The sequence below is a fragment of the Streptomyces europaeiscabiei genome, from assembly GCF_036346855.1.
GTDB lineage: Bacteria > Actinomycetota > Actinomycetes > Streptomycetales > Streptomycetaceae > Streptomyces > Streptomyces europaeiscabiei.
Genome location: NZ_CP107841.1, coordinates 10509367 through 10567037 on the forward strand (window position 1 = coordinate 10509367; position 57671 = coordinate 10567037).

A 57671-nucleotide genomic window follows, 5' to 3' on the forward strand; every position below is an offset into this window, starting at 1 on the left:
CCCGGCCTCGGCCGCACGGCTGCTGGTACCGGACGCCGACACCGACCGGGCCGGCTGGGTGTGGCAGGGACCGATGCTCCTCGCACGCAGCCGGGCGTACGCCGCGATGGGCAACCGGGCCGCCGCCCTCACGGTCCTGCTGGAGTACGGTGCACAGGAGAAGCGGACGCGGGTCACGAACCTGGCCGTGGCGCCCTGGCGGTCGCGGGCAGCCCTGCTGCATCTGGCGCTCGGGCAACGGACCGACGCGCTCCAACTGGCCACCGAGGAAGTGGAGTTGGCTCACCGCTGGGGCACCGGGCGGGTGATCGGCGTGGCGTCGCGCTGCCTGGGTGTCGTCATGGGCGGCCCCGAGGGAGAGGCCCTTCTGCACGAGGCCGTCGCTGTTCTTGAGGGGGCCCCGGCTTGCCTGGAGCTGGCCCGGGCCCGGTACGAGTTGGGCGTCGCGCTGTCACGCAGAGGCGAGGCCGACCAGGGCTGCCGGCTTCTCACCCAGGCGCTGGACCTCGCAGAGACCTGCGGCAGTCTCCTCCTGGCCGGCCGGATACGCCGGGCGCTGACCGAGCTGGGGGTGCGCCCGAAGGCCCCGTCGGCGGTGGCTCCGAGCCTGTCGCCGACCGAGCACCGGGTGGCGGAACTGATCGGCGCCGGTCACAGTGACCGCCAGGTGGCCCAGGCCCTGCTGCTGACTCCGCGGGACGTGACCGGCCTGGTGGAGCGGGTGGGCCGCAAGCTGAAGGTGACCAACAGGGCGGAACTGGTGGGCCTGGCCGGAGCCGGCCACGTCCGGTAGGTGCCGCGGTTCGCGACGATCCCGTCGAGGGCGGCATCGGACAGCAGGCTCCGACATGCGCCGGGCTGGGCGGCGATGCGGCAGGGGCGATGGCCGGCCTGCCGCATCGCGCCTCCCCCCGGGGGCGGTTCCGGTCAGTCGATCCAGAACCGCTGGTTGTACGCGCTCGTGCAGCTGTACTGGATGATTGACGTGTAGTCGTCGGGACTGGCCGCCTTGACGTCAAGGCACTTGCCCGCGAACGTGCGGACCTCGACCTGACCGTTGGCGACTGCGGCGACCTTGAACCGCTGGTTGTCGGCGCCGGTGCAGGTGTACTGGATGATCGGCGTGTAGTCGTCCGTGCCGGCGCCCTTGACGTCGAGACACTTGTCCGCGAAGGTCCGGATCTCGACCTGACCGTTTCCGGCATCGGTGATCCTGAACTGCTGGTTGAAGGAGCCCTTGCAGCTGTACTGGATGATCGGCGCGTAGTCGTCGATGCTGCCGCCCTCAACGTCGAAACACTTGTCCGCGAAGGTCGTCAGGACTTGTGTGCCGGCAGTCGACCCTGCGGCCGTGCCGACGAGCGGTGCTGTGGTCACCGCCGACGTCGCGATGGCCAGGACCACCAGGGCGCGTCGCCCTGTCTTGATAGTGGAATGCATGTGCTTTTCCCTTTCCTGGAACGGCTGCACCCAGAAGGTCGATAGGTCATGGGCATGCCAAGGTCACTCATGGGCGGCACCCTCCCGTACTCGACGAGGAGGGGCCGCTTGACCATGTACAGCAGATCATTGAGACGGGCACGGGCACCAGGAAGAAGAACCGGACGGACTACCGGAAGATCTACCGGAACAAACCAGGAGCGCGGCGGCGGCCCGTCCGTTTCAGCACACCCAAGGCCATCCGGTCCCCGCTGCCCGCGTCCATGCCGACCATCACGGATCTGCCCGTTTCCCGTCCGGTGTGGCGCCTTCCTGCCGCGCATGTCGGTGGCACGGGCGTCGCCGCCATCGCCGAGCGGGTCGGCGCCACCCCCTCCGCCCTGATCCACCGCTTCGCAGCACGGACGGCCTCATCCAGGCCGTCCTGGAGGAGGCCGACCGGCGCGCCCTGGAGCGGCTGTCCGTCCCCCCCCGGACGCCGAGCCCACCCTCGACCAGGCTTTCGGCTGGCGCTGTCGACTTATCGAGTGCGTAGTTCGGGTGAGGGAGTGTCAGGGCGTGGGTGAGGCCGGTGGCGGCTGTGTGCTCAGGTCGTGGTGGGCCGGCCGGCGGTGCCGGTGGGGTGGTCCCAGATGGCGAAGCGGATGATCATCTCGGCCCGGTAGTCGGGTGCGGCCACCAAGTGGCGGTGGGGCCGGAAGTGGGTGAGATCCCGCTGAACGCGGACAGGAACCGCTGGGCTGCGCCGATGCCGTGGAAGCCCTTCGTCGCCCGTTCACCCTGGCGGGTGGGCTGGTGGCTGTTCTCGGCCCGGTTGTTGAGGCCCTTGTGGGAGCGGTGCTCGACGGAGTGCATGACCTCGCGGTGGGCCGCGCCGTAGGAGCGGATGCACTCGAGCGCATGTGGGAGGAACTCGGCCTGACCTTCGTGATGGTCACCCACGACTCGGCGATCGCGCAGATGGCTCCGCGCCCGGCGACGATCCGCAAGGGCCGGATCAGCGTCAAGGAGAACACGCGTGCGTATCCCCCCGACCCTGTAACGGAGTTCCGACGGCCGTGTAACAGTCGGCCGACGGAATTCTTGCCTCCTTCTCGTCTATTGAGCACCTGATCACCCCTCGGCATACTCCGTGTTCCGGGGGGCGTACGGGCATGCGTACGAGACCACCCCCGGCCGGGTGAATGAGGAATTCACCCGGTTCTTCTGCAAGGGGGAAACTTGCGCAGACAAGTGAAAAGGGCGTATGCCGCCACAGTCGCCACCGCGGCGGCCGTGGCTCTGGCGGCGGGCATGACCAGCCCGGCGTCGGCCAAAGGCGAGCAGGCGGCAGCGGCCGCCAAGCCGGTGTCCCTGACCGCCAAGCACCGCGTCACACTGATCACCGGCGACCGGGTCGTCCTGGACGCCAAGGGCCGTGTCATCGGCCTGGAGCACGCCAAGGGCCGGGAACACGTCCCCGTCCAGATCCGCAAGCTCGACGGCCACACCCTCGCCATCCCGGCCGACGCGGCCCGCCTGGTCGCCACCGGCAAGCTGGACCAGCGGCTCTTCGACGTCACCGAGTTGAACAAGTCCACCATCCGCAAGGCCCAGAAGAAGGGCCTGAAGGTCATCGTCGGCTACCGCGGCAGCGCAGCGGCCACCAAGGCCGACGTCCGCGACGCGGGCACCCTGAGCCACACGCTGAAGTCCGTGAACGCGGACGCGGTGCAGACACCGCAGAAGGACACATCCGAGCTCTGGGACGCGCTCACCAACGGCGAGAACACCGCCTCCGGTATCGCGCACGTCTGGCTCGACGGCGTCCGCAAGGCCAGCCTCGACAAGTCCGTCCCGCAGATCGGCGCGCCCAAGGCGTGGTCGGCCGGTTACGACGGCAAGGGCGTCAAGATCGCCGTCCTGGACACCGGTGTCGACGCCACCCACGACGACCTCAAGGGTCAGGTGATCGGCGCCAAGAACTTCACCACCGCGCCCGACGCCACTGACAAGGTCGGCCACGGCACGCATGTCGCCTCCATCGCGGCCGGCACCGGCAAGAAGTCCGGCGGCAAGTACAAGGGCGTCGCGCCCGGCGCCAAGATCCTCAACGGCAAGGTCCTCGACGACGGCGGATTCGGCAGCGATTCCGAGATCCTCGCCGGCATGGAGTGGGCCGCCGCCGAGGGCGCCGAAGTCATCAACCTGAGCCTGGCCGGCGGCGACACGCCCGCGATCGACCCGCTGGAAGCGGCGGTGAACAAGCTGTCCGAGGAGAAGGGCATCCTGTTCGCCATCGCGGCCGGCAACGAGGGCCACTTCGGCGAGCAGACCGTCGGCTCCCCGGGCAGCGCCGCCGCGGCCCTGACCGTCGGCGCGGTCGACGACCAGGACAAGCTGGCCGACTTCTCCAGTCGCGGCCCCGGCATGGACGGCGCCCTCAAGCCCGACGTGACCGCGCCCGGCGTGGACATCACCGCGGCCTCCGCCCCGGGCAACCTGATAGCCCAGGACGTCGGCGAGAAGCCGGCCGGCTACATGACGATCTCCGGCACGTCGATGGCGACCCCGCATGTCGCGGGCGCGGCGGCGATCCTCAAGCAGCAGCACCCGGCCTGGAAGTACGCCGAACTGAAGGGCGCCCTCACCGGCTCCACCAAGGGCGGCAAGTACACCCCATTCCAGCAGGGTTCGGGCCGCATCCAGGTCGACAAGGCCATCAAGCAGTCCGTGATCGCCGAGCCGGTCTCGGTGAGCTTCGGGGTGCAGCAGTGGCCGCACACCGACGACAAGCCGGTCACCGAGGAACTGACGTACCGCAACCTCGGCACGACGGACGTCACGCTGAAGCTGACGTCGACAGCCACCAACCCGAAGGGGCAGGCCGTCCCGGCCGGCTTCTTCAAGCTCGGCGCCACCTCGGTGACGGTCCCGGCCGGCGGCAGGGCCTCCGTGCCGTTCACCGTCGACACCAAGCTCGGCGGCACGGTCGACGGCGCGTACTCGGCGTATGTGACGGCGACGGGCAGCGGTCAGACCGTCCGCACGGCCGCGGCGGTCCAGCGCGAGGTCGAGTCGTACGACGTCACCCTGAAGTTCCTGGACCGCGACGGCAAGGCGGCGAAGTACTACAGCGCCGACCTGACCGGGATCGCGGGCCTGGGCAAGGGCAAGGGGGCCATGCCGTACGACGAGGACGGCACCGTCACCGCCCGTGTCCCCAAGGGCACCTACATCCTCAACACGAGCGTCTACGCGGGCGACGACCCGGAGAAATTCGAGGGCGCAGACTGGCTCGCCCAGCCCAAGCTGAACGTCGGCAAGAACACGACGATCACGCTGGACGCCCGCAAGGCCAAGCCGGTGGACATCACCGTTCCGGCCACGGGCGTCAAGTCGGAGTTCGCCTCGGCCGACTACACGGTGGAAGACGGTGACAGCAGCTACGGCTACGGCTGGTGGCTGGACTCGTACGACAACTTCCGCACCGCCCACGTCGGCCCGCAGATCACCGACGGTTCGGTGACCCAACAGTGGGACGGCCACTGGTCCAAGGGCGACAAGGAGGAGTACGACGTCATCGCCGGCGGTCCGGTCAAGCAGCTCGCCACCGGTTTCACCAAGCACTACAAGGCGAGTGAGCTCGCCACGGTGAAGGCCGGCCTCGGCGCCTCGGCGAGCGGTAAGAAGGGCGCGATCAATGCGGTGGGCTGGATGCCGTGGAGCTCCAGCGCCTCCTCGATCGGCATGCCGCAGACCCTGCCCGGTACGCGCACGCTCCACCTGTCCGCCCAGGGCGGCGTGAAGTGGCAGCTGCAGTTCAACCAGTACGGCGGCGTGGACGCGGACGGTTTCGCGATCGACGAGGCCGCCTACACGCTGGGCACGCACAAGTTCGCCGCCGGCAAGAGCTACTCGAAGACCGTCAACACAGCCGTCTTCGGACCGCACCTGACCAGCGACTTCGGTGTCATCCGTGAGGGCAACCAGATCTACGGTTCCCTGCCGCTGTTCGCCGACGGCAAGGGCAACGTGGGCTGGTCCAAGTTCTCGTCGGTCAACACGACCTTGTACCGCAACGGCACCAAGGTCGGCAGCAACGACGACCCGCTGTTCGGGGACAAGCAGTTCAAGGTCCCGGCCGGTAAGGCCGAGTACAAGCTGACGACGTCGGTCAAGCGCAGCGTCAAGGTCGCCGCTGCATCCACCCGCGTCGACGCCAGCTGGACGTTCAGCTCGAAGAAGACCAACGGCATCACGAAGCTGCCCGTCTCCACGGCCCGCTTCCTCGCGACCACGGGCCTGGACAGCAGGGTTCCGGCCGACAAGACCGCCAAGGTCCCGGTCACCGTCGAGGGCGCGGCCAAGGGCAGCAACCTGAAGTCGCTGTCGGTGTACGCGTCGTACGACTACGGCAAGACCTGGAAGAAGCTCACCGTCAAGGACGGCAAGGTGAGCGTCAAGAACCCGGCGAAGGGGAAGGCCATCTCCTTCCGCGCCAAGATCGCCGACAAGAAGGGCAACAAGTCGACGATCTCGATCTACAACGCGTACTACGGCAAGTAAGCGGTAGCGCACGCGCGCGCGGCCCGTCGGAAGCTTCGGCTTCCGGCGGGCCGTCCGCGTCTGCGGGCACGTGGAGGACCGGGCCTGACGAGCGGGCGCGCTGATGCGGGGCCACCTCGCCGATGACCAGGTTGTAGTCGGTGAACGGCCTCAGCAGCAGTGCCGTGTAGGCGGCAGTGCCGAACCCGGCTGCGGGCAGGTCCTGTTCACACAAGGGGGTGAAGTCGACGTCGAGTGTCGGGTCGTATGCCTCGGGCTGGATGCCGAGTCTGTGCGTGGAGTACTCGCCGAACCGGTTGATGTGTTCCGTCAGGTACGGCGAAATGTGGGCCAGATCCTCTGAAGCGATCTCCCGGCCCTCCTCCATCTGACGGACGACCTCCGCGAAGTCCAGGGCGTTGTGGAACATCACGGCGTCCGTGAGCAGCGCGTTGAACTTCGGCCTTCTCCTGCTCGACGGGGCCGTTTTCGGCGATGACGCCGCGGTCGCCGAACTCGAGCCATTGGGTTACTCCGCTGCCCCAAAGCGCTGTGCGGCTTCAGTTGGGCGAAGGAAGAGGACCGCATCGTGAGCGGCCTGCCGGACTGCCCGTTGTGCGGGTACCAGTCGGCGAAGTCCTCGTCACGCCACAGCCCGCCCAGGTGATCTCTCACCCACATCGCCGTCGTACCGCCCGGGTTGCTCGCCCGCGCCATCTGCACGGTCAGAGAAGGGACTTGCTCACCAGAACGGGCATGGAGCGACAACGGGCACCTCGACAACTGCATCGGTCCTCGAGCAGAGCCGAGCATGCCCGTTGATCACGCTGCCCCGCCGGGGATCCTCAAGATCCCCCAGAGTCAAGCTCAGCTTGTCCTACGTCTGCCGTCGCGGTCACCCACCGTCCGCAACGGATCTCACCGAAACCTGCGGTGCCGCCGGTACGGCCGAAAGATCTGAACCAGTACCGGGATCAGGCCGCGACGAGCTCCTGTCCGCGGTCCGGTGTCTTGACCTTGGGCTTCTTGTTCGGCAGCGAGAGCCGGAAGACCTTGTGCCATGCGGAGAACACCTGCTTGGGCAGCGGCCCGGTGACGTACTCCAGCTCGTACTTCTCGAACAACGCGCGCACCTTCACCGCGACCTCGGCGTACCGGTTGCTCGGCAGGTCCGGGAACAGGTGGTGCTCGATCTGGTGCGACAGATTGCCGGTCATGAAGTGCATGGCCCTGCTGCCGCTGATGTTCGCCGAGCCCATCATCTGGCGCAGGTACCACTGGCCGCGCGTCTCGCCCTTGATCGAGCGGCGCTCGAAGACCTGTACGCCCTCGGGGAAGTGCCCGCACATGATCACCGAGTGGGTCCAGATGTTGCGGACCAGGTTTGCGGTGAACGTGGCGGCGAGCGTGGTGAGGAACGACGGGCCCGACAGCAGCGGGTGGATCACGTAGTCCTTGAGTACCTGCTTGCGGATCTTGCGGCCCACGGCCTTGGCCCGCGCGCGGAACTCCGGGTTCTTGCGGCGGCGCTTGTGCAGGTTCTTGGCGAGCTCCAGGTCGTACGCTGCGATGCCGTACTCGAAGAAGCAGGCGTTGAGGAAGTTCCACAGCGGCTGGCCGAGGTGGAACGGGTGCCACTTCTGGTCCTCGTCGACGCGCATGATGCCGTAGCCGAGGTCGTTGTCCTTGCCGATCACGTTGGTGTACGTGTGGTGCAGCTCGTTGTGCGAGTGCTTCCACTGCTCGGACGGCGAGGCGTGATCCCACTCCCAGGTGGTGGAGTGGATCTTCGGGTCCCGCATCCAGTCCCACTGGCCGTGCAGGATGTTGTGGCCGATCTCCATGTTGTCCATGATCTTCGCCACGGACAGACCGGCGGTGCCGATCAGCCACGCGGGCGGGAAGATCGAGAACAGCAGCACGCCCCTGCTGACCAGCTCGAGCTTGCGCTGCGCCGAGATGACCTTACGGATGTAGGCGGCGTCTTTCTCGCCGCGGCCGGCGATCACCTCGTCGCGGATCGCGTCCAGCTCGCGGCCAAGCTCCTCGATCTGCTCCGCGGTCAGGTGGGCGGTGGGGTCGATGGCGGTCAAGGTGCTCCTACCGTTCGATGTCGCAGGGGCCCGCCGCAGCGGACACGCAGGTCTGGATGAGGACGCCCGGCTCGGCCTCGGTGATCTCGCCGGTGCGCAGGTCGCGGACGGCGCCCGCCTTGAGCGGCGTGACGCAGCCGAAGCAGATGCCCATGCGGCACCCGGACGGCATGAGCACGCCGGCCTCCTCGCCGACGTCCAGCAACGGCGTGGCGCCGTCCGCGTCGACGGTCTTGCCGGTGGTGCTGAACGTGACCTCGCCACCGTCGCCGACGACGGCGATGCTGGGGCGGAAGCGTTCGGTGTGCAGACGCTCTCGGACGCCGTGCTCGGTCCAGTGCTCTTCGGCGGCGTCGAGCAGGCCCGCGGGCCCGCAAGCCCAGGTCTCGCGCTCGGCCCAGTCGGGCACGAGTTCGTCGAGACGGGCGATGTCGAGCATGCCGTCCGTGTCGGTGTGCACCTCGGTGAGACGCAGCTTCTTGTCCGCGACCAGGTCGTGCAGATCGTTGCGGAAGATCACGTCTTGCGGCTGTGGCGCGGAGTGGACCATGACGACGTCGTCGAGCTCGATGTCGCGCAGCATGCCCATCACAGGCGTGATGCCGCTGCCGGCCGTCAGGTAGAGCACCTTGGCGGGCTTGGCCTCCGGCAGCACGAAGTCACCGGTCGCCTGGTCGAGCTGGATCAGCGTGCCCGGTTTCGCCCTGCGGACCAGGTGGTTGCTGACCTTGCCGTCCGGGATCGCCTTCACGGTGATCGTGACGCGGCCGTCCTGGCGGTCTGTCGGCGAGGTGACCGAGTAGGCACGCCACAGGCGCACCCCGTCGACATCGACTCCGATCCGCACGTACTGACCGGCTGTGTGGCCGCGCCAGCCCCGTCCCGGCCTGATCACGATGGTCGCGGCGTCACCCGTCTCGGGGTGCACGGCCTCGATGCGTGCACGCAGGTCAGCGCCCGCACGCAGCGGGCTGACCAGGTCCAGGTAGTCCGACGGCAGCAGCGGCGTCGTGACCATCTCCAGTAGTTTCCACGCCCTGCTGCGGAGGGCTGCACTCGTCATGCCTACAGCTTGATGCGCCTCAGGGCGTAAAGTCCTGTCCGTAGGACGTGAATCTGGTCGGCTGAATTGTTCGCAGGGAACAAAATATGAGCCATGCAATCCGGAGGGCCACCGAACTGGCCCTGGATGAGACGACGGTCACCGCACTTCGGGCCGCGCTGAAGAGCACCGCCGACGAGGTCGTCCAGGCGATCATCGACGAGGTCCCTCCATACGCCAACGCTCTTTCGGGCAGCATGGGCGGCACCATCCGCCGAGCCGTCCGCACCGCCCTGGGGCACTATCTGGACCTCGCGAGCGGGAACGCCACGGGCGGCGACGCCGGTGACGCAGCCTATGAGCTGGGCCGCGGCGAGGTGCGCGACGGCCGTTCGATGGACGCCCTACTCAGCGCCTATCGTGTCGGCGCCCGCGTGGCCTGGCGATGCCTGGCAGCAGGTGCCGTACCCGCAGGTCTGCCCGCCGCTGAGGTCGCCAAGTTCGCCGAGCTGACCTTCGCCTACATCGACGAGCTCTCTGCCGCGAGCGCCGCGGGCCACGCCGACGAACTGGCCGCCCGGGGCCGCGCTCATGAGCGCCACCTGGAACAACTGGTCCGCGACCTCCTCACCGGCGCGAGCCCGGACGTGCTGCTGGCCTCTGCTCAACGGGCAGGGTGGCAGCCTCCGGTTTCGCTGACCGCGGTCCTGCTGCCCGCCGCGCAGGCCTGGCCTGTCTACCGCGCGCTCGACCCGAGCACCCTCGTCCTCGACGATCTGCCGGACGCCTTCGGAGTGCTGCTCGTCCCCGATGCCGACCGATCACATCTCTTGAGGCAGCTGACCGACCGCGCCGCCGTGGTCGGCCCGGCCCGGCCATGGACTCGAGCGTCCGCCTCGTACGCACGAGCCGTACGTGCGCGCTCCCTCTCCTCTGATATTCGCGACACCGAGGACCACCTGCCCGAGCTGGTGCTGAGCGCCGACATGGACGCGTTCGCAGACCTGCGTGCCCGAGCCCTCGCACCGTTGCGGACCTTGCCTGTCGCGACCGCGCGGCGGCTGGAGGAGACGTTGCAGGCGTGGCTGCTGCACCAGGGCAGGCGGGACGAGGTGGCGGCGGCGTTGTTCGTCCATCCCCAGACCGTCCGGTACCGGATGTCGCAGCTGCGGGAGCTGTTTCCGGATCTCGGGTCGCCGCACCGGGTCCTCGAACTGACGCTGGCGGTCGGTCTTCGGGTCAGCTGACGCGTTCTTCGACCGTCCGTGAGCGGTCCAGCAATCGTGCCTCGTCCTCGGCGTCGTCAGCTGGCTCATGCGGCCCGGGGAAGAACAGCATTACTGACCTTTTCGGGGGTTAACGGGGGATCCCGCGAGCGGGATGCCCTGGCCATCGATGAGGACGTGGTGCTTGCTGCCCGGACGTGCGCGGTCGACCGGGCTGGGCCCGCTTTTGGGCCCCGCCGAGCGGCCCGGACGTGGGAGGAGTCGATCACCGGGATCCAGTGGGAGCACCTGCCGCAGGAACTGGGCTTCGGTTCGGGTATGACCTGCTGGCGACGCCTGGCGGCCTGGAACGAAGCGGGACTATGGGACCAGTTGCACCTGGTGCTGCTGAAGAAGCCGCGTTCGGCGGATGAACTCGACTGGTCCTGGGCGGTGTGCAGCACGGACAAGATCCCGCACAGTGCCTGCCGGTCCGGCACCCGCGGTCGGCCCGAGACCAGCTTCGGTCCCGGCACCGGCAGCAACGGCTCGATCAGCGACCACAGTTCATCCGACACGATCAACGGCCGCGGCTGTCGCTTCCCCGCGACCACACCAACGAGCAGGCAGCCCGACAGTCACATGATCAACAACTTTTGTCAGGCCATTAATAGTTGGCATCCTGCTGTTCCAGCCATTTTGTAATCACCTGGTTTGTTTCTTCCGGCTTTTCCTGCTGGATCCAATGACCGCAATCCAGATTGACCACTTCCACATGGGGCACGAACTCCGCCAGTTTCTCAGACCTCTGGACCGCATCCCGGTCGCCGTAGATCATGAGCGTGGGCTGCTGGATGATCGGGTCCACGTCCGCCAGCAAGCGCCAGTTGCGGTCAAGATTCCTGTACCAATTCACACTGCCCGTGAACCCTGTCGATTCGAAGGCGGAGACGAAAACGGCCAGTTCGCTGTCGCTCATGAGGGGATCACCGAGTGGTGTTTCCGCTCTGGCGAGATCGATCATCGCCATGCCCGGCTGAGGTTCCCTGGGGGGCTCGTTCTTCCGGTACATGTTGCGAAGGAACTGGAAGGTATTCTCTTCGAACACGGCGTCCGCGACGCCTGGCTGACGATTGAAGTGGACGAAATAGAAGTCGCCGCCGAGCGCATCTTCCATGAACTCGATCCAGGGCTTTTCTCCGCGCTCTTGGTAAGGCAAGCTCAGGTTGATCACTTTGTTTACACGGTCCGGATGCAGCAGGGTCAGTCCCCAGACGACCATTGCACCCCAGTCGTGACCGACAAAAGTGGCATCCTCGTACCCGTAGTGATCGAGAAGCGCGACGAGATCACCCGACAAGCATTCAATGTCATAGTCCGTCACTTCGGCCGGACGGGATGAATTGCCATAACCTCGCTGATTCGGGACGATGACGTGGTAGCCCGCTGCGGCAAGGGCGGGCACCTGATGGCGCCAGGAAAAGGCATGCTCTGGCCAGCCATGACAGAGCATAATGGGTTTTCCTGCGTTTTCTCGACCTGCTTCAAAGACCTCAAGCTCTACACCGTTGACAGAAACAAGGGTGGGGTCGGGGAAATCTACTGGATCGAACACTGCATTTCCTCTCTATTCTTTCGGGGTGATCAGGCTCAGGCGACGAAGGTTCCTGAAGAAAGCGTCGACGCACCCCTGAAAGGCCGAGGGTCGATGCGGTCGTGGGCAGTGGGACTCGCCGGTGAGGTCATGTCGCCATCCTGCCGACCCAAACCGGTCAGCCCGTGACCGGTTTTATGTGAAAGTGTCGTCGGCATGCGAACCGACCGGCTGGTGGCCATCCTCCTTCTGCTGCAACGGCGCGAGCGGGTGACAGCAGCAGAGGTCGCCCAAGAGTTGGAGATCTCCGAGCGCACCGCCCGCCGCGACCTCGACGCCCTGGCCATGGCCGGGGTGCCCGTGTACTCCATGCAGGGCCGAGGTGGCGGCTGGCGCCTCGTGGGCGGCGCCCGCACCGACCTGTCCGGGTTGACCGCGAGTGAGGCCCGCGCCCTTTTCCTGGTTGCCGGCCCGGCCTCGGCTGCGACGCCGGCCGTGAAAGCAGCTCTGCGCAAGCTCGTGCATGCCCTGCCGGAGCCCTTCCGGGTGCAGGCCGAGGCAGCAGCGTCGTCCTTGGTCATGGACCCGCAACGATGGGGGGCGAGTCGGGTCGAGCACCGACCGCCTCGCCTCCTCGACGCACTCCAGGACGCGGTGATCCGCGGCGTCCAGGTGCGGCTCCGCTACGTCGATCGCAAAGGCGCCGAAACCGAGAGAATCGTCCACCCGCTGGGCATCGTCGCCAAGGGGCTGTTGTGGTACCTCGTCTCCAACACCGAGGCCGGCCGGCGGACCTTCCGGATCGACCGCGTGTCGTCCGCCGACCCGACCGACGATCCCGTGCACCGACCCCAGGACTTCGACCTTGCCGAGAGCTGGCGCGAGATCGCCGACGAGATCGACCGCAAGCGAACGCCCCTCGAGATTCAGGCGGTATGCGCGCCTCACGGGATAGGTCTGCTCCGGATGGCGCTCGGCGGTCGGCTCCAGGTGGGAGGTTCCGCGACCGACGGCCGCGTCGAGGTCGTGATCCGCGGCCCCAACGAGTACGTGCTCGCCGGCGAGCTTGCCGGGCTGGTCGAATGGCTCGAGGTGACCGGCCCTCCGGGTGTGCGAGACCATCTGGCCTCGATCGGCAACGCGCTCGTCGAGCGATACGGCTGAAGGCGGCAACCGGCAACTCAAACGCGCAATGTTCCCATCCGCGTTCGCCGCACTGCACGATCCCGCCTCCCGCACCTACTACGACCGCTGCCGGGCCCGCGGAAAGACCCATACGCAGGCTCTTCTCCGCCTGGCCCGACAACGGATCAGCGTGCTGTTCGCGATGCTCCGCGACGGCACCTTCTACGAACCCAGAACCCCACGCCTCACTTCACGAAGAACATAGAGGCACCCTCCGGACGCCGAGCCCACCCTCGACCAGGCCTTCGACTGGTTCGTACGGGACGCCGTGCACACCGCGGTCGCCGAACGCGAGCTGGCCGCCCTGCACATCACTCTCACCGCCGCGAACCTGGAGCCGGGCTCGGCCCTGCACGCCTGGCTCCGCGATGGGCGGGCCCTGCGGGGCCATCTGAATGCCCTGTTCGCACGGGCTGCGGCCGACGGCACGGCCCGGTCCGACCGGGACCCGGCGGCGCCGGCCACGGACGTGGCCGCGTTCATCGAGGGCGCCCACCTGCTGTGGCTCCTGGACAGGGACGAGGTCGACCTGACCGCCGTGCACCGCAGCTACTTCGAGGACCGGCGACTCGCCTGAAGCCCTGACCGACATCGGTGCGGGCCGGGTTATCCGGCCACAGGCCACTGATCACGCCAGAGCCGGATCGCCACACGCATCCTGTACAACCCTCGCCCCTCCGTTCGAGTCGCACTTCCCGAGCAGCAGCAGTTCTCACGACTGACTCGAAAGGCACCGCCTATGTCCCGAGCGCCCCGAGCCACCCGACGCAGGATCAGCAGCGCCCTCCTGGCCGTACCCCTGGCCGCCTCGATGGTGCTGACCGGCTCCGGCTCGTCGTCGGCAGCCCCCGCGTCCGTCCCCGCCGCGGACGACTTCAACGGGGACGGCTACGCCGACCTGGTCGTCGGCGCGCCGAACGCGACCGTGTCCGGCGAGACGAAGGCCGGGTACGTGGCCGTGACGTACGGCTCGGCCAAGGGGCTGTCGACGGCGAACAAGAAAATCGTCAGCCGTTCGACCGCCGGGATCCCGGGGGCCGCCACCGCGAACCAGTTCTTCGGCGCCTCGTTCGCCAGGGCGGACCTGGACCGCGACGGCTACGGCGACCTCGTGATCGCGGGCGGCAAGGAGGGCTCGGTGATCCTGTGGGGCTCCGCGTCCGGTCTGACCGGCGGTATTGGCATCGCGTACGGGGCCGTGCCCCAGGCCGGTGACTTCGACGGCGACGGCAAGACCGACCTGGCGCTGTTCTCCGCGCAGCGGGTGAGCGGCGACGACCCGTCGGGCGCCCCGGCCGCGCTGTGGAAGGGCCCGATCAAGCGCGACGGCAAGCCCACCGCCGTACTGCCGCTTCTGGACAGGTCCCTGTGGTGGGGCTGGTCCGAGGAGGACGACTCCTGCGAGACGGGCGGCGGCTGCGAGAACGGCCCCGCGTCGATCACCGGCCCCGTCGTCTCCGGCGAGGTCGGCGACTTCGACGGCGACGGCCGCGACGACATTCTCCAGGTGGCCTACAGAGGCGACGGCAACTGGGAGGGACGTCTGCTCATGGGCGGCGGCGCGACGGGCTTCACCCGGGGCGACGAGTCCGGCCTGCGTATCGGCGAGGACGGCGACACCGCCGCCGGGGACGTCAACGGCGACGGCCGCGACGACCTGGTGGCCGGCTCCGGCGGCGGGAGGGCCCATATCACCTACGGCTCGGCGGCCGGTCTCACCGCCGAGCACACCCACGCCTTCGACCAGGATCTGCCGGGCTTCCCCGGCGCCCAGGAGGAGGGCGACCACCTCGGCTCCGCCGTGTCCGTCGCCGACGTCACCGGCGACGGCTACGCCGACGTCGCGCTCGGCATCGAGGGCGAGGACGTCGGCAGCGTTGCTGACGCCGGGTCGGTCGCCCTGCTGCACGGCAGCGCCGCGGGGCTCACCGGTGCCGGGGCCCAGGTCTTCCACCAGAACACGGCGGGTGTCCCCGGAGTGGCCGAGAAGAACGACCAGTTCGGCGCCACGGCCGCCCTGCTCGACGTCAACGGCGACGGCCACCGTGACCTGGCAGCCGCGTCCACGGCGGAGAACGCCTCCAACGGCGCCGTCTGGCTGCTGCGCGGCATCTCGTCCGGCTTCACCACCAAGTCGGCCCAGGCCTTCGGCCCGAAGGACCTGTCGGCCCCCTACACGAACGCCCTGTTCGGCAGCTTCCTCCGCTGACCGGCCAACGCCACACGGACGGGCCGCCCGGAGCGAGAACTCCGGGCGGCCGGACTCCTACCCCGGTACGTGCGTGGGCGCGAACATGCGCAGGGCCGCCGGGAGCACCACCAGCGACGGGCCCGGCGCGGCGAGGGCCTTGGCCAGGTCCTCCGCGAGGGTGTCGGGGCTCGTGCGCACCCCCGGTACCCAAAGGATTCCGCCGGCGCCACGTAGTCCGGTCGGCTCAGTTCCGTGCCGGTCGCCTCGCCGAAGGCGGACCGTAGAGGTCCTCGCGCCGGTCGGCGATCCGTTCCCAATCACCGGTCGGCCTTCGTCGTGGGCGCGGGTACTGCGCGGGCGATCCGCCGGCCCGGCACACCACCAGTTGGGCACGTTCATCCGTACGCGGCTGGGCAAGTTCACGTATACGCCAACAACGTCTGGACCGGTGGAGGATGGGGGGCGAGTCCCTGATCGGCGAGCAGACGCGAGACCGCCGCGAACTGGACTTGATACACCGGCAGGACCAGGAAGCGCCGTGTTGGCAGCCCTCCATGAGGCCGGCTTCGTTGAGACCTGAACTGGAGGCCCACCCGATTCGTCGTGACGGCACCGGACGGAAGAGAGATTGACCTCCACCCGCTGGTCCTCGCCGACGACGGCTCAGCAGTGCAGGCGTCACCCGAACCCGAACCCACTCACCTACCTGTCCTCATGCTGGTTTTCCCGCAGGTTCTTCTCGAGGAGTGTGAACGACTTGGGTGCACCACCCGGCTGCGGCTTGCCCGCCTTGTGACCGACGACCCCGTAGCCGGCGTCCAGGTAGTAAGCGTTCAGGCGCGCGTTGCCGGCCAGGCAGTCCAGACGCACGAACGCCCGCCCCGCCGCGGCAACGCGGTGCTCCGCAGCCCGCAGCAACACCCGCCCCGTCCCCGGCTGGGCGCTGCTGCGGTCCACCATCAGCCGATGCACGTAGCCGGCCACCGGCGGTTGCGGTCCCCAGGCGTCCTCGTCCTCCCACCACAGCTCCCATGCCCCGGCCATGCGGCCGTCGGCCTCGGCGACCCAGACCTCGCCACTCGCCATGGTCTTGCGGAAGTGTTCCTCGTTCAGCTGGCCGGGCTGCCACTGGCCGGTGATGCCCTGGGTGAGCATCCACCGGGCAGCGTCGTCGCGCAGACGAACGAGAGCAGCGAGGTCGGTCTCGTCGGCGAGACGGAAGTGGAGATCGTTCACCTCGGAATCCTCGCACGGTGGCTCGACGGGTCCCTCCCTCCAGACCACGAGCCCTCGGAACGCGATCGTCAGCGCAGCTCCACCGCGTCTTCGGCATCGCAACGCACTTTTGATCCACGGCGGCGGGCGAAGACCCTCCCCACGTTGAGCGACCGAGCGAGGTCTCCGAGCCGTCAACCATCAATCAAACAGCCCGCCAACCAGAGATCAAAGACGCTACACGACCAGCAGGTCCGGCTGCGACACCCGCCAACCAGCGGTCAAAGTCACAGTGACGTTGAGCGAAACCTGGCCACTTTGACTCGCAGCCGGCCGGCAACGGATAGCGACCGGTCTGGTGGCTGCGAGTTGCGGTCGGATACGGGGAGCCGCGCAAAGTGAGAGCACAGGGCTGCTGTCGTGAGGGCGTGGAAACGCTGCCCGCGTGGCGCGGCGGTACGCGGTCGGCCCGAACAGCAGGCGCACTGGGAGCGACAGCCACGTTCCTCACAGGCATGACGAGCGGCGGCCTGACCGCCTGGACAGGTGGAGCGCTCATCATTGGTGGCTTCCTCCTGGACGCAACCTGCTCTTCCTTCCCAGCGGACACCGGCTCGCCGCTTGCTTGGCTCGGCTGATCCGGGCCCGGCAGAGCCCTTCTCCTCGAGTAACCGGCCGGAATGAGGCAACACCCCTGCTGCCCACCCAGAACGGGCGGTGACGGCAGGCCCGCCTCCGCCGGTCAGATGATCAGGCGGGCCTGGTGACTTCGCCCGTCTGGCCACTGCTGGTTCGGGGCCTACGACCTCAGATGCGATGTGCCGCCGACCGGACCACACGGGCAAACACCTGGGTGCGTGAGTCAGAAGGCCGACGGGGAGGTTCCTGGCGGGGCGCCGACCGACTTCCGATGGAGTGACTCTTCGTGGCTCCGAAGACGCCCTGCTCTCCACTCTGCCCGATGCCGCCGGGAAGGTGGCCGAGCAGCGTCAGCCTTCGTTGCGGACCGGGTCACAACAACGGTGACCGAGACCCTCACGAAACGCCATACACACCGAGTGGTAGACATGCGAGAAGTACCAAGCCGTGGTTCCCACCTCCTGGACGCAGGTGGGAACCACGGCTTGGTACTTGAGGAGGCCGCCGGAGGGCAGTCAGGAGGCTCCTTGACCAGCGGCCGACGCAGGCGTGGTGAGGTCCGCCTCGTCCGGGAGTTCGTCGACGTCGACGCCGCGTACTTGGGCGAGTTCGTGTTTGAGGGCGGCGAGTTCGGTGCCGCCGGCCATGTGGTTGGTGAGTTCTTCGAGGCTGACCTGGTCGCGGGCGGCGGAGAGTTCGAGGGTGCCCAGGCGCAGGACGCTGAAGTGGTCGCCGACCATGTAGGCGTGGTGTGGGTTGTGGGTGATGAAGATGACGCCGAGGCCGCGGTCGCGGGCGGCGGCGATGTACTTGAGGACCACGCCGGACTGTTTGACGCCGAGGGCGGCGGTGGGCTCGTCGAGGATGAGGACGCGGGCGCCGAAGTAGACGGCGCGGGCGATGGCCACGCACTGGCGCTGGCCGCCGGAGAGGGTGCCGATGGGCTGGTCCAGGTCGTCCAGGACGATGCCCATGTTGCGCAGTTCCTCGTCCGCGGTCTTCTTCATCCTCTCGATGTCGAGGCGGCGGATCGGCCAGGGGCCCTTGGTCATCTCCGAGCCGAGGAAGAAGTTGCGCCATACCGGCATCAGGGGCACGGTGGCCAGGTCCTGGTAGACGGTGGCGATGCCTGCGTCGAGGGCCTCGCGCGGGGTGGAGAAGCGCACGGGCCTGCCGTCGATGACGAACTCGCCCTCGGTGTGCTGGTGCAGGCCGGAGACGATCTTGATGAGGGTGGACTTGCCGGCGCCGTTGTCGCCGAGCACGCAGGTGACCTTGCCGGGGTGGACGGTGAGGTTCACACCGTGCAGGGCGCGGATGTTGCCGTAGGCCTTGCCCGCGTCGCGCAGCTCGACGGTCGGCGTGTCCTGGCCGGGCGCCGCCGCGTCCTGGACGACGTCCTTCTCGGCGTCGCCGGCGTCCTTCGCGGGCGCACCGTCTGCTGCTGATCCGTTGGTGTTGGTCATGGGGTGGTTCACCTCCGGGTCGCTTGGCTGCGGACCCACAAGTTGACGAGGGCGGCGATCAGGAGCATCACGCCGAGGAAGGCCTTGAACCAGTCGGGGTTCCAGTTGGCGTAGACGATGCCCTGGGAGACCATGCCGAAGATGAAGGCACCGATGACCGGGCCGATCGCCGAGCCGTAGCCACCGGTCAGCAGGCATCCGCCGATCACGGCGGCGATGATGTACAGGAACTCGTTGCCCACGCCCTCGCCGGACTGCACCGTGTTGAACGAGAACAGCAGGTGCATGCCCACGAACCAGGCGCCTGCGCCGACACCCATGAAGAGGGCGATCTTGGTGAGGTTGACCGGGACGCCGACCGCGCGGGCGGAGTCCTTGTTGCCGCCGACGGCGAAGATCCAGTTGCCGAACTTGGTGCGCAGCAGCAGCCAGGTCGCGATGCCCGCGAAGGCGAGCCAGTAGAACACAGTGATCTTGAAGTTGACGCCGCCGATGGGGATCTCGGAGGCGAAGACGCTCTTGGCCTGGTCGAAGCCGTCCATGTCGGCGATCGAGTCGGACGCCACGTTGCCGGTGAAGATCTTTGTGACGGCGAGGTTGGAGCCCTGGAGGATCAGGAACGAGCCGAGGGTGACCAGGAAGCTCGGCAGGCCGGTCCTGATCAGCAGCCAGCCGTTGAACGCGCCGACCGCCAGCGACACGATCAGCGCGACGATCACGCCGGTCCATACGTTCACCGACAACTGGAAGCTCAGGATCGCGGCGGTGAGGGCGGAGGTGGTGACCGCGACGCCGGCGGAGAGGTCGAACTCGCCGCCGATCGTCAGCAGGGCCACCGGCAGGGCCATGATGCCCATCACCGACGCCTGGTAGAGCACCGTCGCCAGCGAGCCGGCCTCGCGGAAGGAAGGCGCGACGGAGAAGAAGAACAGATAGACGCCGATCGCGGCGATCAGTGCGCCGACCTCGGGGCGGGCCAGCAGTCGGTGCCCCAGGGAACGCTGTGTGGTGCGGCCGTCCTTCTGGGCGGCCGGCGGAGCCGGCGACGAGGGGGAACTCGCCGCCGGTGCCGTTGCTTGGGTCATGATCGGATCACCGGGTGCCCTTCGCGGCGAACTCGGCCACGGTGTCGGCGTTGTCCTTGGTGATGAAGGCCGGGCCGGTGAGCACGGGCGCGGTGCCGCCCCCGCTGAAGTTGCCGTTGTTCTTGTAGAGCCACAGACCATCGACGGCGAGGTAGCCCTGGAGGTAGGGCTGCTGGTCGACGGCGAACTCGATGGTGTTGTCCTGTACGGCCTTCACCAGGTCCTTGTTGAGGTCGAACGTGGCGATCTTGGCCTTGCTGCTGGCGTCGGACACCGACTGCACCGCTGTGAGTGCGATCGGGGCACCGAGGGTGACCACACGGTCGATGGAGGAGTCCTGCTTGAGCTTTGCGGTGATGGTCGACTTTACGGAGGGCATGTCGGTGCCGTTGACGTAGAGGATGTCGGTCTTGCCGCTGAAACCCTTCTTCAGGCCGGCGCAGCGGGCCTCAAGGGCGACTTGTCCCTGTTCCTGGATGACGCAGAGGGCGTGCTTGGCGCTCGAGTCGTTGAGGCGTTCGCCGAAGGCCTGGCCGGCGATGTTCTCGTCCTGGCCGAAGTACTCCAGCATGCCGAGGTCTTTCCAGTCGTCGAGACCGGAGTTGAACCCGACGACGGGAATGCCCGCGGCAGTGGCCTTGGCCACGGCGTCCTTCATGGCGTCCGGCTTGGCGGCGGTGAGCGCGATGCCGTCGACCTTCTGGTCGATGGCGTTCTGCACGAGGTTGGCCTGGTTGCCGGCGCTCGGGTCGTTGGAGTAGACCAGCTTGATGTTGTCCTTGGCGGCAGCGGCTTGGGCTCCCTTGCGGATGAGGTCCCAGAAGGTGTCGCCGGGGGCCGCGTGGGTGATCATCGCGACGGTCATCCGGGGGGTGTCGGCCTTGCCCGCGGAGACGGCGGCACCGCCTTCCTCGGACTTCTTCCCACCGGAGTTGCTGGAGCAGCCCGTGGCGATCAGCGCCCCGGTGATGGCGACGGCGGCCAGAGTGGCGGCTCGGTGGTGTCTGTGCATGTCCCTTGCACCTCGCTGTGCTGGTCAGAATGGCTTGTGTCGGACGGTGTGGAACGGCTTCGGTATGTGCGGGCCGGTGTCTGCGGCCGGGCGTGTGGCGGGCGCGGGTTGAAGGCGGGGGATGGTCCCGCGACGGCAACCAGAGCCGACGGGTCGGCGACCGCGACCAGGGGATGCGCCCTCGGGCCGTGAGGCCGGCGGGCGGTAACGCGTGTGCCTGTCCGGCGGCGGAGCGCCGTGCTCGGCGGTCTTGGTGCGGACCACCTGCTTACCTCACTAGAGCGCTTCATTAGCGCGCTCTAGTAGCTCGTAACTATGGATCCGGCCACCAGCGATGTCAATAATTTTGTCAGGACGTATCGACAAAGTCCGGGCGGGTGGCGTGGGGGGCGTCGGCAGGGTGTCATGGGCCCAGTCACTCCGGCCTTGTGCATGCTCACCCTGCCCATGTTTCGCCAACTGCTGCTGCGCCGCCGGGCGCCACGGTCGACGTCGCCCAACGGCACACCGGCGACCTGGCCGCCGCCCGCGCCGCTGGCATTCCGGCCGTCGCCGCAGGGGTGCCCGGCCTCATTGGCCCAGAACACCTCGGACCCGGTGCCACCGTCATCCACGTGGGCGTTCACCGCACCCCGTACGGCCCGACCGGTGACGTCCACAGAGTCCACTCGACGGGATCACCGCACGGGCCACCACGGTGCCCGGCGGCATCGCCCCGATGACCATCGCCATCCTGCTGGTCAACACGCTGCGCGGCGGAGTGGCACGAGCGGCGACGGCAGGGCGGACGCAGGACGCTGGAGAGGGTGAGGGCTCCGGCCTCCACCCCTGACCGGGATCGGCTCTCCAAGGCTTCGCTCAGGAAGCGAGTTCCTTGGTGATGCGGTCCAGCATGAACGCGGACGACTCCCTCGCCCGTTCCTCCCAGGCGAAGACACAGGCGGTGGCCACGCCGTCGAAGTCCAGCTCGCGCAGGGTGCCGAAGAAGGCGTCCCAGTCCACCTCGCCCTGGCCGATGTCCAGGTGTTGGTGGATGCGGGCGGTGGTGCCGGGCGGGTTGAGGATGTAGCGCAGGCCGCTGGAGCCCTTGTGGTTGAAGGAGTCGGCGATGTGCACGTGCTTCAGCCTGTCACCGGCGTACCGCATCATCGCCGCGATGTCCGCGCCGACCTCCGAGACACCGGAGAGGTGGAAGGAGTGCGGGGCGCAGTAGAGGTAGTTCACCCAGGGTTTGTTGATCGCCGTGACGAGGTCGACGGCCGGGTTGTTCTCCTCGCAGAAGTCGTCCGGGTGGGCCTCCAGGTTCAGGGCGATGCCCTCCCGTTCGAACAGTGGCAGCAGCTCCTCCAGCGAGCGCCAGAACGCGGCCTCGCTTTCGGCGGCGCGCTCGGGGCGGCCGTTGAACTCCGAGTTCATCAGCGGGCATCCGAGGTCGGCGGTGATCTCGATCATCCGCTTCCAGTAGCGGACGGCCGCCTGCCGCTCGGCCTCGTCGGGCGAGGACCACTTGTACAGCGGCAGCACCGAGGCCAGCTGCACCCCGTGCGTGCGCAGCGCGCGCTTGAACTCCGCGACGCGTTCGTCGTCTGCCCGCGGATGCAGGAAGAAGGGCATGAAGTCGTCGCGCGGCGACAACTCGATGTACTGATAGCCGAGTTCGGAGACCGTGCGCACCATCTCGCCGATCGGCAGGTGGCGGAACATGTACGGGTCGAGGGCGATTTTCACGCGATGCCTCCGTAGAACGCGGGACGGGGCTTCATGTCGGCGGCGACGACGGTGCCGTCGGACTGAAGGGAGCGGACGGCCGCGTCGGTGATGACGGTCGCGGCATAGCCGTCCCAGGCGGAAGGCCCGGTAGGCTCACCGCCTGCGGCGACGGCGTCGATCCACTCACGGAACTCGGTGTCGAAGGCCTCGGCGAAGCGGGCCTTCCAGTCCTGCGGCACCGTGCTGCCGTGCTGCCCGGCGGTACGGACGGCGACGGCTGCCGGATCCGGCAGCCGTACAAGGCCGTCCTCGCCGACGACCTCACACTGGATGTCGTAGCCGTACTGGCAGTTGACGAAGACCTCCAGATCGATGCGGACACCGCTCGCGGTCTCGAAGACCATGATCTGCGGATCCTTGAGGTGCTCGAACCGCTTGCTCGTGGCGCGCGGGGTGATCACCTGGGCGGAGACGATCTCGTCGTCCAGCAGCCAGCGCAGTACGTCGATCTCGTGGACGGCGGTGTCCTGCGCGGCCATGGGGGAGGTGTACGCGTCCGGGACGGTCGGGTTCCGGTGGGCGCAGTGCACGATCAGCGGTGTACCGAGGGCCCCGGAGGCCAGGACGTCCTTCATCTGCCGGTAGCCGGGATCGAAGCGGCGCATGAAGCCGACCTGCACCAGACGGCGGCCGTGGGCGCGCTCGGCGTCGACGATGCGCAGACAGTCCTCGGCGGTGGTGGCCAGCGGCTTTTCGCAGAACACGGGCTTGCCGGCCGCGATGGAGTTCAGCACGTGCTCGGCGTGGGTGGGGCCCCAGGAGGTGACGAGGACGGCGTCCACGTCCGGGGAGGCGATCAGATCGGTGCCGGTGGGCAGCACGAGGGCGCCCACCCGGGCGGCGACCTCGGCAGCGCGCTCGGCGTCGATGTCGCTCACGGCGGAGACCTGAGCCCCCGTGACGGCCTTGGTCAGGCGCCGTATGTGGTCCTGGCCGATCATTCCGGCGCCGATGACGCCCACACGTACGGTCATGGTCATGTCCTAATCAGAGAGGGGGCAGGAGAAGCGGACTTGTGCCCCGTGGCCGGCGCTGTGTCGTCGCTGACACACATGGGTGTGTCCTACCGTTCGAGCGTGGGGCGCCGGGTTCCGGTGAGGCCGCTGCCGGCCAGGTGCTCTCGGGTGCGTACCGCGATGGGCAGCGGCACCTCGGGCGCGCACGGGTACAGGTCCTGTTCGACGATCACGAACAACTCGGCGTCCAGCTTGCTCAGTTCGGCGACCACCTCAGCGGGGCTTGGCACCCCGGCGGGCGGCGTGACGCACACCCCGCGCTTGACGGCCTCGCCGAACGACAGGTCCTCGGCGGCGACCTGGGCGAGGATCTCGGGGTCCATCTGCTTGATGTGGACGTATCCGACGCGCTCGCCGAACCGGCGGATCAGGTCGAGGTTGTCGCCGCCGCCGTAGGCCACGTGCCCGGTGTCCAGGCAGAGGTTGGTGTAGCGGGAATCGGATTCGTTGAGCAGGCGCTCGATCTCGGGCTGGGTCTGGATGTGGCTGTCTGCGTGCGGGTGGACGACGAGCCGTACGTCGTACTCGTCGAGGAGGAGCCTGCCGAGCCGGTCGGCGGCGCGGCCGAAGCCGGCCCACTGCTCGGTGGTCAGCTCGGGCGACTCGGTGAAGGCGCCGGTCTTCTCGTCCCGGTACATGGGCGGGATGAGGACGAGGTGGTGGGCGCCCGCCGCCGCCGTCAACGTGGCGACCTGCCGGACGTGGGCGAGCAACTCCTCCCACGCCTCCGGCCGGTGCAGCGCCCCGAACACGGTGCCGCCGGACACCTGCAGCCCACGGGCGTCGAGTTCGCCCTTCAGCTGCTGAGGGTCGGTGGGGAGGTAGCCGTACGGGCCGAGCTCCAGCCACTTGTAGCCCGCCGCCGCCAGCTCGTCGAGAAAGCGGGTGTGCGACACCTGGTGCTCGTCCTCGGGGAACCACACACCCCACGAGTCGGGCGCGGAGCCCAGGCACAGGTTACCCACGGCGGTGCGGAGGGATGGCGTCGTTGCCATGGTGAAGGTCCTTCGGATCGTTGGGCTGTCGGGGAATGCCCAGCCGGATCAGCTGGAGGTGGGGAAGTCGAAGCCCGCGGCGACATGTTGCGCGGGCTGGGGCCAGCGGGTGGTGACGACCTTGGGGCGGGTGTAGAAGCGGATGCCTTCGGGGCCGTGGATGGGGGAGTCGCCGATGAGGGAGTCCTTCCAGCCGCCGAAGGAGTAGTACGACATCGGCACGGGCACGGGGACGTTGATGCCGATCATGCCGACCTTGACGTTGCGCTGGAAGCGGCGCGCGGCCTCGCCGGAGGCGGTGAACAGGGCGGTTCCGTTGCCGTAGGGGTTGGCGTTGATCAGGTCGATCGCCTCGTCCAGGGACTCGGCGCGGATGACGGCGAGGACCGGGCCGAACAGCTCCTCCTTGTAGGCGTCCATCTCGGTGCTGACGTGGTCGAGGAGAGAGGGGCCGGTGAAGAAACCGTCCTCGTGCCCGTCGACCTTGAGCCCGCGCCCGTCGACGACGACCGTCGCGCCCTGGGTGGCCGCGCCGCCGACCGCGTTCTCCACGCGCTCCTGCGCGGCCCTGGTCACCAGCGGGCCCATCTCCGTGCCGGGCGCGTCACCGGGGCCGACCTTCACCGCGCGCGCCTTGCGCTCCAGCACGTCGACCAGGGCGTCGGCGGCGTCACCGACCGCGACGGCCACCGAGACCGCCATGCATCGCTCGCCGGCCGAGCCGTAGGCGCCGGCGGTGATGTGGTTGGCGGCGAATTCCAGGTCGGCGTCGGGGAGGACGACAGCGTGATTCTTGGCGCCGCCGAGGGCCTGGACGCGCTTGCCGTGGGCGGTGGCGGTCTCGTGGACGTACTTGGCGATGAGGGTGGAGCCGACGAAGGAGACGGCCTCGATGTGCGGATGGGTGAGGATGGCGTCGACCGCTTCCTTGCCACCGTGGACGACGTTGAAGACGCCGTCGGGCAGTCCGGCCTTCCGGTACAGCTCGGCGACGAAGTTGGCGGCGGACGGGTCGCGCTCACTGGGCTTGAGGATGAAGGTGTTGCCGGTGGCGATGGCGATCGGGTGCATCCAGAGCGGCACCATGGCGGGGAAGTTGAAGGGCGTGATGCCGGCGACGACGCCGAGGGGCTGGCGGAAGTTGTGTACGTCCACTCCGCGCGAGACCTGGTCGGAGAAGGACCCCTTCAACACGTCACCGAGGCCGCAGGCGTATTCCACCACTTCCCGGCCGCGGGTGATCTCGCCGCGTGCGTCGTCGACGGTCTTGCCGTGCTCGGCGGAGATGATCCGCCCGAGCTCCTCCTCGTGCTCGACGAGCAACTGGCGGAAGGCGAACATCACCTGGGTGCGCTGCGTCAGCGACGACTCCGACCAGGTCTCGAAGGCGGCGGAGGCCGCAGCTACGGCCGCGCCGACGTCGGCGGCACCGCCGAGAGCAACACGGGCCTGCTCCTTGCCGGTGGCCGGGTTGAAGACGGGCTGGGTGGCGGCAGCGCTGCCCGGGTCCGGGCTTCCGCTGATCCAATGCTGGATGGTCTTCATGTGAGGGTGTCCTTACAGGTAGTGCCGCTGGTCGAGCTTGTGGGCGGCGTACGTCTCGTACGCGGTGCGGGTGGAGTCCAGGGCCGAGGTCTCGCTGACGGGAACGTCCCACCACCCGTGGCCGGGCGGGTTGGGCCCGTACAGGTCGGTCTCGACATGCACGACCGTGGTGCGGGTCGCGGCCTTGGCCTTCTCCATCGCGGCGCGGAACTCGTCGACGGAGGTGGCGTGCAGGACGTCCGCGCCGAGGGAAGAGGCGTTGGCGGCGAGATCGACAGGGAGGACCTCGCCGTCGAGCCGGCCCGAACCGCTTTCGCGGAAGCGGTACTTGGTGCCGAAACGCTGTGATCCCAGTGCCTCCGACAGTGCGCCGATGGAGGCGAAGCCGTGGTTCTGGACGAGGACGATGACGACCTTCAGGCCTTCGGAGACCATGGTGACGATCTCCTGGGCCATCATCAGGTACGAGCCGTCGCCGACCAGGACGACCACCTCGCGTGAGGGATCGGCCATCTTCGCGCCGACACCGGCGGCGACCTCGTAGCCCATGCAGGAGTAGGCGTACTCGACGTGGTACGCCTTGGGGTCCCGTGCCCGCCACAGTTGTTGCAGGTCGCCGGGCATGGATCCGGCCGCGTTGATGACGACGTCACGGTCGCCGAGGACGTCGTTGAGGGCGCCGAGGATCTGGGTCTGGGCGGGGAGATCACCGGTGTTGCGGTCGGGGGCGAAGCACTCCTCCTCGATCTCCCGGGTACGGGCGATCAGTTCACGGGTGCGGCGGCGGTAGGAGGGGTCGACCTCCCAGTCCGTCAGAGCGCCCGCGAGGGCCTGGATGCCGAGCCGGGCGTCGGCGACCAGCGGCTCGGCGGACTGCTTCACCGCGTCGAGCCGGGCGACGTTGAGGTTGACGAAGGCGACGTCGGGGTTGCCGAAGACGGTGTGGCTGGCGGTGGTGAAGTCGGAGTACCGGGTGCCGATCCCGAGGACGACATCGGCCTCGCGCGCCAGCTCGTTCGCGGCGTAGGCGCCGGTGGAGCCGATCCCGCCGACCGCGTAGGGGTGGTCCCAGGCCACGGCGCCCTTGCCCGCGTGTGTGTCGGCGACCGGGATGCCGGTGGCTTCGGCGAAGGCCCGCAGCTGGGTCTCGGCACCGGAGTAGACCGTGCCGCCGCCGGCCACGATCAGCGGCTTCCGCGCCCCTCGCAGCAGCGCGGCAGCCCGCTCGACCGCATCGGGTTCGGGAACCGGGCGACCTACGTGCCAGACGCGACGGCGGAAGAAGGAGAGCGGCCAGTCGAAGCCTTCCGCCTGCACGTCCTGCGGCAGCGCGAGGGTGACGGCGCCGGTCTCGACGGGGTCGGTCAGTACCCGCATCGCGGCGAGTGCGGCCGGGATCAGCTGCTCGGGACGCGAGATGCGGTCGAAGTACTTGGACACGGCGCGAAAGGCGTCGTTGACGGTGACGTCCCCGCCCCGGGTGTCCTCCAGCTGCTGGAGGACGGGGTCGGCGACGCGGGTGGCGAACATGTCACTCGGCAGCAGGAGCACGGGTATGCGGTTCGTCGTTGCCAGCGCGGCACCCGTGATCATGTTGGTCGAGCCGGGCCCGGTCGACGCCGTGCAGGCGAAGGTCGCCAGCCGGTCGCGCATCTTCGCGTACGCCACCGACGCGTGGACCATGCCCTGCTCGTTGCGGGCCAGGTAGTAGGGGAGATCGGCGTCTCCGGTCGTGGCCGCCTGAAGGAGCGCCTGGCCGATGCCGGCGACGTTGCCGTGTCCGAAGATGCCCCAGACACCGGGGATGAGGCGCTGCTCCTGGCCGTCACGCTCGCTGTACTGGTGGGCCAGGAAGCGCACGAGCGCCTGGGCGGTGGTGAGTCTGATCGTTTCCATCACTCGTTCTCCTCGACGCCGAACGGCAGCCGGTCATCGATGTCCTGTGCGGCCCAGGTCGTACGCACCCAGCCGTGCGCGGGGTCGTCGCAGATCAGCCAGGCGCGGTCCTGCCCCGGACCGGCCATGACGTTGAGGTAGTACAGGTCGTAACCGGGCGCCGCGACCGAAGGGCCGTGCCAGCCGTGCGGGATGAGCACCGTGTCACCGGAGCGGATCTCGGCGATGACATCGATCGGCCGCTCCGGGGTGCCGTACACGCGCTGGTAGCCGAACCCGCCCTCGCCCGCGACCTCGAAGTAATAGATCTCCTCCAGCTCCGACTCGGCCGGGTCGCCCGCCTCGCCGATGCGTACCTCGTCGTGCTTGTGCGGCGGGTACGACGACCAGTTGCCCCCCGGCGTCAGAACCTCGCACACCAGCAGCTGCTCGGCCTCGAACGTCCCCGGCAGGCAGTAGTTGTTCACCTGCCGAGAGCACGCACCGGCGCCACGCAGTTCGACGGGTACGCCTGCTTTGGGACCGTACCGGGCGGAGAGTGAGCTCCGCCCGGCACGGGCTGTGGGCAGCGCGAACCGTCCTCCGGTCGCGCTGCTGATGACGGCCTCCGACTTGCGGGGGAGGTAGGCGAAGTCGGTGACCGAGGCGAACACATCCGCGCGGCCGTCGAGTTCGAAGGTCTGGCCTTCGAAGGTCCGGCCGTCGACGGCGACCGTGCAGCCGCCGGTCAGCGGCAGAACCAGGCACTCGGACTCGCCGGTGGACATCGTGTGTGTCTCACCCGGGCCAAGGGACAGGATCCTGAGGCCGGAGTATCCCCAGCCCGCCGACTCCGGCGTGACCAGGACGTCGTACGGGCCATCGCCCGAAGTGCCCCTGGGCAGGTGGTACTTGCTCGTGTCGCTCACAGCAGGCTCACCGCCCGGTCCACCGCCCCGGCGACATCGCCGGAGGAGGGGTAGAGCAGGGAACGGCCCACGACCAGACCCTGAGCGGTGGGCTGCTTCAGCGCCTTGCCCCAGGACGCGAAGGCTGCGTCGGCATCCTTGACCTCACCGCCCAGCAACAGCGCCGGCAGGGTGGAGGAAGCCAGCACGCGCTCCATGTCGTCCACGACGGGCAGTTTCAGCCACGTGTAGGCGGTCCGCCGGCCCAGCCCGGAGGCGATGGTGATCGACTTGACGACGGCGTCGGTGGACAGGTCGTTGCGGATCCTCCCGCCCTGCCACGTCGAGAGGAACGGCTCGACCATGGCTATCAGTTGACGATCGTTCAGCTCGTCCACGGCCCGGGCGGTGTTCTCCAGGATCGACGGGGTGGCCGGGTCGTCGAGGGCTATACGGGTGAGCATCTTGCCGCCGTCGAAGCCCATCGCGGCGATCGTTGCGGCGTCATAGCCGGTGAACCGGTCGTCGATCTCGAAGACCGACCCCGCCAGCCCGCCCCGGTTCATGGAACCGAAGACACTCTTGCCGTCCAGGACACCGAGCAGCAGCAGGTCCTCCAGAATGTCGGCGGTGGCCAGCACCCCCGTCACCCCAGGCCGCTCCAGCGCGATACACAGCCGGTCGATCAGCTGGAAGCGGTCGGCCATGGCATGGGGGTGGGCGCCGACGCCGTTGGCGCCGCGTGCGGGATGGTCGGCGGCGATGATCATCGCCTTGCCGTGTTCCCCGCGCAGCGAAGTGGCCTTCACACGGCGTGCGGCGGCCGCCGCGATGGCACCGGGATCGTTGACCCGGGCGCCCACGATTCGGCTCACGTGGTCGGACAGCACGTCGTCACGCCTTTCCTTGGGTGGGGTCTTCGGCGGCGAGGCAGGAGGCCTCACGGAGTTTGGCGTCTACTTCCGCCTCGGTCGGCATGGCGTCGGAGCAGGACAGACGGCCCGCCACGATCGCGCCGGCGGCATTGGCGAAGGACACCGTGCGCAGGGTCTCCCAGCTCGAGAGCAGGCCATGGCACAGGGCGCCGCCGAAGGCGTCACCCGCACCGAGCCCGTTGACGACGTCCACCGGCACCGGCGGAATCTCGGCCGTCGAGCCGTCCCGGCCCATCGCCAGGACACCCTTCGGCCCCTGCTTCACCACCGCCAGCTCCACACCCGCGGCCAGCAACGCCTTCGCCGCCGCGTGAGGCTCCCGCTCACCGGTCGCCACCTCGCACTCGTCGAGATTGCCGACGGCGACGGTGGTGTGCCGCAGGGCCTCGGCGTAGTGGGTACGGGCCTCGGACGGGTTCTCCCAGAACATCGGCCGCCAGTCCAGGTCGAAGACCGTCGTGCCGGCCCTGGCCCGGTGCGCCAGCGCGGCCAGTGTGGCCGAGCGGCTCGGCTCCTCGCTCAGCCCGGTCCCGGTCATCCAGAAGATCCGCGCGTCGCGCACCGCCCCCAGGTCCAGCTCCTCAGGACGGATGTCCAGGTCAGGAGCCTTCGGCAGCCGGTAGAAGTACAGCGGGAAGTCGTCCGGCGGGAAGATCTCGCAGAACGTCACCGGCGTCGGCGCGATATCCGACGTCCCCACGAAACCGCTGTCCACGCCGTACCCGTCCAGGGCCGCGCGGACGAAATCCCCGAACGGGTCGCGACCCGTCTTGGTGACCACCGAGGCAGAGCGGCCGTACCGTGCGGCGGCCACCGCGACATTGGTCGGGGAGCCGCCGAGGTATTTGCCGAACGAGATGACCTCAGCCAGTCCCACGCCTGTCTGGAGCGGATACACATCCACCCCCACACGGCCCATGGTCAGCACATCGAACGGCATTACTGGCTTCCCTTCGCTCCGGGGACACCGGTCACTTCATTGGAGGATGATTTTCTCTGTCGCGCGCTACTAGCGCGCGCTAGATGAGTACGATGGGCCCTGTCCAAATGTCATGTCAATAGCTTGTGCCGGGAGATTCGGGCGGGCGTAGGGTTGGACGCGTCGAAGGGTGGGCGGGCAACGACCGCTGTGCGTGGGGGGTGTAGATGTCGTTGACGCGGGCGGGAGTCGACATCCCACACGACATGTCCGTCGTCGGGTACAGCAAGGCGCCCGTTTCGGCAGCCCGGGCGGACCATGACGCGTAGTCCTGCGGGCCCGGCACCCCGGTCGTTCGAAGAGCACGACGGTCAACTCGGAATCGACTGTCAGGCGTAGATGGTCACTGGCGCGTATGGCATCGGTGACCAGTCGGCTGGTGGCCGGTGTCCGTTCCACGGCGCGCGCGTGCCGGTCGGCTCGGTGGACGGCCAGGCTGAACCAGAACGGCAGACCGCGGGCACGGCGGCTGAGATGGAGGGTCGGGTCCGCCGGATTGTGGACATCACGGTCGATGGCGTCGAGACAGTGAGCTTTTTCAGAGTGGCCCTGATCGAGTGATGGCTGAGCCGAAGCAAGCTAGTTGTCACATGGTCAGGTGTGCTGTCGCTGTGGACGAGGCTGCATGCGTTGGACTTGACCAGCTGAACACCGATGCCACCGGATCGCCCAGGTCTGGTCGGCCCACACCACCGCTTCGGGAACTGCCAATGGCAACTCTGGAAGGTCCAGCCAGCTCAGTTCCTCGGGTGTGAGTTCAAAGTGCCGCTCCCGGAGCCGGGTCCGGCAGTACCGCAGGGCTTGGCCGACGAAAACGTCGAAACGGCTCACAACGTCGTGAGCGAGTTGGAGGGTGACCTCTTCAGGCGGCGCGGCGGGCTCAATCACCAGACTGACAACCGCCGCGTTGCCGCCCGCCGACTCCGGGAAGCAGCCGGTCCAGCAGGCCAGGGACGGAGGGCTCTCCGTCCGTGTGAATGCAAGCCCGGCGATATGCAGCGTTGCAGGCAGGTCCACGCCAATACCCGAGATACTTGGCGGTTCGCCGTCGTCCGACATCAGCTCAGCATAGGACAAGCCCCGTCACGCCGATTACCGACAGCCACGCACACGGTGCCGGCATGGCCGCTTTCTACTCCCGAACCGAGCCCTATCTGCGCGACCCTAAGCAGCGGTCCGGATGCGCAACTCGTCCTGACGAGCGGGCCGGGGTCCTCCAGGCCGCCATACCGGCTGGTGGAGCGGAAGTGCCGTTCGTCCTGCACGCCGTGTGAGCGTTCGTTCGGGGACAGTCCTCAGTCCGAGTCCTCCTTCCTCCTGAGCTCGGCCAGCTCGTCGAAAGTACGGATCAGGACGGTGCGTCGCTCGTCCTTGTAACCCGATGAGGGCGCCAACTCGTCGATGCCGCGCTCCCACACCGCCATGAACGCCTTCTTCCACCCCTCGACCACCTCGGCCTCGGGCAGCGACGCCCCCACGTACCCCTGCCTCGCCAGAAGGCTCAGCAGCTCCAGGTTGGCCGGCACCGCAACGCCCCAGTACTCGTCGGGCTCGAGCTCGACCGGATCGCCTGCCATCGCGTCCGCCACCTCGGTGATGAGCCGGTCCGTGAGGATCGACAAGTGGTCTGCGGCCGCGTCGCTGTCGAAGTTGCCTGTTCCCCAGTCGCCCACGGGTCTCCTCTGCTGGCTGGGTCGGTACGCAAGAGCTGTATCAGCGCGTACCGACAACCGGGCCGCACGGAGGTGCGGCGGGCCGGGATGCCCGGAACGACGTGGACAGGCCTCATGTGTCGGAGCGGTAGTCGCCCGTCGACCATCTTCCCGCCGCCTGGCATGCCTGGATCAGGAACAGGCTCTAATCTTGTTCTTTTTCTTCCGGTATCGAACGGTGTCTCGAACTGGGTCGCTCACCTGGAGCCAGGTCCTGCCCGGCATCCACACCCGCCTGGCCCGCCGCGGACTGCTGCCCGCCGAGCACCTGGTCGACTCCGGCTACACCTCCCTGCCTCACCTGGAACAAGCCGCACGTGAACACCAGGTCACCGTCTCCGGGCCGCTGAAGAGCAACCCCACGCACCAGCACCGCCGAGGCGAGGGCTTCGCCCGGGACGACTTCCACATCGACTTCGACCTTCGGCAGGTCACCTGTCCCCAGGGCCAGGTCAGCGCTGGCTGGCACGGCCCCTACCCGACATCCTCGCCCACCGCTGCCCCGCTGACCGTGGCACGGTTCACCAAGAGCCAGTGCCGTCCCTGCCCTGCCCGCACCCAGTGCACCAGCACCGCCGACAACGCCCGCACCGTGGGCTTTCCCCCGCGCAAGCTCCGCGACCTGCAACTCCGCGTCCGTGCCGAGCAGCAGACGCCCGAGTGGAAGGCCCGCTATGCGGTCCGCTCGGGAGTGGAGGGCACGGTCAACGAGTTCGCCCACGGACACGGCACGCGCCGCTGTCGCTACCGAGGACAGAGCAAAGCCCACGTCCAGCACGTCCTGACAGCCATCGCCATCAACATCGAGCGCCTCAGCGGTCTCCCACCAACCGAGAAGGCACCCCCTTCCCGACGACCGACCGCCTTCCAGAGCTACCTCGACCGGTGCGGGATCTCCAGGCCAAAATCCTGGCGCACCCTGGGCACCTGACCTCGGCAACTCCAAGATCCCCGACAGAGTCAAGCTAAGGCAAACGCGTTATGGGTCGCCCAGCTCAGCCGCAGGGTCCTCTATGCGTCGGTCCAGCGGATCGGGTGACCGGATTGATCGGCGGTCAGCCAGGATCCGTCTCCGAGGGGCTGGATGTCGTAGGGATTCTCCGCGTGCGCATCGAACGCAGCTTGGACCTGGCCGGAGCGCACATCGACGCGGTAGTGGCAGAACCACTCCTGCTGGTCCTCGGTTTCGCCGACAAGGGTGACGATGACGGTGTCCTGGTTGAGATAGCCGCCGCTCCATTCCATGAAGACCTCGTCCGGGTCGTGCCCGAAGGCGTCGACGGGGAAGGTGAACGTCACCTCGCCGTCCGGGCAGGTGTGGATGGCGACGTCGGTCTGCTCGTGGTCGACGGTCATGAATTGGCGTCCGTCGGGCGCCAGGTCGATGAGGCACCGGTCGTTCCAGGGATAGCGGATGAGATCCATCCGGTCCTCGACCACCGACGCGCGGTAGATGACTGAGCCGTCCTGCCCTTCTCCCACATCGAGGAACACCTGATCGCCCGCTGGGTGCAACAGATGCTGACCGCCATGGCCAACGGTGTCCAGATCCGCCTGCGCGATGACCGCTCCGGTCCCGGCGTCCAGGGCAACCCACTGATCGGGGCGGTTACGACCGGCCATGGCATCAGGCCGGTAAACCCAGACCACAAGTCCGTCCAGCGACATCACGCAGCTGGGCCGGTGCCCGAATTGCTGGTCCGACTGCGGCTCGAACTCCGACCGCCAGACTTCGATCCCGTCTGCTGTCACGCAGACAACTGCGTTCAGGGTCGTGTAGTAGGCGCGCTGGAGATCTTCGGCAACGGCGTGGTCGACGACGTCATCCTCGCCAGACGGCCGACAGATCATGGCGGGTGACAGCACACCCCCGGCATCGGCGGCCAGGTCATAGGCGCAGATGCTTCCGTCAACGAGCCGCGTGATGACCTGGAGGGGTCGAGTGGGTTGAGCCATGTCAGGAGGTTAACCTCCAGCAGATCTTCAAGAAACCATCGTTTCTGAAGACCTGGCACTCAAGATCGAACGATCGCGACACGCCTTCAAAAACTCCTTCAGAAACCTCGGGCTGCAACAACCCCGTGAACCCCGTTTCTTGAGAAGATCCCGGGCATGAACGCGTCGCTGGAACCGTCCGAACTCCTCACCCCCTCGCCCACCGTCCTCACCGACATCCGAATCGGCTACGCGAGGGTCTCGACCGGAGGGCAGAAACTCGACCGCCAGATCGATGCGCTCAACGCGGCGGGCTGCCGACGCATCTTCTCCGACAAGAAGTCCGGCAAGAACGACCTGCGCCCCGAGCTGAAGGCGTGCCACGCCTTCCTCACCCCCGGCGACACCCTCGTCGTCCCCTCGCTCGACCGCTACGGCCGCAGCCTCCAACACCTCGTCAACATGGTCGCCGAGCTCCGGGAGCGCGGCATCGGCTTCCGGTCCCTGCACGAGGCGCTCGACACCACCACTCCCGGCGGGCGTCTGATTTTCCACGTCTTCGCCGCGCTCGCCGAGTTCATCCGCGAACTCATCGTTGCCGGCACCAAGGAGGGCCTTGCCGCCGCCCGCGCCCGCGGCAAGGTCGGCGGGCGCCCCTCGGTCGTCAACGAGGACCTCATCCGCGCGGCCCGCGACATGCTGCCCAACCCGGCCAACAGCGTCACCACCATCGCCAAGATCCTGGGCGTCTCCGTCGGCACCCTGTACAACCACATCCCGGACCTCAAGGAACTGCGGAACTCCCGCGTCCCACGGCAGTTGGAGGGGAGCAAGTAGTCCCTGCGGCTACTTTGCACCGTGGGTCAGAGATAGGAGACCGGGGCCGCGTCAGGGTGTGCGGCAAGCCGTTTGCCTCACGGCGGAGGGACCCGCAACGCACGAGGCTCCTGTGCCGTTGGGGGAGGTGTTCGAAGTCTCAACCCATCGGCACAGGAGCCTCGTTGGCTCCCCATCCTGCCGCACTCGACCTGCCGCACACGCTGGTTGAGTGGGTCACCATGCTCATCGTCACCCGTGAGGATGACCGCCTCTGCAAGCTCCCACCGCACCGGCGCGCGCTGGTCGCCTTGGTGTACCTGCGCAAGCACGACATCCTCGCGCAGATCGCCGCCGGCTTCGGCATCTCGGTGGGCACCGCCCACGCCTACACCCACACCGTGGTCGACCTGCTCGCGGTGCGGGCACCTGGCCTGCTCAAAGCCCTGCGTGAAGCCGACCCGGACTTCGTCCTGCTTCGACGGCACCCTCGCCGCATGCGACCGCCTCGGCGACGGCCGGGCGGACTGCTCCGCCAAGCACCGCCGCCGCGGCGTGAACGTCAGGTGGTCACCGATCTGACCGGACGCCTGCTGTGGATCTCGCCGGCCCCCCGGGTCGGACCCATGACCTGACTGCGGCTCGCACCCACCGGATCATCCGGTTCTGCGAACGCCAAGGCGTCCCGATCGTTGCCGACCGCGCCTACATCGGCGCCGACCGTGGGTCACCACACCCGTCGGACGCCCACCCGGTCGCGACCTGTCACCAACCCAGCGCACCGTCAACCGCGCGCTCTCGGCAGTACGAGCATCGGTCGAACGGGGCGTGGCCCGCCTGAAGTCCTGGCAGATCTTCCACCTCGCGCGCTGTAGCCCGAATCGAATGTCGTCGATCGCCGCTGCCGTCCTCACCTGGAGCGGCAACGCTGAAATAGCTCAGTGCGCCGACTGACTGTGCGCGGCGCGCCGAGGCCGGATCCCGGTAGAGCGGTGCGCAGAAGTCGTAGGCGCGAAGAGTCATTTGTGCGGATCGACGAGGAAGCTGTCGGCGCGTTCGATGCTGCCGCACGCTGGGCGCTGCCAGGCCTGCTCCGCCGTAGGCGCCGTCGACGTGCAGCCACACCTGGTGGCATTCGCACGCGTCGGCGATGTGCCGACTCCAGCGTGCAGATTCCAGCTGGGCTGAGAGTACTGCCTCGCAACGCATGGGAACGGCTGCGTGACCGATCGGAGTCCGGGCAACAACGAGCGCGAGGAACTGACGTCGGGCGCACGGTGCACGCGTACGCTCTCCAAGTACAGACGACACTGGTTGCGTGATTATCGAACGCGCGTATGTCCATCTTTCCTCGTACGACGAGGAATCCTGGCCTTGGTCGGTGCCTTGCGTCCGACAGTTGCTCAACGAAGGGCTGCGGTTCACCGCGCCGGTGACTTTTCTGGTCGGTGAGAACGGTTCGGGGAAGTCGACCCTGGTCGAGGCGTTGGCGGAGGGGTTCGGCCTGGATTCCTTCGGCGGCTCCCACGACTGGCGCTACGCTTCCCCGCGCGGCAAGTCGTTCCTCGGTGAGTGTATGAAGTTCGATGCCGCCTCGGGGCGCGGGCGTCGTATGGTCACCAGCTGGTCGGCCCGCAAGGGCTTCTTCCTGCGTGCCGAGACGGCGCTGGACGCCCTGGGCAGGGAGGGGTTCTCGCCGGATGATGTCAGCCATGGTGAGGGCTTTCTGGCGGCGTTCCGTGGGAAGTTCCTTCACGCCGGGCTCTATGTTCTTGACGAGCCGGAGGCGGCGCTCTCCTTCTCTTCGTGCCTCGAGTTGATCGGGCATATCGACCGGTTGGCCAAGGAGGGCGGCCAGGTCGTCTGTGCCACGCACTCCCCGTTGCTGACCGCACTGCCGGGCGCGGACATCATCGAGGTCGGTGAGCACGGTATGCGGAAGGTCGCCTGGCGGGAGCTCGGCGTCGTGGATCACTGGCGCCGCTATCTCGCCGACCCGCACACCTATCTGCGGCACATCGTCGAACCGTAGGCGGTCCCCCTCAGCCCTCGTCACATGGGCGATGCAGAAGAGTTGGCTCTCGGCGTCTGCCAACAGATGTGCCGATCTGCCAACTGTGCTGCCTCGACACAGCCGGATGTGACTGAGCGCGCTACCTGGCCAGCCTGGCCAGGTAGCGCGCTCAGGGTTCTGCGCCGCCACGTCGCTCCGCAGGAAGCCGGACTTCAGACGGCGTCAGGCTGGTCGGCTCAGGGGATCGGACTCCGCTCGAGCACAAGGAGCTCCGGCTTCTGCGAGGTCGGCCCCATGTCGACGGCGTATCGCGGTCTGGGGTCCGGGTGATGACGCTCATGGAAGGGGGAGGCGATCCGCGCACGTCGCCTATCGCACGGCGACGTGATCCCCGGTCGACGACTTCGCTCCGGAGGTGGAGTTCCCGTAGTACGTCCACCGCCACGCCCCCGGCCCGGTGGCCTTCACCGTGGTCTTGAGTACCCCCGTTTTGCTCGATTTCGCTTTCGCGACCGTCCTGTACGAGGAGGTGCCCGCTGCCTTGAACTGCAGGCTCACCGTGCGGCCCGCGTAGCCCTGGTACGTGTGGGTGTCCCAGTTCGCCCGTGTGATCCGCCCGGTCACGGTGATGGTCTTCCCTTTCGTGACCGGCTCCGGCGAGGCGTTGACGGTGACGCGTGTCGCCCGCTTGACCTGCAACGGGAGGTTCTTGTCGTCAGTGTCGTGGGCGTCGCCGGCGAGAAAGACCCGAGCAGCAGTTTTCCAGGTGCCGGCGTCTTCGTTCCCGAAGTCATAGTTCCGCGGGTCGATGTACAGCCACTCCTCGAAGTCGCAGATTCCCTTCGCCTTGTCCACGACCTCGCAGTCGCTGGTGATGATGGCGCTGTGCAGCGTGTCCCCGCTGTCAAGCTTCCCCCGGTAGGGGAACACGGTCGGCCCGGAGTCGTACCTGAGTTTGGTCGTCATCCGGAAGACCGCACGCACCTCGACCTCCTCCTTGACCCCGATCACAATCGGCTTCCCGCCGTTCACCGCGACTCGGGTGAAGGAGACTCCGCCCTCCGCCGCCCCAGCCGGCACCGCCGCGACCCCTGTGAACACGATCGCCGCTCCACCGGCCACCACCGCTCTCCGCATCGTCTCCCCCATCCTCGAGTCCCGCCCTTTCCCCTACAGCCTGGACCGAGCGCGTAGGCGCATCGGCCGGAGGTTCATCCTTGTGGCTGAAGGTGGGACGGCAAAGGGCTGTGCCCGGTTGTACGCGATGCGGCAACGATTTGATCACCACGCCATTGCCCTGGTCTGGCTTGGCCCTTGTCGCCAAGAAACGAGTTCGGGGCGACGGCGCGGGCGCCCGCGCCGTCCGGCCACGGGCCGGATGCCGTCGATGAGGGCGAGGGCCTGGGTGACGTCGTTGACGTTCCCCGCGGTGGTGATGACTTTGAGCGGGGCGCCGAGTCCGTCGCAGATCAGGTGGTGTTCGCTGCCCGTCTTCCGCCGGTCGACCGGCGACGGGCCGGTGTCGGCTCCCCTTTTTCGCGCGGATGTGGGCGCCGTCCACGCAGGCCCGGGACCAGTCGAGTTCGCCAGCCGTGTTGAGTTCGGCGAGCAGGATGCGGTGCAGCTGGTCGAAGACGCCGGCCTGCTGCCAGCGGTCCAGGCGTCGCCAGCACGTCTGTCCCGAGCCGAACCCCAGCTCCAAGGGCAGGAGTTGCCAGGCCGTTGTTGTAGAACACGTACAGGATGCCCTGCAGACACAGCCGGTCCGGTACCGGCTGCGGGCCCGGCGACTCTCCGGCCGGGGCGGCGGCAGCAGCGGCCCGATCAGCGCCCACAAGTCGTCGTCCACGATCCACGGCCGAGTACTCACACCCTCCCGAAAGGCCGAATCGGCACATCGGTTACGCCGGACCAGGGCACTTGAACAAGATCGTGTTACGAGCTCTACTGATGATCTCGACGTCATGTCGCCGGACGGTTGAGGGGACCTCCAAGTCAGACAGGTCTTCGTTGGGTGACATCACGACCGGAATCTCAGTAACACCCTCTGAGGAGACGGGCTATCTTCGTCGCCATGTCCGTCGATTTCGTGGGAACGATGCACGCTCCCGTACCCTTGGACGCTCTCGTCACCACGGCCCGGGAGACGTTGGCGCGGTTGCTCGGTCTGCGAGCGATCCCCGTCATCGACGTGATCGCTGACCGCAGGTTCGATCAGGGGAGCCCTGTTGACGCGGGACGGCGCCTCCGTGATCAGGAACTCGGCGCCGTTCTGGTCGGCGAGCGTGTTCCCGGCTCTCCTGTGGAGGATCCGAGCGAACGCGACTTCGCCTTCTGTGTTGCCGGATCGAGGGACATGGTTCGACTGATGATGTTCGACCCACACGAGCATCTGGACCATGAGGCTCCGCATGAGAAGCGTGGACCGGTGGAGGCGGTGTTCAGTCCCACGCGGACATGTGTCGGCGTCGTGACCGCTGCGGCCCTCGCGCTGGCTGTCGGCAGCCTGGGTGACGGCGAGTTCATCGACGCCGAGGTCTCCTTGCTGCAGGCGCCCGAGTCGGATCCCGCCCGGATGATCGAGCTCACACGGTTGCCCGACCGGGGCGACGACTTTGGCGCAAGGTGTGAGCGGTTCATGCGTCAATTCGCCCGGCTCAACGGCTGGCCCCGGGACGTGCGGCTGCCACCTGGTCCGGAAGCCGACGGGGCCTCCCCCTGAGTGGTGGTCACGCTGATATTGGGTCTGCTTGATCCGGAGGACGCGAGACGACCGCCGATGGCGATGAAAACTACTCGGACGAGTTCAAGGCCGATGCCATGGCCCTGTACGAGTCCATATCCGGGGCTATTTATAAGATCATCACTGCTGACCTGGGCGTCCACCGGGCGACCCTGCTTGAGTGGGTGCTGCGGGACCGCGGACGCCGTGGCTGCGAAGCCGGGCGCTCGGCCTCGGGAGGCGGTGCCGTCCGCTGATCCGGACGAGCGCGGGCGCGGCCAGCTGCAGGCGAGGGTGGCCGAGCTCGAGGCGCGTGAGCGCAAGCTCGCCACCGAGCGGGACATTCTCCGCAAGGCGGCCAAGTATTCGCCAGGGAGATGAACTGGTGAGGAGCCGCTTCCAGTTCGTTGACGACCATCGCAGCATCTGAGAGGTGAAGCGGCTCTGCCAGGTCCTGGACGTGAACCGGTCCAGCTACCACAAATGGCTCGCCGACGCCGACGCCGACGCCGACGCCGACGCCGACGCCGACGTCGCTAAACTCACGCTCGCCGCGTGATCAATAACCGCGTGCCCACCTTCACGGGGGAAGGCACGTGCCCAGTTCGGTCAACTGGCATGCTCGCGTCCGTGACAGTGCGCTCCGTCACCTCGGTGAGGGAGCGAGGTTGTCCAGGACATCGGCGGCCAGTTGGTCCGCGTCGTCGATCGTGGCGGTGAGCTCGTCCGGGGTGGCGCCGAGTGCGCCGAACAGGGCGTGGGCGCGTGCGGAGAAGTTTGCCGGAGCGGTCGGGAGCTGCCCTGCCGCCTGAACGGCTCCTTTCTCGTTGAGCACCCAGCACCCGGCCTGGGCGTGAAGGGCGTGCACAAGGAGTCCCACCACGCGAAATAGGCAGCCGGCGATGTAGAAGGCGTCGCCCCGGGTCACGCCTTTGCGGGCGATGGACAAGGTTAACGGCACTTCCCATCGTGCGTTGGCGACGAGCGAGTCACGTAGGGGCTGCGGGTATGAGGTCCGGATCTGCTCCTGCAAGGCGGTCAGTTCACCGGTGACGTCTGTGAGGAAGCGTCCGATGGCTACCTCACCGGCGTAGGCGTGCGAGTAGACCCCGAGCGGGTGGCCTGCCTGGGTGCCTACTTCGAAGTGCCCGCCCTGGCACTGCTGCCAGATCCGGTGCACGCGGTCCAGGTCGCGGTAGATCCAGTCGATGTGTGCCCCGTCGACGGTCAGCCAGCCGCCTCCGTCGACCCAGGGACCCCACCCACCCGGCTCGGTTACTTCGACCGTGCCGCCGGTCAGCTCGGTGGCGAGCAGGCGCAGGGCGGCGGTGTCCAGCGGAGGGCGATAGTAGAGGCCAAGATCGAAATCGGAGTCGGGCCTGTGCGTGCCTCGTGCCCGGCTGCCGCCGAGGCAGACCGCGACGACGCCGTCGATGCCTGCCAGCCGGTTCGCGATCTTCGTTACTCGGTCCACTGGGTGGAGTCTGCCGAACGGGACTGGTCCTGGCGACTGGATTACCGGTGACGGCTCGCGCCAGGGCCGAGGCGGCTCGCAATTCGAGGTTCTCGCTCTGGGCGGCTTCGAGGGCCTGCCGCAGGGCCTGGACCTCGTCGCGGTGCCGCCGTTTGAGCTCGGAAGCTGGGCGGTGAGGGTGCGCACGACGCTGCTGGGCGAGTCGTCGGGCGGCTGCGCGGCTGCGCGGCTGGCTGTGGCGGGTGGCTTCGCTGCTGGGCCCTGAGCTGCTCGACCCGTCGGTGGAGTTCGGTGCAGCGGTAGAGGAAGTCGAGCGAGACATCGACGGTCTGGGAGAGGGAGAGGCGGACGCAGATGAAGGCCCACAACGTCGCTCGACAGCCGTTGACGAGGCGCAAGAACGGTTGAGAGGGCAGAGCGGCGGAGCCGTCAGCTCGCGAAGATGAACGCGCCGCGCCCGTAGCAGCGCCGCCAAATCCGCCACCTCGTGGATGCCGTCGTTCTGCGCTGACAGAGGTCCCCCGTCCTCGTGCGACCCCACCCGGCCCGGGACGGTATCCCAGGCATCCATGTAACTGCAGGTCACAGGGGCTGGGATGGTTCCAGCCTGCCCGATCGGCCGTCGGCTGTTGCGCCCGGCCGCTGTGACCGTTGATGCTTTTGGTGCCGCACCGACCGGGCCCGGCCCGACCAGCCGGCCTCGCCGCGGCATCCATGTCCACGCACTCATCCACACGGGGGAACACCCATGTCCATGCGCATCCGAACGAGCGCTCTCACCGCACTCGCCGTCGCCGCCCTCGCGGCGGGCACCCTCCTCACGGCGCCGGCCGCGGGCGCCGCGACGAAGGCTGCCGCGCCCACGTTCCTGTCGGCGTCCCAGCTGCCGCCGCACCCGACGTCGTCCTGGACCGCCGGGCCGGTCACCGAGGGGTTCCCGGAGGCACTCGGCCTCTGTGTGAGCACGGAGGGCGTGCTCGACTACGACTACCGGCACCGGGAGTTCCGGACCGACCTGGACACCAGCGCTGTGCAGCTGACCGTCGTGACGGGCACAGCCGCCCAGGCCAAGGCCCTGGCGAAGCACTACGACGACCTGATCCGCACCTGCGCCGACCGCCTCGAGGAGAACGACCCGGACGTCGACGCCGAGGGCCGGGACTACGGCACGCTGCCGGTCGAGGAGGGCGCCCACGTCCGCGGCCTGAACACCGAGACGTCCTGGGGTGCCAACGACGTCGCCCTGCTGTCGGTCGGGCGGGACGGCAGGACCGTCACCGTCGTCCAGTGGGGACAGATGGGCGACCTCGTGAACGCCCCCGTGGCCGCCTTCAAGAAGACCACGACCACGGCCGTCAACAAGCTGTACTGACCGGCCGGCCACCGGAAAGTGCCAGGGCCTTCCGGCCCGCCACAGTGGGCCGGAAGGATGGGCCGTACCAGTCATGCCCCGGGGCGGGGACCGTTCGTACGTCGGCCAAGTCCCCCTGGCACCCCGCCCGGGGGACCGCCTCGACTGCCTGGCCCGACATGTCGCCGAACAGAACACCGCATCCGGCCGTGTTCCCGGCCTCAGCCGTTCACCGCAGCCCTCGCACACCGTATTCCGGCCTGCCCGGCGTCCTCGGACACACAACCAGCCTAGACGCCAAGGCTACTCAGAACCGGAGATATGGAACAGGCACTCACCTTGTCATTCATCCAGTTCGACGTGGTTTCGTGCCGACCTTGTGGTGGGCGGGGCGGCTGAACGCCTCGCCGGTGGCAAGGACTCTGCCCACGTCATGGCGAGTAGCCCGCCGACCGTGCTGCTCGCTGTCCGGGCGAGGGTGGTGGTGCGGCCGGTGTACTGAAGCCGACCGTCGTCGTACTGCCGAGCAGCAGACTGCTGGGGGCGGCGAGTGCCCTCTCCGCTGTCGGCTCGCGGAACGCGGGCGAGGCTGGTCTCCGCCAGGTCGCCCCGGCCGGGGAGGCCGCGGCCGACGCACCCTGCTGACCACCGCGACTCCGTTCCGACTCTTCGCCGTCGAACTTCCCCGCGTGGGCCGACGGGTGACCCGGCGCCCGCACGCCGCCCACGGCAGCGACGGGAGTACGGCCGCGGAGCGACTCGATGCTGCGCTACCGGCCTTTCCACGCGGGTGCCGGACTCCTGGCTGCCGCTGCTCCCCACGGCCACACGGCGGTGACGTCCATCATCCGCCGCGCGAACTCCGCGTGCGAGGTCCCCGCGCCGTCGGTCCCTGCACTGGGCCGAGATCCTGCGCCGCTCCGGCTACCCCTCACCGAGACCGCCGCCGACCGCCGTGTCGGCGAACACCGTGTCAGCGCCCGCCTGGTGGGCCTCGACCTCGGCGATGGGACTTCGACACTCACATGATCACCGGCATCGTGCCTGCACTGCGTTCGCTCCTGTACGAACGGGATGTCCAACCCAACTCCCCTCCGCGCGCGGTACGGCGCTCCGGACGGATCGCGATCACGCAACGGCTCCCGGGGATCGGTCGGCCCGTTTCCGCTGAACACCTATGCTGCGGTGAGGTGATGGGAGACACGTATGCGTAAGCCCGGCAGTCGGATACTGGCCTGGGGATCGGCGTCGGTGTGGGTGATGGGGGCCGTGGTGGCATGTGGTCACCCGGACTCGGCGGCGGACGACGCCTCCCGGGGCGCCTCGCAGGATTCCTCGGAGTACACCTCCGAGCTGCGGAAGAGCGACCTTCCCTGGAACGGCGGTCGCAGTCCCTACAACGCCGAGGTGAAACTCGACGACGGTCGCCGGGTGGCCATGTACTACCTGCGGAACAGAGGGCTCGTCGAGCAGCACTACAGTCCTCGCGCGAAGGCGTGGACCGAAGCGACGGTCATCCACCGCACCGAGGCCGACGCATGCCAGGGCATCGAGCTCCGGGCAATGGGCGGGACCGTCGCGGCGATCGCGGACTTCGGCCCCTACTGCAACGACGGAGAACCCCCGGCGGAGTCCATCGCGGCCGTCGGCGTGGACAGCCTGACCAAGTGGGACATCAACGTCACGAAGGATTTCGACGGTTGGGAGCGGGCTACCGTCTCCGACGACGGGAGCGAGGTCGTCTTCAAGAGGAACACCACCCTGCGATGGAGCCGTGCCGACGGGTTTGACGATCTGTAGCCGACGTTGGGCCCAGGGCCCCTGGTCGGCCGGTCGGCGTGGCGTGCGGTGCGGCAGGAACCCGGTGAACGGGCTCTTGGCCGTGAGGTAGCGCACCTTTCTGCTCACCCTGCCCAAGCGCTCTGGTGCGGGATGCCGCCGTAGTTGTGCTCGTGGCGCTGTTCACTCTGGCCGGAATGCCGTGGGGGCGCTGCATGTGCACGTTCGTGACGCCGAGGCCTTGATGTTGGTGCCCTCGGTGGGCCGTTGCTGTACGGGAGTGTGAGACCGGCGTCGACGGGTCAGTCCCCAGTGCCTACCGAACCAGGAACGTTTCACCTGGGCGTCCACCGGCTCGGACGCATGCCGTACACGCCGCCGGGACCCGGCCTGCGGATGTGTTGCGTCAGCGGGAGTGGCCGAGTTGGGTGAGGGCCAGGTCGAGCATGTCGGCGAAGAAGTCGGCCGCGGTGGTGTCGAGGCACAGAGGTGGCTTGATCTTGAGGATGTTGAGGTGGTCCCCGGTGGGCTGGACGATCACGCCGAGGTCGAGCATGCGGTCGCAGAGTTCGGCGGTCTCTTCCGTGGCGGGTTCCAGGCCGGCGCGGTCCCGGACGAGTTCGAGTCCGAGGTAGAGGCCCGAGCCGTGGACGGCGCCGATGATGTCGTAGCGGTCACCCAGTGCTTCGAGCCGGCCTCTCAGATGCTCGCCGACGCGCGCCGCGTTGCCTTGGAGATCCTCGTCGCGCAGGGCGTCCAGAACGGTGAGCCCCACCATGCTGGAGACGGGGCTGCCGCCGGTGGAGGAGAAGAAGTAGCCCTGGTCGCGGTACCGGTCCGCGACCGCCCGAGACGTGATGACGGCGCCGAGAGGGTGTCCGTTGCCCATGGCCTTGGCGACACAGACGACGTCGGGGACGACCTGCTGCTGCTCGAAGCCCCAGAACCAGTGTCCCAGGCGGCCGTATCCGACCTGGACCTCGTCGGCGACGGCCAGGCCGCCGTGACGCCGTACCGCCGCGTACACCTGAGCGAGATAACCGTCGGGAAGGGCGACTCCTCCGGCGTTGCCGTAGAAGGTCTCGCCGATGAATGCTCCCGCCGGACGGCCGGCGGCGGCCAGTTCGTCGATCACCGCGACGGCCTCGGGTGCGTAACGCACGGCATCCGCCCCGCGGTGGCGGCCGCGGTAGGAGTTGGGCGAGTCCACGGTGTGCACCCAGCTGGGGCGGGTGGCCAGGGCGTTGGGGTTGTCCTGGAGCGAGGTGGAGACCGCGTCGGAGGCGTACGTCCAGCCGTGGTACGCCTCGCGCAGCGCGACGACGTCGTGCCTGCCGGAGGCTCCGATGGCCAGGCGAAGGCCCAGGTCCACCGCCTCCGAACCGGAGTTGACGAGGAACACCGTGTCCAGAGGATCGGGGAGAAGGGCGGCGAGGCGTTCGGTGAACTCCACCACGGAGGCGTAGTGGAAACGCGAGTTGGTGTTGAGACGCCGCAACTGCCGGGAGACCGCCTGCTCGACGCGGGGGTGGGCGTGGCCCAACGGGGTGACGTTGTTGACGATGTCGAGGTACGACCGGCCGTCGGTGGACAGGAGATGGTGACGCCAGCCACGTTCGATGCGAGGAGGGTCGGCGTAGTAGTGCTCCTGCACGGTGGCGAACGCGGCGTCACGCCGGTCGAGCAGGTCCCTCTCGCGCGTACGGTCGTAGGCGGCCGGGAGGCCGAGGAGCGGGGCGGGGTCGGCGGTGAGCGCGAGCCAGCCGGCTGCGTACTCGGGGCGGACCAGGCGTGGCGCGGCGGGGCTGTCGGCGGCGCGCAGGGCAACGTGGACCGAGGCGCCGGGGCTGAGGTGGGTGATGTCGTCTCCCGCCCGCACCGTCGCACCGGTGGTGACCACGGGCTGGATCGCGCGGGGAAAGGTCAGCGACAGCGTGTGCGTGCCGTAGGTGAGTTCCACGTGGCCCGGCGCCGCAGCGAGGACCTTTCCCGCGGCGGGCATCTGCACCACGGCATACCGGCCGAGCCAGAGGTCCATTCCGGTGGGCACCGTGGCCGTGGACACCGCCGACAGCGCCGATGTCCGAGTGAGTCGCGCACGGGCGTACCGGGTGGCGACGGCGGCCGCTCCGTCGGCCAGCGCGGAGGTCACCAGCCGGTCCTCGGTGCCGGCGTCCATCCAGGCTCCGTGGTCCATGGAATCGGCGTCGGTGGACAGGTCGAGGAGGGTGATGTCGTCGGCGACGAGGTCCCGCAGGAGCGGGCGCACCGGCGCATCGGTCCGGGCAGTGCGGGCAGTGCGGGCAGGCGACGCGTCGGCCGTGCCGGTCGCGTCACTGATGAGGCGGGTCATCACGGGCAGGGGCAGCCAGGTGGCCTGTTCGAAGACGCGCCATTCGCGGTCGAGCGCGGCCCTGGCATAGGCGTTGTCCCCGTCGACGGCGGCCTGGTGCCGCCCGCTGGCCACCAGGACTGCGGCGCGCAGGACCACGAGCGGCCACACCGCCTCGGCTTCCTCGGGTGAGAGCGGCCGCACGGCGTGGAAGGCGCGGACGGCCGGCAGCACGTGGTGAGGCTCGATACCGTCGTGGTGGAGTATCGAGGACAGTGACACGGCGAGTTCGCCGACCGCCCAGCTCGTGGTCACGTCACCGAAGTCGATGACCCCGTCCGGCATGGGCGGACGGCTGTCGGGGCAGCGGATCAGGTTGTCGTCGGTGAGGTCCAGGTGCACGGCCTGCGACGGCAGCGCGGCGGCGAGCTTCTGGACATGCGCCCAGGCTTCGGCGGTCGATGTCTGGACGGCGGTGCGCCGGTCGGGTTCGTCGATGTGCCCGGCGAGCTTGGCGACGACACGATCGGCGTGCTGCGGGTCCCACTGGAGTACGCGGTCGAGGCCCGGGTGCCGGAAGTCGCGCAGGGCGGTGCTGACCTTTCCGGCGATCGTGCCCATGCCCGCCACGGTGCCGGGGGACAGGTGCCGTGGTCCTGAGAGCGTGCCGCCGGGCAGGTAGCGCAGCAGGCGTGCGACGGCGGGACCGCTCTCGGTGTCCACCGTCGTGCGCCGCGGGGAGCCGTCGGGGCTGCGCAGGACCGTGGCGACGCGCAGTTCCGGACGGGCCGAGGCGATCAGGTCTGCTGCCGCGTCCTGGGCTTCGATCTCCACCGTGTCGAAGGCGGGGTTGGCGATCTTCAGAATCGTCGCGGGCGTCCCGTCGTCGGCGTGCAGCAGGAAGTTGGCGTCCTGCTGGCTGCCCAGCGCCTGCGCGCGAGCGGTGATGCCGAGGTGTTCGGCGGCGATGAGCTCAGCCTCGGCCGCCGTCGTGCGGGGCGCGGGAAGGGCGCCCTCGGTGAAGAAGTCGATCGTGCGGTACTCGTCGGGCAGCATGCGGGTTCCTCGGTTGGTACGGGCAGGCAGGGCTCGGACGCTCGGATGCCTCAGTCGACGTGCCACAGGAAGCGGTGCGTGTGAATCGCGAAGTAGGGGAAGTTCTCCACGGATGCGACCCCCTCGACGGGCCGCACGACATCGTTGATGAAGTCCAGAAGATCCCGAGGCTGAGGGCACACCACCTCCACGAACAGATCGAAGCCGCCGGCCGTCAGGACCGTGTACACGACCTCGTCGTGCCGGGACAGTTCATCGGCGACCGCCCGGGGATCACCGTCGATGCGCAGGCCCAGCAGCGCCATTGTCTGCTGGCCCATGGTCATCGGGTCGGTCACTCCGACGACCTGTACCGCATGGGTGTCGATCAGCCGCTGCAGCCGGTGCCTCGCGGCCGAGGGTGACAACCCCACCTTCGGACCCAGATCGGCGTAAGGGATCCGGCCGTCGACCTGCAGCTCCCGCAGGATGGCCCGGTCGATGTCGTCCATGAGGCACCTCTCCCTCCTGCGTGAACGGCAGGCACCGTGCTCGTTTCAAGCACCATGACGGATAAATGTGCTTGATTCAAGTGTGATGACGATGGAATCTAGCGTATGCGCGGCTTCTGAATCGGCTGCCCCGCCTTCAATCTCTGCGAAGTGTCAGGAGCAGGCAGTTGGACCGTCTTCCGTTCCCGACTCGTCCGCGACCGCGCTCGCCCCTCTGTTGTCGAGACAGTGACCGGAGGGACGGCCGGTGGCCACGGCCACCCCGGTGACCGGGCCCTGAGCGATCCGCTCGACATCAGTCGCATAGGCTGGTTCCTTGTCGCCGGTAAGGAGACGCAGGTTGCGGCAGCGTGTGCGCTCGCCGTCCGTCCGAGGAAGGCGTTCGCGTGGCAGTTGCTGGGGGGCGGTCGCCGAAGCGGCTCCAGCGGGGAACCCTTTCCCAGGGGCTCATCGTGGAGACCGCGCTGCGGATCCTCGACGAGGACGGGCCGGACGCGCTGACCTTCCAGCGGCTCGGCAAGGAGCTGTCCTCCTCCGCGACCGCGGTCTACCGGTACTTCGCGAGTCGCGACCACATCATGGTGGCCGTCGCGGATGAGCTGGACAGGATCTCCCTGGAGGGGTACGAGCCGCACGAGTCGTGGGCCGAGTCGCTGCGGGACCTGGCAGTCCGTGCCTGGGACACCGCGCTGGACCACCCGGCGGCAGCCGCGCTCTGCATGGGGAGAGTCACCCGGGGCGTTCACGAGCTGCGTGCCGTCGACGCCTGCCTGGAAGCGTTCCACCGCGGCGGCTGGCGCGGCCGGGCGGCCGTCCTGTACTACCAGGCGTTCTCGAACTTCCTCCTCGCCGTCGCGAGCAACAACGCCTGGCGACTCGTCAACCAGCGGTTCGGCGCGGAGACGAACTGGGTGCAGGAGTACCAGCCGGCGGATCCTGACGCGTACCCCTACGCCGAGGCGGCGAAGGAGCACCTGCGCAGCATCGACATGACCGACGTCTTCCACCGGCAGATCGACATCGTCCTCGCGGCCCTTGAGGCAGAAGCGGCGGCGCTCCCGCGCGACTGACGCGCGACGCTCCCGCGGGACTGACACGCGTCTGTCTTCGCGGCCATCACCCAGTAGCGATCGCGCCGCCGAAATCGGCGGCAGGACTGGCACGCGCAAAGATAGTTAACGCTATTGACTACGCCGTTCACTTGGCGGCATCCTCTCCACACCGAGTGCTCCACGGCTCGTTCACATGCGGCGTCCAACGAGCGCCGCGCGCACCGCCTCCGCCCCGAACTGCTCGCGCTCGTCCCGCCCGATCCCGCGCGACCTGCGCAGAGCGCGACATCCTCTCCAGGAGCACCCATGCGCCAGACCCGTACCCGCGCGGTCCCCGTGACCGCAGCCGTCGCCATGACGGCCGTACTCGCCGGCTGTACCACCACGGGATCGACGTCCGGAGACCCGAGCGGCGGCGGTGCCGCCGCGGCGGCGAGGATCCGGACGACGATCGACGTACCGGCGGGCTTCGACCCGGCCAAGGCCCTGTCCCTGCCGGACTACCAGCTCGCCCGGAACAGTTACGACACCCTCGTGCGCAAGGACGACGGCGGGCTCGTCGGCGGGCTCGCCACCAAGTGGAAGAACACACCGACGTCGGCCACGTTCACCCTGCGCGCCGACGCGACCTGCGCCGACGGGACGCCGATCACGCCGACGGTCGTCAAGGGCTCCCTGGACCGCTACATCGACCCGAAGACGGCGGCGCCCGATCTCCCCACGGTCTTCGGCCCCGGCAACAAGGTGAAAGTGACCGCCGACGACGCGGCGCGCACGGTGAAGATCACGCTCACCAGGCCGTGGGGCGACATGGTCACCGGCCTGTCGGTCGCCAGCACGGGCATCGTCTGCCCGGCGGGACTCAAGGACCTCAAAGCCCTGGCCGCCGGTAAGGCCAAGGGCTCCCAGTCCGGCCCGTACCTTCTTGAGAAGTCCCAGTCCGGCGTCTCGTACTCCTACACGCTTCGCCCGGAGTACAAGGCATGGCCGGCCTGGCGCACGAAGATCTCCGGCAAGGTCGCCTCGACGCTGGAGTACCTCGTCTCGCCCGACCCCACGGCGACCGGCAATCTCGTGACGAGCGGCCAGCTGGACATCGGCAAGATCGACGCCTCCGGCATCCCGCGCTTCGACGGCGTGGGCGGCCACAGTGTGAGCATCAGCCGGTTCTCCGACTTCTACCTGCTCTTCAACGAACGACCCGGCACGGTCTTCGCGGACGTCGCCGCCCGCCGGGCCGTCGCCCAGGCCGTCGACCGCGCCGCCTTCACCAAGGTCGTCTCGAAGGACACGGGTGAGCCGTCGACGATGTTCGTGCAGAAGGGCGTCCCCTGCAACGACCCCGGCACCTCCTTCCTCGTACCGAAGGACAAGGCCGCGGCGGCCGGCGTGCTCAAGGGCAAGAAGATTCGCCTCGTCGGCCCCCAGGTCGTCGGGCCGGCCGACGCCGGAAACCAGTACATACAGGAGGCGCTGCGGGCCGCGGGCGCGGACGTCACCCTCGCCAACGTCGACGTCGGGGCCTGGGTCGGGACCGTGTTCGGCAAGCCCGACGCCTGGGACCTCACGGTCTTCGCCGACCTCAACTTCCTCGGCAGCCTCGCCAACCCGCTCGCCCACTTCGTGGGCGCGACCGTTCCCGAAGGCGGCGGCAACCTCGGCGCGGTGAAGAACCCCGCAGTGAACAAGGCCTTCGCCCAGGGTTCCGAGGCGACGACCGAAGAGGCCCGCTGCGCCGCGTACCAGAAGGCCGCCAAGGCCCTGATCTCGCAGGCGGACGCGGTGCCGCTGGTCAACGACCCGTTCATCTACGCACTGCGCAAGGGATTCAGCGCACAGATGCTCGGCGGCTCGCTCGACGACCCCATCCTGCGCGTCACCGGCTGACGGACGGGCCGCCCGCACACGGCGGAGACCCACGTGTGCCGGACCGGCCGTCCGGCACACGGAATCCCCGCGCCGCCCCGGCGCCCCGCACCGAGCCCCTTGCACTTTCTGACAGGAGCCCCCTGGTGATCGACCCTTTCAGCACCGCCCAGCAGATCGCCGACCTCGTACGCACCAAAGAGGTCAGCCCGGTGGAGGTGGCCGAGACCTACCTCGACCGCATCGAGCGGATCAACCCCGCCGTCAACGCCGTCGTCTGGCTCGACGCCGACGCCGTGCGCGCGGCGGCCGTCCGGGCGGAGCAGGCGGTGCTGCGCGGCGATCCGCTCGGCCCGTTGCACGGCGTCCCCGTCCCCATCAAGGACCTCAGCTCCCTCGCGGGACAACCCAACACGATGTCCTCACTGGCGATCCGGGACACCCCGCAGACCGTCACGGACCCCGACGTCCAGCTCCTCCTCGACGCCGGCGCGATCCCCCTCGGCCGGACGAACTCGCCGGAGTTCGGCGCTCTGACCGTCTCCGAGAACGCCCGGCACGGCAAGACACGCAACCCGTGGAACCTGGCACACACCTCCGGCGGGTCGAGCGGCGGCGCGTCGGCGGCCGTCGCGGCCGGGCTCGCCCCGGTGGCGCACGCCGGCGACGGCGGCGGATCGATCCGGGTCCCGGCGTCCGTCACCGGCCTCGTGGGCCTCAAGCCGAGCCGGGGACGCGTGCCCGAGTTCGTCCGGGGCTGGGAACACTCGACGACCTCAGGAGCGATCACCCGCACCGTGCGCGACGCGGCCCTCATGCTCGACGTCATGGGCCGTGCCGACCGGCTCGCCTGGTACAGCGCGCCCGAACCGGACCGCCCGTACATCGAGGAGGTCGGCGCCGATCCCGGGCGGCTGCGGATCGGCCTGCTCCTCGACGCGCCGACCGGGCTGCCGGTCGACGAGGAGTGCCGAACGGCGGCGCTGACGGCCGCACAGGCACTGCGCGACCTGGGACACGACGTCGTCGAGGCACGCCCGAAGATGTTCTCGTACGAGGCGATCATGGGCTTCACCTGGACGATCATCAGTGCCTCCACCTACGCAATCGAGGTCGACGATCCCGACGCGGTGGACCCCTACATCCGGCGCCGCCGGGAAACCGCCCTTGAGGCCACCGCGGGCGACTACGCCCGGACGGCCGCGCTCCTGCAGGCCGAGTCGCGCGGCGTGGTCGCCCAGTGGGGCAGGGACTTCGACGTTCTCCTCACCCCGACCACGGCGGTCGTGGCGCCGCCGGTCGGCCCCGTGTACGAGGAGGCGAACGCCGACCCGGACGGCCCGCGGGCCACCGAGACCCGGATGGTCTCGTTCACCGCGTTCGTCAACATCGCGGGACTGCCCGCCATCTCGCTGCCCGTCCACACGACCGCGGACGGACTGCCGGTCGGCGCGCAGCTCATCGGCGCGCCCTACGACGAGGCGACGCTGCTGCGCCTGTCCGCCCAGCTCGAACCGCGGTTCCGCTGGCACGAGCGGCACCCGGACGACGCGGCACTCGCGGGGGCGCTGTGAGCGCCGGGTCCGCGGTCCCGACCGGGCCGCTGACGGCCGCACCCGTCAGGCGCGCTCCCCGGCTGCGGTTGCGCGGTGGCTGGGCCGGGTTCGCCGTCCGCCGGGCGGGCGGACTGCTGATGTCCATGCTGCTGCTCGTCCTCGTGACGTTCCTCATCGTGCCCCTGCTGCCCGGGGATCCGGCCCGCGCGATCGCCGGCACCAGCTCGTCCCCGGCCACGCTCGCGGCGATACGCGAACGACTGGGCCTCGACGAGCCGCTGGCGACACGGTTCGTCCACTACCTCGGCGACATCGCGTCCGGACGGCTCGGCACCTCGTTCCGGTTCGACACCCCCGTCGCGGACATCATCGCGACCCGGTTGCCGTACACCGTCCAGCTCGTCATCCCGGCCGTCCTGCTCTCCCTGGCCATCGCCGTCCCGCTGGGCATGACCGTCGGTGTCCTCACCCGTGACGGGCGCCGCCGCCGGCTCGGCGTCGGATTCGGCACGCTCGCCGGGCTCCTCGCGTCGGCGCCGGTCTACGTCGTCGCGACGCTCCTCATCGTCCTGTTCTCGATCAGCCTCGGGCTGCTGCCGTCCGGCGGCGCCACGACACCGAGCGCGCTCGTCCTGCCGATCGCCGCGCTCTGCATCGGCCCGGCCTTCGCCATCGCCCGGGTCGTCCGGCAGGAGACGGCCTCCGTGCTCGCCCAGGACTACATGAGGACCGCCCGCGGCCACCGCCTGGGACCCGTGCGTCTCCACCTGCGCCATGCGCTGCCCAACCTGGTGACGAGTGTCCTCACCCTGAGCGGTCTCGTCCTCACGTCCCTGCTCGGCGGGACGATCATCCTGGAGAACGTCTTCACCTACCCAGGACTCGGCACCGAGGTCGTCCAGGCGATCATCTACAAGGACTATCCGGTGATCCAGGGCATCATCCTCGTCGTCGGCATGCTCGCCCTGCTCGTCAACCTCCTCGTCGACGTCGTCCTCGGGATCGTCGACCCCCGCACACTCGAGGGAGGTCGTCGTGGCCACTGACACGACCGCGCGCCGATGGCGCCGCAACCCGTCGCTGCTGTCCGGCGCCGTGATCCTCGGACTGCTCCTCCTCGTCGCCCTCATGGCCCCGCCGCTGCTGAGCGGCTCCGCCGAGACGCTCACCGGCGACACCCGGCTGGGGCCCGGTGCCGAGCATTTCCTCGGCACCGACGCCTTCGGCCGTGACGTCCTCGCCCGGGCGCTCGTCGCGACCCGGCTCACGCTGCTCATGGCCGCCGCCGCCACCGCCGCCTCGTTCGTCGTCGGCGTCGCGATCGGCGCGCTGGTCCACCTCGCACCGGGGTGGCTGCGCGAGACCTGTCTGCGGCTCATCGACTCGGCGGTGGCCTTCCCCTCGCTCGTCCTCGCCCTCGTCATCGCGGCGGTGCTCGGACCGGGCATGGGGTCCGCGATCGTCGCGATCGCCGTCGCCGGCGTCCCCGGGTTCGCACGTCTGACGGCGAATCTCGCCGCGACCGTCGCGGACAAGGACTACGTCCTCACCGCACGCCTGCTCGGCGTTCCCGGCCTGCGCATCCTGGGCCGACATGTCCTGCCGAACATCAGCGGGCCGCTGCTGGTGCTCCTCAGTTCGAGCTTCACCCTGTCCCTGCTCGACATCAGCAGCCTGTCGTTCGTCGGCCTCGGTGTGCAGAACCCGCAGTACGACTGGGGCCGGCTGCTCAACGAGGCGCTGCCGTCGATCTTCGCCCAGCCGTCGCTCGTCCTCGCTCCGTCGATCATGCTCATCGTCACCGGTGTCGGCGCCATGCTCCTCGGAGACGGCGTGGCCTCTCTCGTCGACCCGCGAACCCGCGGCACGGCGCCCGCACCGGCCAGGACGGCGGACCCCACGGGACCGGCCGCCCCGGCACAGGACGGCGCGACGCAGGCGCCTCAGACGTCGGGCGGTGCGGTGGCAGTGGCCGGCACGGAGCCGGACGGCCTGCTGACCGTCGCCGGGCTGACCGTGCGGGCCGGCGAACGGACACTCGTCGACGACGTGTCGTTCACCATCGGGGCCGGCCAGATCGTCGGCCTCGTGGGGGAGTCGGGATCGGGCAAGTCCACCATCGCCATGGCGGTCGCGGGCCTGCTCCCCGAGGGCGTGCGGGCGAACGCGTCACGCCTTGCTCTCGGCGACCTCGACCTGCTCGCGACACCGCAGGAGCACCGCCTCGCGACCGAGATCGGCATCGTCTACCAGGACCCGATCGGCACGTTCAACCCCGCACTGAGGCTCGGCACCCAGCTCACCGAGGTGGCCAGGGTGCATCTGGGGACACCCAGGCGTCAGGCCGCGCAGGACATGGTCCGCGCCCTGGCCGACATCCACGTCACCGAGCCGGACCGGCGACTGCGCCAGCATCCGCACGAGCTGAGCGGCGGCATGCTCCAACGCGCCTCGATCGCCTCCGCGATGACGACGAACCCGCGGCTGCTCATCGCCGACGAGCCGACGACGGCCCTCGACGTCACTGTCCAGGCGGAGGTGCTGCGCCAGTTCCGGCGCATCAACCGCGAGCACGGGACGGCGATGCTGTTCATCTCGCACGACATCGGCGTGGTCGGCGTGCTCTGCGACACCGTCCTGGTGCTCCACGGCGGCCGGGTCGTCGACCGCACCACGGGCGGAGACCTGCGCCGAGGGACGGTCACCCACCCGTACACCCGCGCGTTGCTCGCGGCGACGCCCGCCGCTGTCGAGGCCGGTGCAACCCTCAGCGCCGTCCGGTGGACGGCCGACGCGCACGCGCCACAGCCGGGCGGGGCGCCGTCGGACGACCTCTCCGACACAGCCGCGGACCGCTCCCCGGCCGCGGAAGGGAGCCACTGATGTCCGCCACCGCCACCACACCGGACCCGCAGGCGGCCACCGCGCTGCTGCGTGTCGAGGACCTCACCGTCGAGCTCGGCCACGGCGTCGCGGCCCGCAGAGTGCTCAAGGGAGTCTCGTTCGACATCCCCCGGGGCAGCACCCTCGCACTCGTCGGAGAGTCCGGGTCGGGCAAGACGACGCTCGCCCGGACGCTCGTCGGTGTCCACAGGCCGTCGAGCGGCCGGATCCTCGTGGACGGCGCCACGCTGCGCACCTCGCGCGGACGGGCGCGGGCCGCGACGGTCCAGATGATCCCGCAGGACCCGTACTCCTCGTTCGACCCGCGGCGCACCGTCGCGCAGTCGCTCGCCGAGGCACTCGATCCGGTCCGGGCCAGGGTCGGACCGGCCCGGGACCGGATCGCCGAGCTGCTCGGCCAGGTGAGCCTCGACCCGGACAGCATGGACCGCTACCCGCACGAGTTCTCCGGCGGCCAACGGCAGCGGCTGGCGATCGCACGGGCCCTCGCACCCGGTCCCCGGTTCGTCATCGCCGACGAGATAACCTCGGCCCTCGACCTGACGACCCAGGCCGAGATCCTCAACCTGCTCGCCGATCTGCGCCGGCGGCTCTCGCTCACGATGCTGTTCATCTCACACGACCTGGCCGTCGTGAGGCACGTGAGCGACTCGGTCGCGGTCCTGCTGCACGGGGACCTCGTCGAACTCGGCCCGACCGGAGCCACCTTCGCCGAGCCGGACCATCCGTACACTGCTCGACTCCTCGCGTCCGTACCGGGCGACCCGAGGTTCCGCCTCGACGATCAGTCCGCCACGGCGTGAACCACCGGACGCGGTGCGGCTTCGCACCCGCCGACCGGCCCATGCCGGTCGGCGGACCGTACAGCTCTGTGGGCGCGGACCTCGCCGGCCGTCAGCACCTTCGACGCAAGGGAATTGACCGCTTCCTCCGCGCCGGACAGCCGCCTCTGCTGCTTCTCGACGACCTCCGGCTCGAACGAGCCGGCCCGATCGCGGGGACGGCTGTCTTCGTCAACAACGCCCGCCGCACGCGACGGGCGGGCCGACCAGTCGGCCGCGGGATCCTGACCCGGGCCGAGCCAGGCTGGTGCACCGTGGCTCGGCCGTGGTCGACCGACAGCCCTACGACCTGCCCGCTTGCCCCGCACGAAACGACGATCGGGCGACAGGTCTCATCTCCCGTTTCGGATCCTGTAATGGAATCCGACCCTGATCCGGCTGTTACGGGCCCGTGAGCTGCGTCTTGCAGGCTTGCGCCATGCGCCTGCGCCCTCGCTGCCCTGTTGTCGTGTCGGTCTGTCTCTGCCTGACCACCCTGCTGGTCACCGGCTGCTCGGGCGACGGCGGGAAGTCGGCGCCACTGCCCCCTTCCCCCGCCCAGCGGGACGACGGCGAGGTCAATCGGGACGACGTGAACGGCGACGGGTACGCCGACGCGGTCGTCAACGGCTGGTACAAGGAGCCGAAGTCGGGGGGCGACTGGCACAACAACCGATTCGTCGCCCTTGCCGCGCCCGGCGGCCCGAAGCCGGGAGAGGCCTTCCGCCTCGCGGAGCGCTACGCCAAGCCGGACCCCAGGGTCACCAGCGCGCCGATCGAGTACGACCGGTCGGTTCAGTTCACCGCTGACCTCGATGACGACGGCTACGCCGACGTCGTCGTACGCAACCTGCTGAGACACCCCAGCGGGAAGTCCAGGCTTGAGCAGCGCATCGTCTGGGGTGGCCCGGACGGCCCCACTGGCGCCACCAAGCTGCCGGCCGACGTCTTCCGGGCCACTGCTGCCGGGGACTTCGACGGCGACGGCGCCCTCGACCTGTTGACCCTCGCGGAGCCCGGCAGTGAGTACGACCGCGAGCCGCAGCCCGCCGCTGTGCTGTACGGTCCGCTCA

At 68.8% G+C, this 57671-nt stretch carries 46 protein-coding genes and 11 pseudogenes (2 of these 57 only partly in view); 26 read left to right on the forward strand and 31 right to left on the reverse strand.

What is annotated here, in order from left to right:
* On the forward strand, positions 1-793 hold the 3' end of the coding sequence (locus OG858_RS45690) for an ATP-binding protein (protein WP_327725929.1). It extends 2309 nt beyond the left edge of the window; the window shows 793 of its 3102 coding nt (coding positions 2310-3102); the start codon falls outside the window, past its left edge; its stop codon occupies positions 791-793.
* Between the two features lie 134 nt (positions 794-927).
* Here OG858_RS45690 and OG858_RS45695 read toward each other — a convergent pair whose 3' ends face one another.
* Positions 928-1440, reverse strand: a complete 513-nt coding sequence (locus OG858_RS45695) for an RICIN domain-containing protein (protein WP_086752841.1) — start codon at positions 1438-1440, stop codon at positions 928-930.
* A 708-nt stretch (positions 1441-2148) separates the two neighbouring features.
* Positions 2149-2328, reverse strand: a pseudogene (locus tag OG858_RS45700) (DDE-type integrase/transposase/recombinase); the annotation flags it as partial.
* On the opposite strand from OG858_RS45700, the pseudogene OG858_RS48430 reads away from it, so the two are divergent.
* A pseudogene (locus OG858_RS48430) lies at positions 2326-2454 on the forward strand (ABC transporter ATP-binding protein); the annotation flags it as partial. The pseudogenes OG858_RS45700 and OG858_RS48430 overlap by 3 nt on opposite strands.
* Before the next feature lie 219 nt (positions 2455-2673).
* Positions 2674-5988 carry a S8 family serine peptidase gene (locus tag OG858_RS45710; protein ID WP_179201398.1) on the forward strand — a complete coding sequence of 1105 codons (3315 nt, stop codon included), beginning with the start codon at positions 2674-2676 and terminating at the stop codon, positions 5986-5988.
* Here the strand turns inward: OG858_RS45710 and OG858_RS48435 are convergent.
* From OG858_RS48435 to OG858_RS45720, 3 genes and pseudogenes are all read right to left on the reverse strand, one after another.
* Positions 5882-6421, reverse strand: a pseudogene (locus OG858_RS48435) (Tn3 family transposase); the annotation flags it as partial. The gene OG858_RS45710 and the pseudogene OG858_RS48435 sit on opposite strands and share 107 nt — an antisense overlap.
* A 520-nt stretch (positions 6422-6941) precedes the next feature.
* Entirely contained in the window at positions 6942-8060 is a 1119-nt protein-coding gene (locus tag OG858_RS45715; RefSeq protein WP_086751066.1) for a fatty acid desaturase family protein, read from the reverse strand.
* Positions 8061-8067: 7 nt separating this feature from the next.
* Positions 8068-9123: a ferredoxin reductase gene (locus OG858_RS45720; protein WP_086751065.1), complete on the reverse strand. Its 1056-nt coding sequence runs from the start codon at positions 9121-9123 to the stop codon at positions 8068-8070.
* Positions 9124-9209: 86 nt separating this feature from the next.
* On the opposite strand from OG858_RS45720, the gene OG858_RS45725 reads away from it, so the two are divergent.
* The gene (locus OG858_RS45725) at positions 9210-10349 is read left to right on the forward strand and encodes a PucR family transcriptional regulator (RefSeq protein WP_086751064.1); all 1140 of its coding nucleotides are present in this window, start codon (positions 9210-9212) and stop codon (positions 10347-10349) included.
* Positions 10350-10472: 123 nt separating this feature from the next.
* Here OG858_RS45725 and OG858_RS48440 read toward each other — a convergent pair.
* Positions 10473-10591 (reverse strand): annotated as a pseudogene (locus OG858_RS48440) (IS5/IS1182 family transposase); the annotation flags it as partial.
* A 4-nt stretch (positions 10592-10595) separates the two neighbouring features.
* On the opposite strand from OG858_RS48440, the pseudogene OG858_RS45730 reads away from it, so the two are divergent.
* Positions 10596-10737 (forward strand): annotated as a pseudogene (locus tag OG858_RS45730) (transposase); the annotation flags it as partial.
* Between the two features lie 82 nt (positions 10738-10819).
* Here the strand turns inward: OG858_RS45730 and OG858_RS48445 are convergent.
* Both OG858_RS48445 and OG858_RS45740 read right to left on the reverse strand, forming a co-directional pair.
* Positions 10820-10921: pseudogene (locus tag OG858_RS48445) on the reverse strand (hypothetical protein); the annotation flags it as partial.
* A 53-nt stretch (positions 10922-10974) separates the two neighbouring features.
* Complete coding sequence (locus OG858_RS45740; protein WP_086751063.1) at positions 10975-11922, reverse strand: alpha/beta fold hydrolase; 948 nt, start codon at positions 11920-11922, stop codon at positions 10975-10977.
* A gap of 195 nt (positions 11923-12117) precedes the next feature.
* On the opposite strand from OG858_RS45740, the gene OG858_RS45745 reads away from it, so the two are divergent.
* The 4 genes and pseudogenes from OG858_RS45745 (at position 12118) to OG858_RS45760 (ending at position 15295) form a co-directional block, all read left to right on the forward strand.
* The gene (locus OG858_RS45745; RefSeq protein ID WP_086751062.1) at positions 12118-13065 is read left to right on the forward strand and encodes a helix-turn-helix transcriptional regulator; all 948 of its coding nucleotides are present in this window, start codon (positions 12118-12120) and stop codon (positions 13063-13065) included.
* A gap of 1 nt (position 13066) precedes the next feature.
* Positions 13067-13291: pseudogene (locus tag OG858_RS45750) on the forward strand (IS110 family transposase); the annotation flags it as partial.
* Between the two features lie 63 nt (positions 13292-13354).
* Positions 13355-13663 carry a hypothetical protein gene (locus OG858_RS45755; protein WP_256960801.1) on the forward strand — a complete coding sequence of 103 codons (309 nt, stop codon included), beginning with the start codon at positions 13355-13357 and terminating at the stop codon, positions 13661-13663.
* 162 nt (positions 13664-13825) lie between these two features.
* Positions 13826-15295, forward strand: coding sequence for an FG-GAP-like repeat-containing protein (locus OG858_RS45760; protein WP_319067525.1), 1470 nt, complete (start codon positions 13826-13828; stop codon positions 15293-15295).
* Positions 15296-15352: 57 nt separating this feature from the next.
* Here OG858_RS45760 and OG858_RS45765 read toward each other — a convergent pair.
* The 5 genes and pseudogenes from OG858_RS45765 to OG858_RS45785 form a co-directional block, all read right to left on the reverse strand.
* Positions 15353-15561: pseudogene (locus OG858_RS45765) on the reverse strand (thiamine pyrophosphate-dependent enzyme); the annotation flags it as partial.
* Positions 15562-15979: 418 nt separating this feature from the next.
* Positions 15980-16513, reverse strand: coding sequence for a GNAT family N-acetyltransferase (locus OG858_RS45770; protein WP_319067526.1), 534 nt, complete (start codon positions 16511-16513; stop codon positions 15980-15982).
* 1133 nt (positions 16514-17646) lie between these two features.
* Complete coding sequence (locus tag OG858_RS45775; protein ID WP_319067528.1) at positions 17647-18597, reverse strand: ATP-binding cassette domain-containing protein; 951 nt, start codon at positions 18595-18597, stop codon at positions 17647-17649.
* An 8-nt stretch (positions 18598-18605) separates the two neighbouring features.
* Entirely contained in the window at positions 18606-19682 is a 1077-nt protein-coding gene (locus OG858_RS45780) for an ABC transporter permease (protein WP_319067529.1), read from the reverse strand.
* A 7-nt stretch (positions 19683-19689) separates the two neighbouring features.
* A complete protein-coding gene (locus tag OG858_RS45785) occupies positions 19690-20694 on the reverse strand; it encodes a sugar ABC transporter substrate-binding protein (RefSeq protein WP_328543769.1) in 1005 nt (334 codons plus the stop codon).
* Positions 20695-21122: 428 nt separating this feature from the next.
* On the opposite strand from OG858_RS45785, the gene OG858_RS45790 reads away from it, so the two are divergent.
* A complete protein-coding gene (locus OG858_RS45790) occupies positions 21123-21416 on the forward strand; it encodes a hypothetical protein (RefSeq protein ID WP_256961075.1) in 294 nt (97 codons plus the stop codon).
* A 136-nt stretch (positions 21417-21552) separates the two neighbouring features.
* Here the strand turns inward: OG858_RS45790 and OG858_RS45795 are convergent, their stop codons facing one another.
* The 8 genes from OG858_RS45795 to iolC all read right to left on the reverse strand — a co-directional run bounded on the left by OG858_RS45795 (position 21553) and on the right by iolC (position 30678).
* A complete protein-coding gene (locus OG858_RS45795) occupies positions 21553-22422 on the reverse strand; it encodes a sugar phosphate isomerase/epimerase family protein (protein WP_086753601.1) in 870 nt (289 codons plus the stop codon).
* On the reverse strand, positions 22419-23438 hold the full coding sequence (locus tag OG858_RS45800; RefSeq protein WP_319067622.1) for a Gfo/Idh/MocA family oxidoreductase: 1020 nt from the start codon (positions 23436-23438) through the stop codon (positions 22419-22421). Before OG858_RS45800 ends, OG858_RS45795 begins: the two co-directional genes overlap by 4 nt.
* Before the next feature lie 89 nt (positions 23439-23527).
* Positions 23528-24475: a TIM barrel protein gene (locus OG858_RS45805; protein WP_086749524.1), complete on the reverse strand. Its 948-nt coding sequence runs from the start codon at positions 24473-24475 to the stop codon at positions 23528-23530.
* A gap of 48 nt (positions 24476-24523) precedes the next feature.
* Positions 24524-26020, reverse strand: coding sequence for a CoA-acylating methylmalonate-semialdehyde dehydrogenase (locus tag OG858_RS45810; RefSeq protein ID WP_086749525.1), 1497 nt, complete (start codon positions 26018-26020; stop codon positions 24524-24526).
* Between the two features lie 12 nt (positions 26021-26032).
* Positions 26033-27916, reverse strand: coding sequence for a 3D-(3,5/4)-trihydroxycyclohexane-1,2-dione acylhydrolase (decyclizing) (iolD, locus tag OG858_RS45815; protein WP_086749526.1), 1884 nt, complete (start codon positions 27914-27916; stop codon positions 26033-26035).
* Positions 27916-28824 carry a 5-deoxy-glucuronate isomerase gene (gene iolB, locus OG858_RS45820; RefSeq protein WP_086749527.1) on the reverse strand — a complete coding sequence of 303 codons (909 nt, stop codon included), beginning with the start codon at positions 28822-28824 and terminating at the stop codon, positions 27916-27918. The genes iolD and iolB overlap by 1 nt, the downstream gene beginning before the upstream one ends.
* A complete protein-coding gene (locus tag OG858_RS45825; RefSeq protein WP_086749528.1) occupies positions 28821-29693 on the reverse strand; it encodes a Cgl0159 family (beta/alpha)8-fold protein in 873 nt (290 codons plus the stop codon). Before OG858_RS45825 ends, iolB begins: the two co-directional genes overlap by 4 nt.
* 4 nt (positions 29694-29697) lie before the next feature.
* Entirely contained in the window at positions 29698-30678 is a 981-nt protein-coding gene (gene iolC / locus OG858_RS45830) for a 5-dehydro-2-deoxygluconokinase (protein ID WP_086749529.1), read from the reverse strand.
* A 378-nt stretch (positions 30679-31056) separates the two neighbouring features.
* On the opposite strand from iolC, the gene OG858_RS45835 reads away from it, so the two are divergent.
* The gene (locus OG858_RS45835; protein WP_327745696.1) at positions 31057-31278 is read left to right on the forward strand and encodes a hypothetical protein; all 222 of its coding nucleotides are present in this window, start codon (positions 31057-31059) and stop codon (positions 31276-31278) included.
* Between the two features lie 33 nt (positions 31279-31311).
* On the opposite strand, the gene OG858_RS45840 is transcribed toward OG858_RS45835, so the two are convergent.
* Both OG858_RS45840 and OG858_RS45845 read right to left on the reverse strand, forming a co-directional pair.
* Positions 31312-31776: a hypothetical protein gene (locus OG858_RS45840; protein ID WP_143677265.1), complete on the reverse strand. Its 465-nt coding sequence runs from the start codon at positions 31774-31776 to the stop codon at positions 31312-31314.
* A 236-nt stretch (positions 31777-32012) separates the two neighbouring features.
* Positions 32013-32390 carry a DUF4259 domain-containing protein gene (locus OG858_RS45845; RefSeq protein ID WP_086749530.1) on the reverse strand — a complete coding sequence of 126 codons (378 nt, stop codon included), beginning with the start codon at positions 32388-32390 and terminating at the stop codon, positions 32013-32015.
* A 217-nt stretch (positions 32391-32607) separates the two neighbouring features.
* Between OG858_RS45845 and OG858_RS45850 the strand changes: the two genes are divergently transcribed.
* Entirely contained in the window at positions 32608-33360 is a 753-nt protein-coding gene (locus OG858_RS45850; RefSeq protein ID WP_327745697.1) for a transposase, read from the forward strand.
* An 80-nt stretch (positions 33361-33440) separates the two neighbouring features.
* On the opposite strand, the gene OG858_RS45855 is transcribed toward OG858_RS45850, so the two are convergent.
* The gene (locus OG858_RS45855; RefSeq protein WP_327745698.1) at positions 33441-34385 is read right to left on the reverse strand and encodes a hypothetical protein; all 945 of its coding nucleotides are present in this window, start codon (positions 34383-34385) and stop codon (positions 33441-33443) included.
* Between the two features lie 156 nt (positions 34386-34541).
* Between OG858_RS45855 and OG858_RS45860 the strand changes: the two genes are divergently transcribed.
* The 3 genes and pseudogenes from OG858_RS45860 to OG858_RS45875 all read left to right on the forward strand — a co-directional run bounded on the left by OG858_RS45860 (position 34542) and on the right by OG858_RS45875 (position 37212).
* A complete protein-coding gene (locus tag OG858_RS45860; protein WP_328543768.1) occupies positions 34542-35201 on the forward strand; it encodes a recombinase family protein in 660 nt (219 codons plus the stop codon).
* Positions 35202-35365: 164 nt separating this feature from the next.
* Positions 35366-36112 (forward strand): annotated as a pseudogene (locus OG858_RS45865) (transposase family protein).
* A 386-nt stretch (positions 36113-36498) separates the two neighbouring features.
* Positions 36499-37212, forward strand: coding sequence for an AAA family ATPase (locus OG858_RS45875; RefSeq protein ID WP_319315840.1), 714 nt, complete (start codon positions 36499-36501; stop codon positions 37210-37212).
* A gap of 351 nt (positions 37213-37563) precedes the next feature.
* Here OG858_RS45875 and OG858_RS45880 read toward each other — a convergent pair whose 3' ends face one another.
* The 3 genes and pseudogenes from OG858_RS45880 to OG858_RS48455 form a co-directional block, all read right to left on the reverse strand.
* Positions 37564-38331, reverse strand: a complete 768-nt coding sequence (locus OG858_RS45880) for a hypothetical protein (protein WP_327745699.1) — start codon at positions 38329-38331, stop codon at positions 37564-37566.
* Positions 38332-38475: 144 nt separating this feature from the next.
* Entirely contained in the window at positions 38476-38784 is a 309-nt protein-coding gene (locus OG858_RS48450; RefSeq protein WP_408059508.1) for a transposase, read from the reverse strand.
* Positions 38785-38824: 40 nt separating this feature from the next.
* A pseudogene (locus OG858_RS48455) lies at positions 38825-39160 on the reverse strand (transposase); the annotation flags it as partial.
* A gap of 108 nt (positions 39161-39268) precedes the next feature.
* Here OG858_RS48455 and OG858_RS45885 point away from each other — a divergent pair.
* Both OG858_RS45885 and OG858_RS45890 read left to right on the forward strand, forming a co-directional pair.
* Positions 39269-39916 carry a hypothetical protein gene (locus OG858_RS45885; RefSeq protein WP_086747028.1) on the forward strand — a complete coding sequence of 216 codons (648 nt, stop codon included), beginning with the start codon at positions 39269-39271 and terminating at the stop codon, positions 39914-39916.
* A gap of 433 nt (positions 39917-40349) precedes the next feature.
* Entirely contained in the window at positions 40350-40475 is a 126-nt protein-coding gene (locus OG858_RS45890) for a hypothetical protein (RefSeq protein WP_327745700.1), read from the forward strand.
* A gap of 87 nt (positions 40476-40562) precedes the next feature.
* Here OG858_RS45890 and OG858_RS45895 read toward each other — a convergent pair whose 3' ends face one another.
* The gene (locus OG858_RS45895) at positions 40563-41390 is read right to left on the reverse strand and encodes a nucleotidyltransferase domain-containing protein (RefSeq protein WP_328543767.1); all 828 of its coding nucleotides are present in this window, start codon (positions 41388-41390) and stop codon (positions 40563-40565) included.
* A 748-nt stretch (positions 41391-42138) separates the two neighbouring features.
* Here OG858_RS45895 and OG858_RS45900 point away from each other — a divergent pair.
* Both OG858_RS45900 and OG858_RS45905 read left to right on the forward strand, forming a co-directional pair.
* Positions 42139-42762 (forward strand): hypothetical protein, encoded by a 624-nt coding sequence (locus OG858_RS45900; RefSeq protein ID WP_319268980.1) that lies wholly within the window; start codon positions 42139-42141, stop codon positions 42760-42762.
* A 1185-nt stretch (positions 42763-43947) separates the two neighbouring features.
* Positions 43948-44541, forward strand: a complete 594-nt coding sequence (locus OG858_RS45905) for a hypothetical protein (RefSeq protein ID WP_256960238.1) — start codon at positions 43948-43950, stop codon at positions 44539-44541.
* Positions 44542-44926: 385 nt separating this feature from the next.
* Here OG858_RS45905 and OG858_RS45910 read toward each other — a convergent pair whose 3' ends face one another.
* Both OG858_RS45910 and OG858_RS45915 read right to left on the reverse strand, forming a co-directional pair.
* The gene (locus OG858_RS45910; RefSeq protein WP_319315833.1) at positions 44927-47908 is read right to left on the reverse strand and encodes an aminotransferase; all 2982 of its coding nucleotides are present in this window, start codon (positions 47906-47908) and stop codon (positions 44927-44929) included.
* Between the two features lie 50 nt (positions 47909-47958).
* On the reverse strand, positions 47959-48399 hold the full coding sequence (locus OG858_RS45915; protein ID WP_037699991.1) for an Lrp/AsnC family transcriptional regulator: 441 nt from the start codon (positions 48397-48399) through the stop codon (positions 47959-47961).
* Between the two features lie 386 nt (positions 48400-48785).
* Here OG858_RS45915 and OG858_RS45920 point away from each other — a divergent pair, with 386 nt between their 5' ends.
* From OG858_RS45920 to OG858_RS45945, 6 genes are all read left to right on the forward strand, one after another.
* Complete coding sequence (locus tag OG858_RS45920; RefSeq protein WP_328543766.1) at positions 48786-49469, forward strand: TetR/AcrR family transcriptional regulator; 684 nt, start codon at positions 48786-48788, stop codon at positions 49467-49469.
* Positions 49470-49757: 288 nt separating this feature from the next.
* Positions 49758-51338: an ABC transporter substrate-binding protein gene (locus OG858_RS45925; protein WP_328543765.1), complete on the forward strand. Its 1581-nt coding sequence runs from the start codon at positions 49758-49760 to the stop codon at positions 51336-51338.
* Between the two features lie 125 nt (positions 51339-51463).
* Positions 51464-52891 carry an amidase gene (locus tag OG858_RS45930; RefSeq protein ID WP_328543764.1) on the forward strand — a complete coding sequence of 476 codons (1428 nt, stop codon included), beginning with the start codon at positions 51464-51466 and terminating at the stop codon, positions 52889-52891.
* Positions 52888-53919, forward strand: coding sequence for an ABC transporter permease (locus OG858_RS45935; protein WP_086747038.1), 1032 nt, complete (start codon positions 52888-52890; stop codon positions 53917-53919). Before OG858_RS45930 ends, OG858_RS45935 begins: the two co-directional genes overlap by 4 nt.
* Entirely contained in the window at positions 53909-55756 is a 1848-nt protein-coding gene (locus tag OG858_RS45940; RefSeq protein WP_319268966.1) for a dipeptide/oligopeptide/nickel ABC transporter permease/ATP-binding protein, read from the forward strand. Before OG858_RS45935 ends, OG858_RS45940 begins: the two co-directional genes overlap by 11 nt.
* Positions 55756-56580 carry an ABC transporter ATP-binding protein gene (locus OG858_RS45945; RefSeq protein WP_086747040.1) on the forward strand — a complete coding sequence of 275 codons (825 nt, stop codon included), beginning with the start codon at positions 55756-55758 and terminating at the stop codon, positions 56578-56580. The genes OG858_RS45940 and OG858_RS45945 overlap by 1 nt, the downstream gene beginning before the upstream one ends.
* A 62-nt stretch (positions 56581-56642) precedes the next feature.
* Here the strand turns inward: OG858_RS45945 and OG858_RS45950 are convergent.
* Positions 56643-56777: pseudogene (locus tag OG858_RS45950) on the reverse strand (transposase); the annotation flags it as partial.
* A 260-nt stretch (positions 56778-57037) separates the two neighbouring features.
* Between OG858_RS45950 and OG858_RS45955 the strand changes: the two are divergent.
* Positions 57038-57671 carry the 5' portion of an FG-GAP-like repeat-containing protein gene (locus tag OG858_RS45955; RefSeq protein WP_086747041.1) on the forward strand. The gene runs 812 nt beyond the window's last position, so the window shows 634 of its 1446 coding nt (coding positions 1-634); the start codon lies at positions 57038-57040; its stop codon lies beyond the right edge, outside the window.

What these genes read in the sequence shown, in the direction of transcription:
- OG858_RS45695 (WP_086752841.1), bottom strand. Translation starts at nt 1,440, where the DNA reads ATGCATTCCACTATCAAGACAGGGCGACGCGCCCTGGTGGTCCTGGCC.
- OG858_RS45720 (WP_086751065.1), bottom strand. Translation starts at nt 9,123, where the DNA reads ATGACGAGTGCAGCCCTCCGCAGCAGGGCGTGGAAACTACTGGAGATG.
- OG858_RS45725 (WP_086751064.1), top strand. Translation starts at nt 9,210, where the DNA reads ATGAGCCATGCAATCCGGAGGGCCACCGAACTGGCCCTGGATGAGACG.
- OG858_RS45745 (WP_086751062.1), top strand. Translation starts at nt 12,118, where the DNA reads ATGCGAACCGACCGGCTGGTGGCCATCCTCCTTCTGCTGCAACGGCGC.
- OG858_RS45760 (WP_319067525.1), top strand. Translation starts at nt 13,826, where the DNA reads ATGTCCCGAGCGCCCCGAGCCACCCGACGCAGGATCAGCAGCGCCCTC.
- OG858_RS45775 (WP_319067528.1), bottom strand. Translation starts at nt 18,597, where the DNA reads ATGACCAACACCAACGGATCAGCAGCAGACGGTGCGCCCGCGAAGGAC.
- OG858_RS45780 (WP_319067529.1), bottom strand. Translation starts at nt 19,682, where the DNA reads ATGACCCAAGCAACGGCACCGGCGGCGAGTTCCCCCTCGTCGCCGGCT.
- OG858_RS45785 (WP_328543769.1), bottom strand. Translation starts at nt 20,694, where the DNA reads ATGCACAGACACCACCGAGCCGCCACTCTGGCCGCCGTCGCCATCACC.
- OG858_RS45800 (WP_319067622.1), bottom strand. Translation starts at nt 23,438, where the DNA reads ATGACCGTACGTGTGGGCGTCATCGGCGCCGGAATGATCGGCCAGGAC.
- OG858_RS45805 (WP_086749524.1), bottom strand. Translation starts at nt 24,475, where the DNA reads ATGGCAACGACGCCATCCCTCCGCACCGCCGTGGGTAACCTGTGCCTG.
- OG858_RS45810 (WP_086749525.1), bottom strand. Translation starts at nt 26,020, where the DNA reads ATGAAGACCATCCAGCATTGGATCAGCGGAAGCCCGGACCCGGGCAGC.
- iolD (WP_086749526.1), bottom strand. Translation starts at nt 27,916, where the DNA reads ATGGAAACGATCAGACTCACCACCGCCCAGGCGCTCGTGCGCTTCCTG.
- iolC (WP_086749529.1), bottom strand. Translation starts at nt 30,678, where the DNA reads ATGCCGTTCGATGTGCTGACCATGGGCCGTGTGGGGGTGGATGTGTAT.
- OG858_RS45835 (WP_327745696.1), top strand. Translation starts at nt 31,057, where the DNA reads ATGGTCACTGGCGCGTATGGCATCGGTGACCAGTCGGCTGGTGGCCGG.
- OG858_RS45840 (WP_143677265.1), bottom strand. Translation starts at nt 31,776, where the DNA reads ATGTCGGACGACGGCGAACCGCCAAGTATCTCGGGTATTGGCGTGGAC.
- OG858_RS45855 (WP_327745698.1), bottom strand. Translation starts at nt 34,385, where the DNA reads ATGGCTCAACCCACTCGACCCCTCCAGGTCATCACGCGGCTCGTTGAC.
- OG858_RS45860 (WP_328543768.1), top strand. Translation starts at nt 34,542, where the DNA reads ATGAACGCGTCGCTGGAACCGTCCGAACTCCTCACCCCCTCGCCCACC.
- OG858_RS45880 (WP_327745699.1), bottom strand. Translation starts at nt 38,331, where the DNA reads ATGCGGAGAGCGGTGGTGGCCGGTGGAGCGGCGATCGTGTTCACAGGG.
- OG858_RS45885 (WP_086747028.1), top strand. Translation starts at nt 39,269, where the DNA reads ATGTCCGTCGATTTCGTGGGAACGATGCACGCTCCCGTACCCTTGGAC.
- OG858_RS45900 (WP_319268980.1), top strand. Translation starts at nt 42,139, where the DNA reads ATGTCCATGCGCATCCGAACGAGCGCTCTCACCGCACTCGCCGTCGCC.
- OG858_RS45905 (WP_256960238.1), top strand. Translation starts at nt 43,948, where the DNA reads ATGCGTAAGCCCGGCAGTCGGATACTGGCCTGGGGATCGGCGTCGGTG.
- OG858_RS45910 (WP_319315833.1), bottom strand. Translation starts at nt 47,908, where the DNA reads ATGCTGCCCGACGAGTACCGCACGATCGACTTCTTCACCGAGGGCGCC.
- OG858_RS45915 (WP_037699991.1), bottom strand. Translation starts at nt 48,399, where the DNA reads ATGGACGACATCGACCGGGCCATCCTGCGGGAGCTGCAGGTCGACGGC.
- OG858_RS45925 (WP_328543765.1), top strand. Translation starts at nt 49,758, where the DNA reads ATGCGCCAGACCCGTACCCGCGCGGTCCCCGTGACCGCAGCCGTCGCC.
- OG858_RS45945 (WP_086747040.1), top strand. Translation starts at nt 55,756, where the DNA reads ATGTCCGCCACCGCCACCACACCGGACCCGCAGGCGGCCACCGCGCTG.